Origin of the sequence: Streptomyces sp. NPDC006487 (genome assembly GCF_042870555.1) — a bacterium.
Lineage (GTDB): Bacteria > Actinomycetota > Actinomycetes > Streptomycetales > Streptomycetaceae > Streptomyces.
Genome location: NZ_JBIAHN010000007.1, coordinates 1 through 57,671 on the forward strand (window position 1 = coordinate 1; position 57,671 = coordinate 57,671).

At 73.3% G+C, this 57,671-nt stretch carries 45 protein-coding genes and 1 tRNA gene (1 of these 46 running past the window's edge); 17 read left to right on the top strand and 29 right to left on the bottom strand.

The genetic code is table 11. The features are described from left to right. Positions 1-109 precede the first annotated feature (109 nt). The 3 genes from ACFYM0_RS13125 to ACFYM0_RS13135 all read right to left on the bottom strand — a co-directional run bounded on the left by ACFYM0_RS13125 (position 110) and on the right by ACFYM0_RS13135 (position 3,490). Positions 110-1,333: a hypothetical protein gene (locus tag ACFYM0_RS13125; protein WP_388500234.1), complete on the bottom strand. Its 1,224-nt coding sequence runs from the start codon at positions 1,331-1,333 to the stop codon at positions 110-112. Between the two features lie 378 nt (positions 1,334-1,711). Beyond that, entirely contained in the window at positions 1,712-2,986 is a 1,275-nt protein-coding gene (locus ACFYM0_RS13130; RefSeq protein WP_388500237.1) for a S8 family peptidase, read from the bottom strand. 90 nt (positions 2,987-3,076) lie between these two features. After that, positions 3,077-3,490: a GNAT family N-acetyltransferase gene (locus tag ACFYM0_RS13135; RefSeq protein WP_388500239.1), complete on the bottom strand. Its 414-nt coding sequence runs from the start codon at positions 3,488-3,490 to the stop codon at positions 3,077-3,079. A gap of 215 nt (positions 3,491-3,705) precedes the next feature. On the opposite strand from ACFYM0_RS13135, the gene ACFYM0_RS13140 reads away from it, so the two are divergent. Then, positions 3,706-4,362, top strand: a complete 657-nt coding sequence (locus tag ACFYM0_RS13140) for a nucleoside deaminase (protein WP_388500242.1) — start codon at positions 3,706-3,708, stop codon at positions 4,360-4,362. A gap of 20 nt (positions 4,363-4,382) precedes the next feature. Here ACFYM0_RS13140 and ACFYM0_RS13145 read toward each other — a convergent pair whose 3' ends face one another. Beyond that, positions 4,383-4,934 (bottom strand): hypothetical protein, encoded by a 552-nt coding sequence (locus tag ACFYM0_RS13145; RefSeq protein WP_388500245.1) that lies wholly within the window; start codon positions 4,932-4,934, stop codon positions 4,383-4,385. Between the two features lie 213 nt (positions 4,935-5,147). On the opposite strand from ACFYM0_RS13145, the gene ACFYM0_RS13150 reads away from it, so the two are divergent. After that, on the top strand, positions 5,148-5,573 hold the full coding sequence (locus tag ACFYM0_RS13150) for a phospholipase (protein ID WP_388500950.1): 426 nt from the start codon (positions 5,148-5,150) through the stop codon (positions 5,571-5,573). Positions 5,574-5,725: 152 nt separating this feature from the next. Here the strand turns inward: ACFYM0_RS13150 and ACFYM0_RS13155 are convergent, their stop codons facing one another. The 8 genes from ACFYM0_RS13155 to ACFYM0_RS13190 all read right to left on the bottom strand — a co-directional run bounded on the left by ACFYM0_RS13155 (position 5,726) and on the right by ACFYM0_RS13190 (position 17,437). Beyond that, entirely contained in the window at positions 5,726-7,030 is a 1,305-nt protein-coding gene (locus ACFYM0_RS13155) for a metallophosphoesterase (RefSeq protein WP_388500247.1), read from the bottom strand. Positions 7,031-7,057: 27 nt separating this feature from the next. Continuing rightward, on the bottom strand, positions 7,058-9,394 hold the full coding sequence (locus ACFYM0_RS13160; protein WP_388500250.1) for an MMPL family transporter: 2,337 nt from the start codon (positions 9,392-9,394) through the stop codon (positions 7,058-7,060). Between the two features lie 108 nt (positions 9,395-9,502). Then, positions 9,503-10,678, bottom strand: coding sequence for an alpha/beta hydrolase (locus tag ACFYM0_RS13165; RefSeq protein WP_388500252.1), 1,176 nt, complete (start codon positions 10,676-10,678; stop codon positions 9,503-9,505). Beyond that, positions 10,675-11,775: an NAD-dependent epimerase/dehydratase family protein gene (locus tag ACFYM0_RS13170; protein WP_388500254.1), complete on the bottom strand. Its 1,101-nt coding sequence runs from the start codon at positions 11,773-11,775 to the stop codon at positions 10,675-10,677. Before ACFYM0_RS13170 ends, ACFYM0_RS13165 begins: the two co-directional genes overlap by 4 nt. After that, positions 11,750-14,122 carry an MMPL family transporter gene (locus ACFYM0_RS13175; protein ID WP_388500952.1) on the bottom strand — a complete coding sequence of 791 codons (2,373 nt, stop codon included), beginning with the start codon at positions 14,120-14,122 and terminating at the stop codon, positions 11,750-11,752. The genes ACFYM0_RS13170 and ACFYM0_RS13175 overlap by 26 nt, the downstream gene beginning before the upstream one ends. Then, positions 14,122-15,786 (bottom strand): FAD-dependent monooxygenase, encoded by a 1,665-nt coding sequence (locus tag ACFYM0_RS13180; RefSeq protein WP_388500256.1) that lies wholly within the window; start codon positions 15,784-15,786, stop codon positions 14,122-14,124. Before ACFYM0_RS13180 ends, ACFYM0_RS13175 begins: the two co-directional genes overlap by 1 nt. Next, entirely contained in the window at positions 15,783-16,457 is a 675-nt protein-coding gene (locus ACFYM0_RS13185) for an HAD family hydrolase (RefSeq protein WP_388500259.1), read from the bottom strand. Before ACFYM0_RS13185 ends, ACFYM0_RS13180 begins: the two co-directional genes overlap by 4 nt. After that, positions 16,454-17,437 (bottom strand): ScbA/BarX family gamma-butyrolactone biosynthesis protein, encoded by a 984-nt coding sequence (locus ACFYM0_RS13190; protein WP_388500261.1) that lies wholly within the window; start codon positions 17,435-17,437, stop codon positions 16,454-16,456. Before ACFYM0_RS13190 ends, ACFYM0_RS13185 begins: the two co-directional genes overlap by 4 nt. A gap of 372 nt (positions 17,438-17,809) precedes the next feature. Between ACFYM0_RS13190 and ACFYM0_RS13195 the strand changes: the two genes are divergently transcribed. Continuing rightward, the gene (locus ACFYM0_RS13195; protein ID WP_388500263.1) at positions 17,810-18,646 is read left to right on the top strand and encodes a BTAD domain-containing putative transcriptional regulator; all 837 of its coding nucleotides are present in this window, start codon (positions 17,810-17,812) and stop codon (positions 18,644-18,646) included. A gap of 157 nt (positions 18,647-18,803) precedes the next feature. Here the strand turns inward: ACFYM0_RS13195 and ACFYM0_RS13200 are convergent. Beyond that, a tRNA-Arg gene (locus tag ACFYM0_RS13200) sits at positions 18,804-18,876 on the bottom strand. A gap of 332 nt (positions 18,877-19,208) precedes the next feature. On the opposite strand from ACFYM0_RS13200, the gene ACFYM0_RS13205 reads away from it, so the two are divergent. From ACFYM0_RS13205 to ACFYM0_RS13240, 8 genes are all read left to right on the top strand, one after another. After that, on the top strand, positions 19,209-20,828 hold the full coding sequence (locus ACFYM0_RS13205; protein ID WP_388500266.1) for a dynamin family protein: 1,620 nt from the start codon (positions 19,209-19,211) through the stop codon (positions 20,826-20,828). 4 nt (positions 20,829-20,832) lie between these two features. Beyond that, entirely contained in the window at positions 20,833-22,659 is a 1,827-nt protein-coding gene (locus tag ACFYM0_RS13210; protein ID WP_388500268.1) for a GTPase, read from the top strand. Between the two features lie 136 nt (positions 22,660-22,795). Continuing rightward, on the top strand, positions 22,796-23,203 hold the full coding sequence (locus tag ACFYM0_RS13215; protein ID WP_388500271.1) for a single-stranded DNA-binding protein: 408 nt from the start codon (positions 22,796-22,798) through the stop codon (positions 23,201-23,203). Between the two features lie 68 nt (positions 23,204-23,271). Further along, positions 23,272-24,633 (top strand): thioester domain-containing protein, encoded by a 1,362-nt coding sequence (locus ACFYM0_RS13220; RefSeq protein WP_388500273.1) that lies wholly within the window; start codon positions 23,272-23,274, stop codon positions 24,631-24,633. Between the two features lie 82 nt (positions 24,634-24,715). Further along, positions 24,716-26,203 (top strand): bifunctional phosphatase PAP2/diacylglycerol kinase family protein, encoded by a 1,488-nt coding sequence (locus tag ACFYM0_RS13225; RefSeq protein ID WP_388500276.1) that lies wholly within the window; start codon positions 24,716-24,718, stop codon positions 26,201-26,203. A 362-nt stretch (positions 26,204-26,565) separates the two neighbouring features. Further along, the gene (gene ettA / locus ACFYM0_RS13230; RefSeq protein WP_351591681.1) at positions 26,566-28,230 is read left to right on the top strand and encodes an energy-dependent translational throttle protein EttA; all 1,665 of its coding nucleotides are present in this window, start codon (positions 26,566-26,568) and stop codon (positions 28,228-28,230) included. Between the two features lie 18 nt (positions 28,231-28,248). Further along, on the top strand, positions 28,249-28,701 hold the full coding sequence (locus ACFYM0_RS13235; RefSeq protein WP_388500277.1) for an acyl-CoA thioesterase: 453 nt from the start codon (positions 28,249-28,251) through the stop codon (positions 28,699-28,701). Next, positions 28,698-29,411 (top strand): hypothetical protein, encoded by a 714-nt coding sequence (locus ACFYM0_RS13240; RefSeq protein ID WP_388500280.1) that lies wholly within the window; start codon positions 28,698-28,700, stop codon positions 29,409-29,411. Before ACFYM0_RS13235 ends, ACFYM0_RS13240 begins: the two co-directional genes overlap by 4 nt. Positions 29,412-29,457: 46 nt before the next feature. Here ACFYM0_RS13240 and ACFYM0_RS13245 read toward each other — a convergent pair whose 3' ends face one another. Beyond that, on the bottom strand, positions 29,458-29,862 hold the full coding sequence (locus ACFYM0_RS13245) for a globin (RefSeq protein ID WP_243334938.1): 405 nt from the start codon (positions 29,860-29,862) through the stop codon (positions 29,458-29,460). Between the two features lie 137 nt (positions 29,863-29,999). Here ACFYM0_RS13245 and ACFYM0_RS13250 point away from each other — a divergent pair, with 137 nt between their 5' ends. From ACFYM0_RS13250 to ACFYM0_RS13260, 3 genes are read left to right on the top strand one after another with little or no spacing between them, the layout of a single operon-like run. Next, the gene (locus ACFYM0_RS13250; RefSeq protein ID WP_388500284.1) at positions 30,000-30,986 is read left to right on the top strand and encodes a methyltransferase domain-containing protein; all 987 of its coding nucleotides are present in this window, start codon (positions 30,000-30,002) and stop codon (positions 30,984-30,986) included. 43 nt (positions 30,987-31,029) lie between these two features. Beyond that, the gene (locus tag ACFYM0_RS13255; protein WP_388500286.1) at positions 31,030-31,437 is read left to right on the top strand and encodes a PadR family transcriptional regulator; all 408 of its coding nucleotides are present in this window, start codon (positions 31,030-31,032) and stop codon (positions 31,435-31,437) included. After that, positions 31,434-32,318, top strand: a complete 885-nt coding sequence (locus ACFYM0_RS13260; RefSeq protein ID WP_388500289.1) for a hypothetical protein — start codon at positions 31,434-31,436, stop codon at positions 32,316-32,318. Before ACFYM0_RS13255 ends, ACFYM0_RS13260 begins: the two co-directional genes overlap by 4 nt. 82 nt (positions 32,319-32,400) lie before the next feature. Here the strand turns inward: ACFYM0_RS13260 and ACFYM0_RS13265 are convergent, their stop codons facing one another. From ACFYM0_RS13265 to ACFYM0_RS13330, 14 genes are all read right to left on the bottom strand, one after another. Beyond that, positions 32,401-33,477: an FHA domain-containing protein gene (locus tag ACFYM0_RS13265; RefSeq protein WP_388500291.1), complete on the bottom strand. Its 1,077-nt coding sequence runs from the start codon at positions 33,475-33,477 to the stop codon at positions 32,401-32,403. Between the two features lie 112 nt (positions 33,478-33,589). After that, positions 33,590-34,915 carry a VWA domain-containing protein gene (locus ACFYM0_RS13270; RefSeq protein WP_388500294.1) on the bottom strand — a complete coding sequence of 442 codons (1,326 nt, stop codon included), beginning with the start codon at positions 34,913-34,915 and terminating at the stop codon, positions 33,590-33,592. A gap of 26 nt (positions 34,916-34,941) precedes the next feature. Beyond that, complete coding sequence (locus ACFYM0_RS13275) at positions 34,942-36,945, bottom strand: protein phosphatase 2C domain-containing protein (RefSeq protein ID WP_388500297.1); 2,004 nt, start codon at positions 36,943-36,945, stop codon at positions 34,942-34,944. Between the two features lie 3 nt (positions 36,946-36,948). After that, entirely contained in the window at positions 36,949-39,693 is a 2,745-nt protein-coding gene (locus ACFYM0_RS13280; RefSeq protein ID WP_388500954.1) for a tetratricopeptide repeat protein, read from the bottom strand. 5 nt (positions 39,694-39,698) lie between these two features. Beyond that, a complete protein-coding gene (locus tag ACFYM0_RS13285; RefSeq protein ID WP_388500956.1) occupies positions 39,699-41,006 on the bottom strand; it encodes a hypothetical protein in 1,308 nt (435 codons plus the stop codon). Positions 41,007-41,092: 86 nt separating this feature from the next. Beyond that, positions 41,093-42,028 (bottom strand): glutamate ABC transporter substrate-binding protein, encoded by a 936-nt coding sequence (locus ACFYM0_RS13290; protein WP_388500958.1) that lies wholly within the window; start codon positions 42,026-42,028, stop codon positions 41,093-41,095. Positions 42,029-42,201: 173 nt separating this feature from the next. After that, complete coding sequence (locus ACFYM0_RS13295; protein ID WP_388500300.1) at positions 42,202-43,605, bottom strand: hypothetical protein; 1,404 nt, start codon at positions 43,603-43,605, stop codon at positions 42,202-42,204. Between the two features lie 155 nt (positions 43,606-43,760). Next, complete coding sequence (locus ACFYM0_RS13300; RefSeq protein ID WP_388500302.1) at positions 43,761-44,786, bottom strand: N-acetylglucosamine kinase; 1,026 nt, start codon at positions 44,784-44,786, stop codon at positions 43,761-43,763. Next, positions 44,777-46,042, bottom strand: coding sequence for a 6-phospho-beta-glucosidase (locus tag ACFYM0_RS13305; protein WP_388500305.1), 1,266 nt, complete (start codon positions 46,040-46,042; stop codon positions 44,777-44,779). The genes ACFYM0_RS13300 and ACFYM0_RS13305 overlap by 10 nt, the downstream gene beginning before the upstream one ends. 2 nt (positions 46,043-46,044) lie before the next feature. Continuing rightward, positions 46,045-46,968, bottom strand: a complete 924-nt coding sequence (locus ACFYM0_RS13310; RefSeq protein ID WP_388500308.1) for a carbohydrate ABC transporter permease — start codon at positions 46,966-46,968, stop codon at positions 46,045-46,047. Between the two features lie 5 nt (positions 46,969-46,973). Continuing rightward, positions 46,974-47,924: a carbohydrate ABC transporter permease gene (locus ACFYM0_RS13315; RefSeq protein ID WP_388500311.1), complete on the bottom strand. Its 951-nt coding sequence runs from the start codon at positions 47,922-47,924 to the stop codon at positions 46,974-46,976. 4 nt (positions 47,925-47,928) lie between these two features. Next, a complete protein-coding gene (locus tag ACFYM0_RS13320; protein ID WP_388500314.1) occupies positions 47,929-49,263 on the bottom strand; it encodes an ABC transporter substrate-binding protein in 1,335 nt (444 codons plus the stop codon). Positions 49,264-49,364: 101 nt separating this feature from the next. Continuing rightward, on the bottom strand, positions 49,365-50,612 hold the full coding sequence (locus ACFYM0_RS13325) for an ROK family transcriptional regulator (protein ID WP_388500316.1): 1,248 nt from the start codon (positions 50,610-50,612) through the stop codon (positions 49,365-49,367). Positions 50,613-50,792: 180 nt separating this feature from the next. Then, a complete protein-coding gene (locus ACFYM0_RS13330) occupies positions 50,793-51,890 on the bottom strand; it encodes a mechanosensitive ion channel family protein (RefSeq protein ID WP_388500318.1) in 1,098 nt (365 codons plus the stop codon). A gap of 261 nt (positions 51,891-52,151) precedes the next feature. Between ACFYM0_RS13330 and ACFYM0_RS13335 the strand changes: the two genes are divergently transcribed. Continuing rightward, a complete protein-coding gene (locus ACFYM0_RS13335; RefSeq protein WP_388500320.1) occupies positions 52,152-52,709 on the top strand; it encodes an HNH endonuclease in 558 nt (185 codons plus the stop codon). A 279-nt stretch (positions 52,710-52,988) separates the two neighbouring features. Here ACFYM0_RS13335 and ACFYM0_RS13340 read toward each other — a convergent pair whose 3' ends face one another. After that, on the bottom strand, positions 52,989-56,012 hold the full coding sequence (locus tag ACFYM0_RS13340; RefSeq protein ID WP_388500960.1) for a beta-N-acetylglucosaminidase domain-containing protein: 3,024 nt from the start codon (positions 56,010-56,012) through the stop codon (positions 52,989-52,991). A gap of 455 nt (positions 56,013-56,467) precedes the next feature. Here ACFYM0_RS13340 and ACFYM0_RS13345 point away from each other — a divergent pair, with 455 nt between their 5' ends. Both ACFYM0_RS13345 and ACFYM0_RS13350 read left to right on the top strand, forming a co-directional pair. Then, complete coding sequence (locus ACFYM0_RS13345) at positions 56,468-56,683, top strand: hypothetical protein (RefSeq protein ID WP_388500962.1); 216 nt, start codon at positions 56,468-56,470, stop codon at positions 56,681-56,683. A 15-nt stretch (positions 56,684-56,698) separates the two neighbouring features. After that, positions 56,699-57,671 carry the 5' end (the start) of a 4-alpha-glucanotransferase gene (locus ACFYM0_RS13350; RefSeq protein WP_388500322.1) on the top strand. It continues 1,082 nt past the right edge of the window, so 973 of the gene's 2,055 nt are visible here — the first part of the coding sequence; the start codon lies at positions 56,699-56,701; the stop codon falls past the right edge of the window.

The following is a 57,671-nucleotide window of genomic DNA, read 5'->3' on the forward strand; positions in this document are numbered from 1 at the left end:
GGGGGGGGGGGGGGGGGGGCGGGCGGGGGGGCGGGGGGTGGGGGGGGGGGGGTGGGGGGGGGGGGGGGGGGGGCCCCCCCACCACCCGGGTGGAGCGGGGTCGTACGGGTCAGGCGATCGAGAAGGTGACGACCGACTGGTAGCTGTCCGCGAACATGAACGGCGGGAGCTGGATCATTCCGGCTCCGCCGATCTCGAACTCGCCACCGGTCAGGTTGTCGCCGCCCGGGGCCGCCGACGCGACCTTCATCGGGACGTCGGAGATCGCACCGGGCGTACCTGCGGTGCAGGGGCTCGGGCTGGCCGGGTTGGTCACCTTGCAGGTCGGCTGGATGCCGATCTGCGCCGTGGCCATGGAGTGGCCGGTGACCTGGTTCAGGAACGGCGTCCGGGTCGCCGAGACGTCCCAGCCGAGGGTCCCGCCGCGGAAGTCCTGGACGGCCATCGCGGTGAACTGACCGACGACCGACTGGGACTTGCCGTTGATGGTGACCGAACCGAAGCTGACGGCGGGGTTGCCCGCCTCCGGGCCGATGGCCAGCGGGCCGGGCAGGACCTCCACGTCGACCGGGTTCTGCACGCCGGGCTGCTGGGCGATGAAGACGTAGTCCTTGTACGGGAGGATCGAGCCGTCGATACGGATCTTGTCGGCGGGCTGGTTGACGATGATGTTGCAGGTCGCGACGCCGGCCGCGGTGGCCGTGCCGCCACCCGTGTCACCCGTGGCCGTGCCGTTCTTGAATGCGGAGCAGGTGACCGCGCCCGCCGGGAAGTTGGCGCCCGTGACGACGACTTCCTGGCCCGCCGGACCGCTGTTGGGCGACAGCTTGGTGGTGATCGGGTCCTTGGGCAGTGCTTCCACGACCACCGAGCCGAGCGAGGCGCTCGGGCGGGGGTTCGGGGTACAGGTGGTGGTGAAGACCGAGCCCATGAGGCTCGCGTCGGTCACCGCCAGGTCCAGGGCCACGGTCACCGTGGTGCCCTCGGAACCGTCCGGGATCTTGACGGTGCCGGAGAAGGCGGCGGGGTTGAGCGCCTGTCCGGCGATCACGTCGACCGTCTCGGGCGGGCTGACGACCGTCTGGAGGGTAGACCCGACCTTGAGGGTGATCTTGGAGACGTTCGTGGTCGTTACCGAGAAGCTGGGGATGACCGGGCTCGGGCCCGGGTCGATGGTGATCGGCACCACGTCGCCGGCCTTGGCGCCGTCGGGCAGCGTGATCGTGTAGGGCTGGGTGCCCGAACCACCCGGCTGGGGCGCGGGCGCGACGCAGTCCATCGGGACGGGCGTCGTCTTGGTCGCGGCCTGCGCGGTGCCCGACAGACCCACCACGGCGCCCGTCAGGGCCAGGGACAGAGCGCCAGCCCCGGCCAGAACTCTTCGTCGAAACGTTGTACTCACTGGGTCGCGACTCCTTCGTCATACGAACCCTCCCCCCACCCGCTGTGTGGGGGAGGTCGAGCCGGTGCGGTGGCCGACATTGACGCGTCGCGGGATTGAGAAGTCAATGACTTGCTTTCGCCCGAAGCACACAGAAATTGATGTGCCATCAGGCCGGGTGGAGCGGAGCGGCGGATACCCGTTGCCCCGGGGTGGCGCGGGTGGGGCGGGTGGGGTGCCGCAACGGGCTCGCGGACCGGGCTTCCGGGGCGGTCCGGCCGGGGTCCGCCGGGGCGGGGGAGGCGCCGCCGGCGGAGGACCCCGTACGGGCTACGGCCCGGTCGGCACGTGCAGCAACAGGTTCGGCGTCCCGGTCGGCAGGGCGGTGATCCGGTCGCGCACGGAGTCCCCTACGAGGGTTCCGGCCACCTGCGCGGGCGTCTGGCGCGGGCCGCCGGCCGCCAGGCCCCGAGCCAGCACCAGTGCGGCGGCGCCCGCCACGTGCGGGGCCGCCATCGAGGTGCCGGAGGCGCGGGCGGTGGCCGTGACGGAACCCTTCCAGGCCGAGGTGACGGCCACGCCGGGGGCGGAGAGGTCCACGCAGGCACCGTAATTGGAGAAGGCGGGCCGCCGGTCCAGGGCGTCCGTCGCGCCCACCGTGAGCGCCTGCGGGACGCCGGCGGGAGAGCCGGTGCAGGCGTTCTCGCCGGAGTTGCCCGCCGCCACCGTGAAGGTGATCCCGGACGCGATCGCCCGGGTCACCGCCCGGTCGAGGGCGAAGCTGTGGCCGCCGCCCAGGCTCATGTTGGCCACGGCCGGGGTGGAGGGCGACTTGAGGGCGTCCTTGACCATCCAGTCGATGCCGCGCGTGATGGCCGACAGGGTCGCGTCCCCGCGGCAGTCCGCCACCTTCACGGCGACGAGCGAAACCCCCTTGGCCACCCCGTAGGTGGCTCCGCCGACGGTCCCGGCGACGTGCGTGCCGTGGCCGTTGCAGTCCGTGGCGGCCTCCATGAACACCGCGTTGGCGCCCCAGCGGGCCCGGCCGCCGAACTCCTGGTGCAGGGTGTTGATCCCCGTGTCGACGATGTACGCGGTGATCCCCTCGGCCTTGGCCGGGTACGTGTACGAGCCGTCGAGGGGCAGTTCGCTCTGGTCGAGCCGGTCCAGGGCCCAGGGCGCGGAGGTCTGGACGAGAGGGGCGGCGGGGGCGACGGGATCCACGGGCGCGACGGGATCGACGGGGTCGACGGGGTCGTTGACGGGTGTGTCGTCGATCCGGAAGACCGCGTCGGGCTCCACGGAGGCCACCCGGGGATCGGCGGCGAGTTCGGCGGCGCGGGCGGCGGTGGTGCGGACGGCGAAACCGCTCAGGGCGGTGTCGTAGACGGCCCCGACGCGATCCCCGGCAGCCTCGGCCTCGGCGGCGAGGGCGCGGGCGGCGGCGGCCGCGGAGACGCGCGTGCTGCCGTCCTTGAGGACGACGACGTAGGGGGCGGTGGGGGCGTCGGGGGTGGCGGCTGCGGCGGTGGCGGCGTACGGCGGCAGGGCGGTGGCCGCCGCCAGCAGGGCGGCGGCCGGGAGCAGCGCGGTGAATGCGGTCATGCCGCCGATGCTCGGCGAGGCACGGGCCGGCCGCGCGGAGGGTGCGCCGACTGGCCCCACGACACGCCGCCCCCGGGGGGCGGCGAGGGGCTACCGGGCGAAGGGCCAGCCGAGCATCCTGAAGACGCCCTCGTCGCGGGCGCCGGCCGCCCCGTACGTGGCCAGCGCGGCCTCGTTGTCGGTGTCGACGCCCACCCACATGCCGTAGCAGCCGCGCGACTCGGCCTCGGCGGCGAGCGCCTCGGTCAGTGCCCGGCCGAGGCCGCGCCGGCGGTGGTCCTCGTCCACGGAGAGCTCGTAGAGGCACATCTCGGTGCCCTTGTCGGGGTGGATCATCTCGATGCCGGAGACCATGCCGACGGGTGCGCCGTCCACGTAGGCGATCAGCATCAGGTGCCCCGGGGCGGAGAGGAACCGCTCCGACCAGTCCGCGCGGGCGGGCCCGTCGAAGAGGGCCTGCGCGGCTTGGAGTTCGGCGACCGTACGGGCGGGGCGGATGTCCATGACGCGACGATAGCGGTGCCGATGCGGGTGCCGATGGCGATGGCGATGGCGATGGCGATGGCGACGGCGGTGACGAGAGCGGTGACGCGACAGGCGCCGACAGGATGCCGCGACATCGCCGACAGCGGTGGCGCACGGGATGACGCCAGGGGTGACGGAGCAGCGGGGGAGGACGCTGCCGGGGGAGCGGCCGAGGCGGCGACGATAATGGCCGGATGATCAACGGGGAGTACGGTTTCGACACGGAGTGGCGCGCCGCGCCGGAGCCTCTGCGCAGGGCGCTCGCCCTCGCCTACGAGTCGCTCGCGGCCGGAGGCCTCGCGGTGGGAGCCGTCCTGACGGACGCCGACGGGAAGCCGGTCGCCGAGGGGCGCAACGAGGCGTACGAGGACGGCCCGGGCACCGGGCCGTTGCGCGCGACGCCGCTCGCCCACGCCGAGATGAACGCGCTGGGGGCCGCCCGCACGGGCTGGGACCTGGGCACGGCGACGCTCTGGAGCACCCAGGAGCCGTGCTCGATGTGCGCGGCGGCGGCCGAGTTCACCGGCGTCGGGCGGGTCCGGTACCTGGCCCCCGACCCATGGGCGCTGTCGAGCGACAACGGAGACGGATCCGGCGCCGACCCGGGCAGGCCGCACTGGCTGCTGGTGGCCAACGCGATGTTCCTCCGGAGCGTGGCCGTGGCTTCGGACGGCCCCGGGGAACCGCGGATCCTGACGCACCACCGAGCCGTCGAACCGGAGACCACAGCCTTCCACGACAGCCTGCCGGCGGGCCTGCCGACGGCCGCCTCACCGGAGGACTGGCTGCGCCCCCACTGGGCCCGCCTCGCGGAACTCGCGGCGGCCCGCGAACTGCGCACGCCTCACTGACACCCCCGGGCGGGCCGGGATCAGCGGGTCGCTGCCGACACCTGCCGGGTCGTGCCTTCCTGCGTCCCCGCCCCGGGAGACGGGGTGCCGTCGGTCCAGGCGTAGACCTCCTTGCCGCGCACCGTGACCTGGTACTGGTAGGTGCCGCGGCACTCGGGCCGCTCCTCGGAGCCGGTGCCCGCAGGCCACCACTTGGCCGCCAGCGCCGTCCCCACGTGCTTGCTCGGCGTGCCCGCCGAGCACTGCGGGCCGTCGAGCGGCGTCGCGCCCAGCGTGAAGCGGAGCAGCCTCGCCTTACCGTCGGTGCGCGCCATTATTCGTATGTCAGTCGCGTCCTTCGGCACCCAGCGCGGCAGCACCCACGTCGCCTCCCCGCGCGCGGGCTTCCCGGGCACGGGCTCCCCGTGCGCCGGAGCGTCGGCGGCCGTCGCGAAGCGCATGCCCCTCTCCTTGAACACCCGGTCGTTGATCGTGTCGGTCAGGGGGTTGGGCGGGAGGTTGGGCAGGGCGATGGCAGCGGTGGCGAGGACTCCCACGGTGGCGGCGGCGATGACGAGAGGACGGCGGTTCATGTCTACGAGTATTCGCGGCGCCGGCCGTAGTCCGCGTCCCTCCCGAGGCTGAACCGGATCTCTGCCGGAAGGGTGACACCGGCTCATACCTGAGTACCGGTTCCGTCCTCCGGCCGCCCGCGCCCGCCCCGTCCGACACCCGCGGCGGCACCCCTCGTTAGAGGATGCGTGCCCCGTCGACCCGCCCTCGCCCCCGCCCTCGTGTCCGGCGCCTTGGCAGCCGTACTGGCCTTCGCGCTCCCGGCGTCAGCGGCGCCGCGGGCCCCGCAGGTCCCCGAGGACAAGCCCCAGGTGCTGAGCGGCTGGACGCAGCCGGGCGCGGCCAGCCAGGGCGCCTGGGCCGCGGCGCGCGGGAACCAGGGCGAGTGGGAGCCGTACGGCTTCGACTGGACCACGGACTACTGCACCACGTCCCCGGACAATCCCTTCGGCTTCCCCTTCCGGACGGCCTGCGCCCGGCATGACTTCGGCTACCGCAACTACAAGGCGGCGGGGGAGTTCAAGGCGGCCAAGCCCCGGCTGGACGAGATGTTCCACTCCGACCTGAAGCGGGTCTGCGCAGGCTACTCGGGCGCCCGCAAGGCCTCCTGCGACGGCACCGCGTGGACCTACTACCAGGCGGTCAAGGCCTTCGAATAGCACGGGGGCACCGGAGGTACCGGGTGCATCGGGTGCGCAGGGGGTCCGCGGGGACGAAACGCCGGAACCGGCCCCGGCGGAGATCGCCGGGGCCGGTCCCGGGGCATGGTGCTACGCGGGCAAACGGGCAAACAGACAAACGGGCAAGCGCGCTACGCCTGCGGGGAACGCAGTTCCAGCAGGGTGATGTCCGCCGGAGCGCCGACCCGGACCGGTGGGCCGAAGAAGCCCGCCCCGTTCGTCACGTACACCTGGGTCTCGTCCACCTTGCCGAGCCCGGAGTTGACCGGATTGGCCAGCTCGGTGATCGCGGTCAGCGGGAACATCTGCCCGCCGTGCGTGTGGCCGGACAGCTGGAGGTCCACCCCGTGCCGGGCGGCCTCCTCGGCGAACACCGGCTGGTGGGCGAGGAGCACGACGGGACGCGACAGGTCCCGTCCGCCCAGGGCCTTCCCGAGGTCGGGCCCCCGGCCGTGGTCCTCCCCGGCGAGGTCCTCGACCCCGGCCAGGTCGAGGTAGGCCCCGTTGTGCCGGATCTCCACGCGTTCGTTCACCAGAGGGCGGACGCCGACGTTGCGCATCTCGTCCAGCCAGTCCTCGACCCCGTCGTAGAGGTACTCGTGGTTGCCGGTGACGAAGAAGTTCCCGTAACGCGATTCGAGCCCCTTCAGCGGCCGGGCCGCAGGCCCCAGCTGGGACGCCGTTCCGTCGGCGAGATCGCCGACGATCGTCACCAGGTCGGCCTGCAGCCCGTTGACCATCCGGACGATCCGCTCGGTGTGGGCGCGCCCGAGGAGCGGCCCCAGGTGGATGTCGCTGACGACCGCGATCCGTAGACCGGCCAGGCGCGGGTTCACCTTGGCGAGGGTGACCGGTACGCGCTTGATCAGCGGGTCCCCGAGCGCCGAGGACATGCCGTAGCCGACGGTGCCGAGTGCGGTGGCACCGGCCAGGGTGCCCACCGCCCGGCCGAGGAAGAGCCGGCGGCCGACCAGACGGTCCGCCGCCCGGGCCTCGTCCCCGGCCTCCGCCGGGGCAGGTGCCACCTGCGCCGACTCGGCCGACGCCGACGCCGACGCCGACGCCGACGCCGATACAGGTACAGACACCGGAGTCGTGTCCGTCTCCAGCCGCTCGGCACGCCGCCATCTGCGCAGCGCGAGCGCCCGCGGCAGTTCGAGTATCACGAGCGTCGGCAGCAGGTAGAGCAGCACTCCGATCAGGACGTAGCCGGGCCACGCCAGGAACCGGCCGCCACCTCCGTCCGAGGGGTCGAACAGCGGGGTGAGGATCCGGGTCCCGGGAGCGAGCAGCGCCGACAGGACCACCCCCCACGTGCCCAGCCGCCGCACGGCCGTCCCCGGCCCGGTCGTGTCACGGACCAGGCGGATCCACAGGTAGTAGTGGACGGCGGCGGAGCCCACCAGCATGAGCGCCGTCACTCCGAATCCCAGCATGTGTCTCTCTTCCTCGCGCCGGACGGATCAGGCGCGGTCGGCGGGGACGCCGACCCCTGCCGTGTCGGGCTGCCCGGAGGCAGTGGCACCGGTACCGGCACCGGCACCGGCGGCCGCGGCCGGGGCCGCCGACTCGGAGATGCCGAACCGCCGGTGGAAGGCGCGCAGGGGCGCCGGAGCCCACCAGTTGGCCTTGCCGGCAAGCCGCATGGAGACCGGTACGAGGACCGCGCGGATCAGCGTGGCGTCGACCAGGATGACCACGACCATGCCGATGCCCAGCATCTTGAGGAAGACGATCTCGGACGAGGCGTACGTCGCGAACGAGGCCGCGAGGATGACGGCCGCCGAGGTGATCAGCGGACCGCTGCGCTCGAGGCCGGCGGCCACCGCGCCGGAGTTGTCGCCGGTGAGCTCGTACTCCTCCTTGATCCGCGACAGCATGAAGACCTCGTAGTCCATGGAGAGGCCGAAGGCCACGCAGAACATCAGGATCGGGATGCTGGGCTCGATCGAGCCGCTCGGGGTGAAGCCGAACAGGTCGGCCAGGTTCCCCTCCTGGAAGATCCACACGAGGACGCCGAACATCACACCCATGCTCAGGGTGTTCAGGAGCATGGCCTTCGCCGGGAGGAGCAGGCTGCCGGTCATCAGGAACAGCACGAGGAACGTGGTCACCAGGATCAGCCCGAAGACCAGCGGCAGCCGGTCGACCAGCTCGGAGCGGAACTCGCTCAGTTCGGCGGGGTAGCCGGCGATCTTCACCGCGCCCGGCTCTGCGCCCTTGGCGGCGACGGAGCGGATCTCGGAGTGGGCGCGGTCGATGTCCTGGGCGACGGTGCGGTGCGTGGCGATCACCGAGTACCAGGTGCTGCGCTCGCCCGCGAACCGGCGGGCGGAGTCGCCGGGTTCGGCGATCTTCTGCCCCTTCGCGTACGAACCGGTGAGGGCGTCGACCTGGTGGATGCCGGAGACCTGGGACAGCTCGGTGGCCGTGGCCTCGATCGAGGACCGGTTGGCGTCGGTACCGGCCTGGCCGGTGCGCAGGACCTTGATCGCGCTCGTTTCCTCGGCGGCGAAGTTGTCGAGGATCTGCTGCTGGACCACGCGGCTGGACACGTCACGGGGCAGCACCTGCGCACCCGGCACGCCGAAGGTGAGCCCCAGGGCCGGCGAGGCCAGCCCCAGCAGCACCACCAGCGCCGGGATTCCGTACAGCAGCGGCCGGCGCATCATGCGCAGCGCCGTGTGGTGCCACCAGCCCTGCTCGGGACGGTCGTTCTCGTTCTTGCGGGCGACCTTGTGGCCGAGGCGGGCGAGCGAGGCGGGCAGGATCACCAGGGCCGCGAAGACCGAGGTGAGGACCGTGGCGATACCGGCGTACGCGAACGAGCGCAGGAAGGGGAACGGGAAGAGCAGGAGGGCCGCCAGCGACAGGATCACGGTGAGACCGCTGAAGGCGACGGTGCGGCCGGCGTTGGCCACGGACTGCTCGACGGCGTCGGGGACGGTGCGGCCGGCCCGGAGTTCCTCGCGGAAGCGGTTGATGATGAAGAGGCTGTAGTCGACGCCGAGCCCGATGCCCATCACCAGGGCCAGGTTGGCGGCGAAGGTGGAGACGTCGGTGATGTACGTGACACCGCGCATCAGCGCCAGTGTGGTGATCACCGAGAACAGGCCCATGCCGAGGGTGAGGAAGGCGGCCGAGAAGCGGCGGTAGATGGCGAACAGCAGGAGCAGGACCAGGGGGAGGACGATCATCTCGGCCCGCAGGAAGTCCTTGCGGGCCTGTTCGGCGGCCTGCCGGAACACCTCGTCACCGCCACCGACCTGGACCTTCAGCTGCGCGCTGTCCCGGGTGAAGGCGGGGGAGAGGTCCGCCAGCCTGGTCCGGGCCTCGGTCACGGTGCCCGACAGCCGGGCGATGATCAGGGCCTGCTTGCCGTCCTTGCCCCGCATGGTGGGCGAGTTGCCCCGAGACCAGTACGAGAAGACCTCGGCGACCCCGGCCTGCCCGGCGAGCTCCCGCTCCAGGGCGCGGCCCTCGGAGGCCGCGGCGGCCTCGTCCACGCCGCCCTGCTTGGCGGTGACCATCAGCAGCACGCTGGGCGTGCCCGCCTTGAACTCCTTCTCCAGGACGGCGCGGGTGGTGACCGACTCGGATCCGGGGGTCTCGAAGCGGCTGAGGACCAGCCGGTTCATGGTGCCGGCCGCCAGGGCCAGGCCCAGTACGGCCAAGGCGACACCGACCCAGACGACGAGCCGGGACCGCGAGGCGGTCACCCGCCCCCAGCGCTGCAGTGCGGGGGGATGTTCCACGGGGTTGTTGCGGGGGGACTGCTGTTTGCTCGGTGTGCTCGGCATTTTCTGCTCTCTGGATGAAGGGGGATCTGTGGGGGGGCAGGGGTGAGGAACGGGCAGGGCTGAAGAACGGGCAGGGCTGAAGAACGGGGCAAGGGAACGGGGCCGGGGTCACAGACCGCGGGCGTCGAGCCAGGTGTCGATCCGGTCGAAGGTGGCGGGCGCCGAGCGGGCCATCGTGGCGTAGTGCCCGGCGCCCGGGATGGTGACGAGTTCGGTCTGGGCGCCGGTGAACAGCCGCTGGTGGGCGGCGCCTCCGGTGACACGGGCGTCCTCGTCCCCGTACACGAGGAGGACCGGGACCTTGACCGAGCCCAGGTGCTCCAGGTCCGTGAAGACGGAGTCGAGCTGGGAGCTCATGTCGCCGCAGGGGTGACGGTTCTGGTGCGGGGCCGCGGCGTCCATGACCCGTTCCTCGGTGTCGTGGAAGTTGCCCCGGCGGAACTGGTCGGGTCCCAGGTCGTAGTAGACGTAGCCGCTCGGGTCCGAGGGTTCGCGGCTGGGCTGCCCGCCGGCCATGCAGCTCTGGAGGGCGCTGAAGAAGCGGGTGTTGGCCTCGGGGGTCAGGCCCCGGTCGGTCCAGTCCATGATCATCAGCCCGTCGATGCCGCCGAACGAGTAGGCCTCGATCTGGGCCACCTGCCCGCCGTTGGACTGCCCGGCCAGGGTGACCGTGTCGAAGCCCTGTGCCGTCTCGGGACCCTCGGCGGGCTTGCCTTCGAGGGCGTACGACCCGGTGCGCAGCTGCTGCACGATCTGGTGCGCGATGTCGGCCTCGGCGCCGATGCAGGTGTCGAAGCCGTCGGGGCGGTCGCTGGCCCCGTAGCCGAGCCGGTCGATGGTGACGGAGGCGTGGCCGCGCTTGGCGAGCTCCTCGGCGTAGTGGTAGCCGGGCACGTCGAGGCGCCAGTACCACTCGCCCGCCGCGATCCCGTGCTGGTAGAGCGTGACCGCCCGCTTCCCGCCGGAGAGTACGGAGGCGGGCGCGGTCAGGTGGCCGCTGATCCGCTGGGTCCCGCCGCTGGTGCGGCAACCGGTCTTGCTGCCGTTGGTGTTGCGCACGGTGAAGGAGACCGGCACGTCCACGATGTGCTGGGCCGCGAGCCGTGCGGCGGTCTCCTTCGCGGCCGCCTCGGCCTCGGCGGGGGACGGCGGAGCGGACACGTTCACCGACGCGCCGGTGGTGGCCGATGCCGGGGTGTCGGCGGCGGTCACGGCCGCCAGCACCGGGCTGGCCAGCAGTGCCGCGGCCGCGCCCAGTACGGCGACCCGCTTGATGATGCTCATGAACTCCTCAGCTTTCGCGCCGGCGCCGCAGGGGCGGCCGGCAGTTCTCCTCGCGCGCGGAGCCAGGCGGTCTGGTCCGTGACGGTCTGTTCCAACGGGCGGAAGCTCGCACCGAGTTCGTCGATGGCGCGGGCGGAGGAAACCCTCCGGTGGTGTCCTTCGAGCAGCGTCCGCATGCCGGTCCGGGTGGCGACGGGCGATGCCCCGCGCACCTTCGCCTGCCACTCCAGGACCGAGGCGATGGTCATCGCGGCCCCCGAGGGCAGCTTGCGCGGCACCGTCCCGGTACCGGTCGCCCGCACCACGGCGGCGCAGATCTCGTGCAGCGGGTACCAGCTGCCGCCCGCGATGTAGCGCCGGCCGCCGGTCCCGAGCGCGGCCGCGGCGACGCAGACGGCGGCCACGTCGCGGGCGTCCACCACGTGGTTGCCCGCGGCCGGCAGCGCTTTGATCTCGCCGCGCGCCACCGCCAGGAAGAGCCGCCCCGCCGATGTGGGTCCGGAGTCCCCGGGGCCCCACATCCAGCCGGGCAGTACGAGCGGCACCCGCAGCCCGTACTTCTCGCCGAAGCCGTCGATCATCCGCTCCGCGCGGATCTTGCTCGCGCGGTAGCGGTTCCCCCGTTCGGGGTTGCCGTTCGGGGTCTGCTCGTCCGCGGGAGAGCGGACGTCGCCGCCGCCCAGCACGGCGATGGAGCTCGTCTGCACCACCGTGGGCACCTCGGCGTCGACCGCCGCCTTCAGCAGCTCCTCCACCGCGTCCACGTTGGTGCGGTGCAGCAGGTCGAGGTCGTGGCCCGGCTGGTAGTACTCGCGGAAGTACGCGGCCGTGTGGATCACGGCGTCCATCCCGTGCAGGGCGCCGGCGTAGCTGTCGATGTCGGTGACGTCCCCGACGACCAGCCGCAGCGCGGGATGGCCCGGCAGCAGCGACGCGGCGCGTTCCGCGTCCCGGACCACCGCCGTCACCTCGGACCCGGCGGCGAGCAGCCGGGCGACGACGGCGTGGCCGAGCAGCCCGGTGGCTCCGGTGACCAGCACGGCGCCCAGCGCCGGGTACTGCGGGGCCGGCTCAGAGGGCGGCGGGTTCGCGGTCATGCGCAGTCCTTTCAGGGCCGTCCGGGGATGCTTGGGCGTCGGGGGAGCCGGGGGAGCCGGGGGAGTCCGAGGAGCCGGGGGAGTCCGCGGAATGCGCCTCGGGCTCCTCGCGCAGTCCGAGGCGGCGGTGGATCCGGCGCAGCGGGGCCGGTGCCCACCAGGCGCGACGGCCCAGCAGCGCCAGCACCGCCGGGACCAGCAGGGTCCGTACGACGAGGGCGTCCACCAGCACGGCCAGGGCGACACCGAGGCCGAGCATCTTGGTGTTGGTGATCCGCGACAGGCCGATGGAAACGAACACCACGCTGAGGACCACGGCGGCCGCGGTGATCAGCCCGCCGGTGGTGCGCATGCCGTGCAGCACCGACTCCCGGTGGTCGCCGGTCCGGTCGAAGTGCTCCTTGATCCGGGCGACGAGGAAGACCCCGTAGTCCATGGACAGGCCGAAGGCCACGCAGAACATCAGGACCGGAAGGGTCGCCTCCACGTCCCCCGTCGCGGTGAAGCCCAGCAGCCCGGACAGCCCGCCTTCCTGGAACACCCACACCACCGCGCCGAACATGGCGGTCAGGCTGAGGCCGTTGAGCGCGATCGTCAGCAGTGGCAGCGCCAGGCTCCCGGTCATCAGGAAGACCAGCACCAGCGTGCCGACCAGGATGAAGCCGAGGGCGGGGACCAGGCCCCGGCCGATGGCCGCCTTGCTGTCCACGACCTCGGCCGCCGGACCGCCCACGGAGGCACCGTCGGACCCGGACGCGTGGCGCAGCCGGCCCACGAGCTCCTGGTGGGCGGCCGAGGTCGCGGCCGTGTCGTCCTCGGCCACCACCGTCAGCAGGTCGTAACCCGCCGTCCTGCGACCGGAGTCGGCGGGCGAGGGGACCTCAGACCGGGTGCCGTCGCGGTAGGTGCCTGCGGAGGACTCGACCCGGGTCACCCCGGCGAGCGCGGACAGCTTCCCGGCGATCCGGTCCGCGGTGGCCCGCGCCTCGGCGGCGGAAGCTCCGCCCGTACGCAACAGGACCGGTATCGAACCCTCGGGAAGGTCGTCGAAGTCCTCGCGCAGGGTTTCCTGGGCGATCCGCGACTCGCTCGCGGCAGGCAGCTGACGGTGGTCGGCGGTGCCGAACCGGGCGTTCAGGAAGGGCAGTCCCAGCACCAGCAGGATGCCCGTCACCGCCACCGTGACCAGCGGCGCACGGCGCATCACCAGCTCCGTCACCCGCCCCTTGGGCGGCGACGCGTCCCTGCGCCCCCTGCGGCGCACCGTCAGCGCGTCCACCCGGCGGCCCAGCAGCGCCAGCACCGCGGGCAGCACCGTCAGCGCGGTGAGGGCCGAGACCAGCACCACTGTGATCCCCGCGTAGGCGAGGGAGCGCAGGAAGTAGAGCGGGAAGACGAGCATCGCCGCCAGGGCGACCGCCACGGTCAGCGCCGAGAACAGGACGGTACGGCCGGCGGTGCGCACGGTGCGCAGCACCGCCTCCCCGGGGACCAGCCCGGCGTCCAGCTCCTCGCGGAACCTGCGCACGATCAGCAGTGCGTAGTCGATGGCCAGGCCGAGGCCCAGGGCCGTGGTGAGGTTCTGTGCGAAGACCGACACGTCGGTGAAGCCGGTGATGACGCGCAGCACCGCGCCCGTGGCGAGGACGGTGATCAGGCCCACCACGACCGGCAGCGCCGCGGCGAGCACCCCGCCGAAGACCCAGACCAGGACGATCAGGGTGAGCGGCAGGGCGATCAGCTCGGAGCGGGCCAGGTCTTCGGCCACGGTGCTCTGGATCTCGTTCTGCACGGCGAGCGGTCCGGTGATCCGCACCGTCAGTCCGCCCTGGTCAGCGCTCTCGCCCTTCGCGCCCTGCTCTGCCTTCGCGCCCTGCTCACCCTTCGCGCCTTGTTCGCCGCGGAACCGGGGGGCCAGTTCCTCCAGCGCCGCGCGGGCCCGCTTCTCGTCGCCCTCGATGCGGGCGGCGATCACCGCCTGCCGGCCGTCGTGGGAGCGCAGCTCGGCGAGCCCGGTCTGCCAGTACGAGACGACACCGACGACCGGCTTCTCGAAGGCCAGCCGTTCGGCCAGTGCGGCGCCCTGTGCGGCGAACGCGCGGTCGTCGACCTGCGCGCCCTGCGGTACGGACACCAGCAGGACGAGATTGGGCTGCTGCTCCGGGTAGTGCGCCTCCAGTACGCGCTGTACGCGCGCCGATTCCGAACCGGGGTCCGTGGTGCCGCCGTTGCCGAGCCGGTCGGGGAGGTCCGCCCCGAGCAGCAGGGCGTCCAGGACCAGCACGAGGGCCGCCACCAGGAACAGCCATGGCCGGCGCACGATGTGCGCGCCGAGGAGCCTCAGCATCACGCCACGCTTTCCACGGCGGCGCCGAGTACGGACACCCCTGCCGCCAGCAGCGTCAGATCGGGGTGGGAGGACCAGGCGCCGACCGCGCCGTCCGGACGTACGTAGATGACCAGCGGGCGCCGGTCGGCCTCGGCCAGCGCGGTCAGCTTCCGGCCGACGTCCACGACCCGGCTGTACGGGGCCGAGGCGTCCCACTCGCCCCGGGGCCTGTGGTCGGCGAGCAGCACGACGTCCGTGCGGGCACCCACCGACGAGCGGGCCGCCAGCTCGGCGGCCTCCTGGGCGGTGGCCTCGGCGAGGTCGGCGTCACCCCCCTGGATGACGAGCAGCGCGTGCCGGCCGGCCGCGAGGAACTCGTGCAGCGACGGCGCCTGCGTACCGTGCAGCGGCTGCCACGGGGTGTCGGGCAGCCGCACGCCGGGCCGCAGCAGGCGCGGACCCCTGGGGTTGCGTTGGTCCGCCTTCGGCAGCGCGCCCGGGACCGCCGGGCTCGATTCCAGACCGGGATCGAGCTGGGCGAGTTCGGGAACGATCTTGCGGTCCAGCGCGCCGGTGGCCGTGGCCACCTTCAGCAGGGTGTCGCGCAGCACCCGCTTGGGGCCGCTGCGCAGCATCCACAGCCGGGTCTGGCGGTCGGAGTTGCGCAGCGCCCGCAGGGCGGCGGGCCGCCGCTCCGCCTCGTAGCTGTCCAGCAGTGCCGGATCCGCGCCGTGGATCACCGCGGCCAGCTTCCAGCCCAGGTTGAAACCGTCCTGCACCCCGGTGTTGAGGCCCTGCCCGCCGGCCGGGCTGTGGCAGTGGGCGGCGTCCCCGGCGAGGAGGACCGGGCCGGCGCGGAACGTCCCGGCCACCTTGGTGTGGACCCGGAAGGTGCTGCGCCACCAGGTGGAGTCGAGCCTCCAGCCCTTCGGGCCGCGGGCCGTGAGGAGCTCCTGGAGATCCGATTCGGACGGCGGCCGCACCTCGCCCGTGGCATCCCGGTCGAAGAAGACGCGGTGCCCGCCGCCGGGCAGCGGTACGACGACCAGCACCCCCTCGGGGGTGAGGTGGTACTGGGCCTCGCCCTCGGGCAGGCCACCGCTGAACTCGCCGTCGCCCAGCAGGAAGTCACGTGCGTACGTACTGCCCTCGAAGGAGATCCCGGCGGCCTCGCGCACCTTGCTGTGCGTGCCGTCGGCACCCACCAGCCACTGCGGCGAGAAGGGGGCGGGGGAGCCCGTACCGGGAACCGAGAGGGTGACCGAGGCGTTGGGTCCGGTGATCCGGGCCTCGGCGAGCTCGGTGTCCCACTCGACGTCGCCGCCGAGCCTGAGGAGCCGGTCGTACAGCACGCCCTCCGTGACCGACTGCGGTACGCACAGCGGGTTGGGGAACGCCGTGTCGGCCAGTGCGCCGAAGCGGACCCCACCGGTGCGCCGGCCGTTGGACCAGTACGAGGCGCCGGACAGCGGCAGCGAACGCTTCTCCAGTGCGTCCGCGACGTCGATGCGCCGCAGTACCTCCAGCGCGCCGCTCCACAGGATCAGCGCCTTGGGCTCGCTGGCCGGGCCCTTCCTGCGGTCGATCACCCGGCAGTCCACTCCGTGCTGGAGCAGGGTGCAGGCCGTGGTGAGGCCGGTGGGCCCGGCCCCCACGATCAGAACGGTGTCCGTCTGCGTCATACGAGGCTCCTGGCATAGGAGCCGCCGCGGGAACGCAGCAGGTCCACGATCTGGTCGATGGCCTCGTCGGTGCTGGTGAAGTGGACCGCGAGCATGCCGAGGTCGGTGGCGGCCTGGCAGTTCTCGTCGAGGTCGTCGAGGAACAGGCACTCGTGGGCCGCGGCGGGAAGCCGCTCCAGCAGCCGCCGGTAGATCTGCGGATCGGGCTTGCGCACGCCCTCGGCCGACGAGTCGACGACGGCGTCGAAGAGCTCGTCCACCGGGAGCTGGGCGCGCCAGCGCGGTCCCCATTCCACGACGTTGTTGGTGAGCAGGGCGGTCCGGTAGCCGTTCCCGCGAAGTTCGCGCAGGAACCGCACCAGCCGCTCGTTGAGGGTCCGGACGCGGAACCACACCTCGCCGAACTCCTGGTCGCCGAGCACGTCCTCGTACGTCCTGCCGGGCAGTTCGGCGAGGATCCGCTCGACCATCTCGCGCTCGGTGCACGAGGCGGTCTCCAGGTCCGCCATGGGGTTGCGGCCGGAGCGCTGCGCCGCACGCGCGAAGGCCCCCTGGAGCTCGGGGAGCGGCACGTTCACGGCCGCGGCGAAGGCCGCGAAGGTCTCCTGCAGCGGATTGGTCAGGACGCCGCCGTAGTCGACCACGACGGTGGTGATGTGACGGGAGGTCACTGGGCCACCTCCAGGCGGAACGAGGCGACGACGCGGCCCTGCTGGAGGATGTCCACCACGACCGGGACGACCAGCCTGCCGAGCGACTCGTTCAGCCGGAACTGCTCCACGCGGGCCACGGCCCGGGTCTGGAGGTCGAGTTCGGCGAACTCCTGGAACTGCGCGTCCATCGAGGTCACCTGAAGACCGTGCGCGGAGATGGCGTGCAGCGAGGACACGGAGGCCGCGGCCAGCTGTCGGGCGGCCTCCAGCAGGAGGTTGCCGGGCACGTGGTCGAGCTGGTGGTCGAAGAGGTGGGGGTGCGTCGTGTCGGAGAGCACGGTGGCGGCGAACGCGCTCTCCCCGGCGGCGATGGGCTGGGTGATCACCACGTTGTACGGGTCGCGGCGGCCCACCGGGGCGGGGGCGGCGGCCACGTGGGTGGGGAGGACGCCGAGGGTGTCCGCCAGAGTGCTGCGGCGGCGAGCGCGCAGCGCGTGGTAGACGCCGCGGGTGAAGAAGGCCAGGCCGCCGCTGCACTTGAGCGCGTCCCTGTCCTCGATGGCCAGCGAGCCGGAGAAGTCGATGGCCTGGACCCGGCCGTTGCGCTTGCGCTGCGGGAGGACGGTGAGGGTGGCGACGGCACGGGCCGGCCGGTCACCGGTGCGCAGGGCCGACTGGTCCCGTACCTCGGTCTGCAGGTGGCGGAATATGAAGGACTCGTCCAGGGGGACGTCCTCGTAGGTGTGGGCGAGGAACACGCCGGCCTGCCGCAGCATTTCGATCAGCAGGAGGAAGTCGTGCGTGCCCGACTGCTCGCCCATGATGTGGGCACGGGGCAGCTGGGCCGCCACTTCGTACGTGTCGGTTTGATCCGGCACCCGGCGGGAATCGGTCAGAAAGACCTCGGCGATCGCGGCGCGGTGGACCATGGCACGGGGGACGGTGCTGTCGAATCTGAGAGCGGAACGGAGCTCGTCCTGCTGCGCTGGACCGGTCATCGATTTCTCCAAAAGGCGAGAGCGGGGACCGGCTCACCTTGGAGGACGGGGTTTGACGAGCCGCTGGAGTAATCGCTGACCGTCCACGGGACGGCCTCCGGCCAGGTCAGACCGGGCGCGGGACGGCACTTGTTCGCCACTGTCGCGGACGCACGCCTTCCGTAAATCTCAACTATTGGACGGCGTCAAGACGTTGCGTGATGTGATCTCCCTCTCATCCGCTTATCGGGCGATGAGAACCAGTCGGTAATACCTAGCCTTACGAAGGTTTTACTTGGGGGAGTAGAAATGTCTGGTGTATTGCTGCGCGAGCGCGGCTTCAGAGAAGGCGACGGATGCTCGTCGCGACTGCGGTTCCGTCTCCTCGGACCGTTGCAGACCAATCGGGGAACCAAGGTCCTGGAGCTGGGTCCGCCCAAGCAACGGGCCCTGCTGGCAGTGCTGTTACTCAGGCCCGGTCTGGAGACCGGTGTCGATCAGCTGATCGAGGCCCTCTGGGGGGAGGACTACCCGGCCTACGCGAAGAACCTGATCCAGAAGTCCGTCTCGGGCCTGCGCGGCCTGCTGTCGGCCGACGGGGGTGGCAAGGGCGGCGACCGGGGAGTCGTCCTGGAGTGGTCTTCCGGCGGCTACCGGATGGACATCGGCGACTCCGAAGTGGATCTCTACGAGTACGAACGGCTGGCGGCCGCAGGCATAGCCGCCGCGCGCAAGGGCGAGATCCTGCAGGCGGTCGGGCTGCTGGAAAAGGCGCGCACCATGTCCACGGGGCCGCTCGCGGAAGGGCTCGAGGGGCCCATGCTCGACCGTGAACGGCTCTACCGCCAGGAGCGCTTCCTGGCCGACATGGAGGTGCGCGCCGAGCTGGAACTGGAGCTGGGCAGGCACCGCAACGCCGTTCCGTACCTGTACTACGCGGTGGACAAGTACCCGCTGCGGGAGCGCTTCCTGTGGCTGCTGATGCTCGCGCTCTACCGTTCGGACCGGGGCAACGAGGCGCTGACGGTGTACGGAGTCCAGCGCGCCCGGGTGGTCCAGGAGCTCGGCGTGGAGCCGGGATCGGCCCTGCGGGCACTCCATGCCCGACTGCTGCTCCAGGACCCGCAGCTGATGGTGATGTCGGCCCTGCGCCAGGACAGCGGGGCGGCTGAGGACGAATTCGTCCCCACTCCGCGCCTCCCGCTGGCCCGCCGCGGTCCGTTCGGCTGACCTGCCGGCTTCGCCCCGGACTCCCTTGGGGAGCTCCGGGGTTTCCGCGTATCCGGGTGCCGGGGCTTACGCCGCCGCTACGGCATCGGCGCTAAGGTGCCCTGACCTGCACGAAAGCCCTCCGCGAGGGGAGGGCTTCGGGGTGGGACGGTAAAAGTGCCCCCGGCAGGACTCGAACCTGCGGCCAAGTGCTTAGAAGGCACCTGCTCTATCCACTGAGCTACGGGGGCCGGAAGGTGGCCGTGGTGGCCTGGAGCCCCTGGATGGGGGTGGGGCTTTGGTCCGTGCCGGGTCAAGGATAGGGCTCCGGTTGCCTTGTCCCGGTTGCTTCACTCGCGTGCCACGATGTGGAGGTTCGGTGAAGCGGTCCCGATAATCGCAGGCAGGTGCGATTCGCGCACCGCTTTTGCGCCGTGGCGCCCTGGGTGTTGTGCACTCGTTATGCCTGCGCCCCACTCGTCCGCTGTGTCCGGGATGTGCCGCTGGAGTAGCGCTCGGCGCGCAGAGGACGTATAAGCTTCAAAAATGCTCCTAAATTGGGCATTCTTCGCATGTGGTGACCTTGGATGTTCGGCCTCAGCTGCTCGATGCCCTGTCCGCCCTGCGCGACCGGGTCGCGTCCGTGCGTCTGCCGCTGCCCCTGCCCGGCGCCCCCCGCGCCCGCCAGACCAGAGCCGAGCTGCTCGCGCAGCTCGACGACTATCTCGTACCCCGGCTGAAGGCGCCGGAGGCGCCGCTGCTCGCCGTCGTCGGCGGGTCCACCGGGGCCGGTAAGTCCACCCTCGTCAACTCCCTCGTGGGGCGCCAAGTGAGTGAAGCCGGGGTACTCCGGCCCACGACGCGCACCCCCGTCCTCGTCTGCCATCCGGATGACCACCACTGGTTCGCCGGGGTGCGGGTGCTGCCCGACCTGATGCGGGTCTGGGCCCCCCAGGACGACGAGGACACCCCCGAGTCCGCCCGCAAACCCCACCGGCCGGGCGGCCGCCACGGGCACCCGCCCGCCACCCGCGAGGTGCGGATCGAGACCGTCTCCACCCTGCCCCGCGGCCTCGCCATCCTCGACGCCCCCGACATCGACTCCCTCGTGGTCGACAACCGGACGCTCGCCGCCCAGCTCATCTGTGCCGCGGACGTCTGGGTGATGGTCACCACCGCCTCGCGGTACGCGGATGCCGTGCCCTGGCACCTCCTGCGCACCGCCAAGCAGTACAAGGCCACCCTCGTCACCGTCCTCGACCGGGTCCCGCACCAGGTGCTCGCCGAGGTCTCCCGTCAGTACGGGGCCCTGCTCACCCGGGCCGGGCTGGGCGAGGTACCCCGCTTCACGGTTCCCGAGCTGCCCGAATCGGCCGGCGGGGGCGGGCTGCTGCCCGCCAGCGCCGTGGCCCCGCTGTTCGCCTGGCTCGCGCACCACGCGCAGGACCCGGCCGCCCGCCAGTACGCGGTGGGGCGCACCGCGCTCGGCGCGCTCGACTCCCTCGGGCGCCGGATGCCGGAGCTCGCGTCGGCCGTCGCGGCCCAGCACGCCGCCGCCGTACGGCTGACCTTCGCCGTCGAGGACGCCTACAAGCGGGAGGGCAAGCGGGTCCGGGGCCGCCTCGACCGGGGCGCCGTACTCGCCGGGGACGCGCTGACCCGCTGGCGCGGCTACCCGCTCGACACCAGCGCCGACGAACTGCTCGACTCCCTCGCGGAATCCCTCGCGGCGCTGCTCCAGTGCGCCGTCGCCGCCGCCGACGAACGCATCGCGGAGGCCTGGCGGCGCGAACCCGCCGCCGGCGCCGTGTCCCTGCCCGCCCCCGACCGCGAGGCGGCGGAACGTATCGGCATGGCCGTACGCCGCTGGCGCCGCGTGCTGGAGGAACTCGCCGAGGAAGAGGTCGCACGGCTCGACAAGCAGCCCGCACCCGACCCCGACGGGGTCGCCGCCCTGCTCGTCGCGGCCCTCCTCGGCGGCAAGCGGGCCCGGCCCGCCGGGGAGAAGCTCGCCGAACGGATCGGAGTACAGGCCGCCGTACGCCTGCGGGACCGCGGCGGCGAGCTCGTCGCCGAACACCTCGACCAGGTGCTGCGCGCCGAACGCGACCGCCGCCTCGCCCCCATCGAAGCGCTCGAAGTGAGTCCCGAACCCCAGGCCGAGCTGATCGCCGCGCTGTCCGTACTGCAGAAGGAGAGGTGACGCGGTGACCGCCCTGACCGACCGCACCGACGACCGCTGGGACGACGGACTGATCGCCCGCTCGCGCCCCCGGACCAGCGAGGACGACTGGCCCGCGAGCGGTGACGACGAGGGCGACGACGCACTCGTACGGGCGGTTTCGGGCGCCGGAAGCGACGGAGGCAAGGCCCCCGCGCCCCCGCTCAGCCCCGAGGCGCAGGCCCTGCGCGTCCGCCTCGACGCGCTGCGCCAGCTCATCGGGCTGTCCCGGACCAGGATCCTCGACGGAAAGACCCTCGCCGAGGCCGGACGCGTCCTCGACGAGGCGGCCGCACGCCGCGGGCTGTCGGCGCAGCACACCGTCGTCGCCATCGCTGGAGCCACCGGAAGCGGCAAGTCCACTCTCTTCAACTCACTCGCCGGAGTGCAGATCTCCGAGACCGGACTGCGCAGGCCGACGACCGCCGCACCCATCGCGTGCAGCTGGTCCGACGGCGCCGCGGGCCTGCTGGACCGTCTCGAAATCCCCGGACGGCTGCGCCGCCGCCCCCGCGAGACCTCGGAGGCCGAGGTGCTGCGCGGCATGGTCCTCGTCGACCTGCCCGACCTGGACTCGGCCGTCGGGGCCCACCGCGACCACGTGGACCGGGTGCTGGCGCTGGTCGACGCGGTGGTGTGGGTGGTGGATCCGGAGAAGTACGCCGACGCCGTCCTGCACGAGAGGTACCTGCGCCCGCTGGCAGGGCACGCCGAGGTGACCTTCGTCGTACTGAACCAGGTGGACCGGCTGCCCGGGGAATCCGCCGATCTCGTCCTGGACGACCTGCGCCGGCTCCTCGACGACGACGGGATCGCGCTCGGCGAACACGGCGAGCCCGGAGCCACCGTCATCGGACTTTCCGCCCTTACGGGTGAGGGCGTCGGGGAACTGCGCGAGATGCTCGGACAGTTCACCCAGGAGAAGGGCGCCGCGACCCGCCGCATCTCGGCCGATGTCGACAAGGCCGCGGCCCGTCTGCGGCCGCTCTACGTGGCCGACGGTCACGCCGGGCCGGAGATCGGGGAGACCGCGCGCGCCGAGTTCGAGGACCGGCTCGCCGAAGCGGTCGGCGCGTACGCGGCCGGGCTCGCCGCCGAGCGGGCCTGGCGGCGCAACGCCGGAAAGGCCTGCGGCACCCCGTGGCTGCGCCTGTGGCGGTGGTACGAGAGCCGGCGCTCCCCGCGCTCGCTGGCCGGTCTCGCCGCCCTGGCGGCGATCGGGCGTTCCCCGGCGGCCTTCGAGCCGCCGGTCGAGGAAGAAGTGACGGCCCGCCAACGGGTGGAACAGGCCGTACGGACCGTCTCCGACGAGGCGGTCCGGGGCTTGCCCGACCCCTGGGCACAGGCCGTACGGGAAACCGCGGTCCGCGGCGCCGAAGGGCTGCCCCAGGCGCTGGACGAGATCGCGGTGACCCTCGGGCCGGCGGTCACGGTGCCCAGCGCCCGTCCGCCGCGCCCCTCGTGGTGGCCGGCGGCGGTGCTGGCGCAGGCGGCCATGACCCTGCTCCAGATCTTCGGCGGGCTGTGGCTGGCCGGGCAGATCGCCGGGGTCCTGGAGCCGAGTCTGATGCCGCCGGTCCTGCTCATGCTGGCCGGGATCATCGGCGGACCGCTGGTGGAGTGGGCCTGTTCGATCGGGGCACGGGGTCCGGCACGGCGCTACGGGCAGGACGCGGAGCGGCGGCTGCGGGAGGCCGCGGCCGGCTGCGGGCGGGCCCGGGTGCTGGAGCCGGTCGCGGCCGAGCTGCTGCGCTACCGGGAGGTGCGCGAGCAGTACGCGACGGTGGCGAGGTTGTCCACAAGCCGCCAGTAGTCCACAGCCTCCGGCGGGTTCCGGCGGCCCGGGCCAGCATGGTCGTACCTCGTGCGGATGGTCCGGACGGGTACGGAACGCGGGTCGGGGCGGCGCGTGGTCGAGCGCGCCGCCGGGCCCCGGAAGGGCGGCCGGGATGAACGACACCCAGGTGACGCTGGTGGGTTACGTGGCCACGCAGATCGACTACAAGGACACGGCGGGCGGACCGGCGGCCCGGTTCCGCTTCGCGGTCACCCCGAGGTACTACGACCGGAAGAAGGAGACCTGGGCGGACGCGCCCACCAGTTTCTACACGGTGTGGGCCCGGCGCGGCCTCGCCGTGAACCTCGCCGGATCCGTCTCCGTCGGTGAACCGCTGGTGGTCCACGGAAGGCTGCGGGTGCGGGAGGACCCGCCCGACGGGGAGGGCAACCGGTGGTTCTCGGCCAACATCGACGCGACCGCCATCGGGCACGACCTGAACCGCGGCACGGCAGCCTTCCGCCGAGTCGTCAGGACGGACATGCCACTGATGGGCCCTCAGAAGGCGGCGGTGGTCTGAGTGTTCGAGGAGGCTAGGATTCCCCGGTACTCACGGGCACCTGGGCCTTCGGCCCGAAGGGGAAGACTGTGTCGATTGCCGTTCCCGCACCCTCCACTCCTGCCGCCGCCGTTGGCGTCGCTCCTGTCCGCCCTCAGGGCGGTGTTCCGGTTCCTGCGGCCGGGCCGGCCGGTGGCGCACCGGCGACGCGCGCCACGGTCGCCGCGGCCATACGGGGCTCCGTACGGCGGCCGATCGCGCTGGCCCTGCTCGCCGCCGCGCTGGCCGGGGCCCCCGGGGCGGTGGCGGCAGCCGACGCCGGCCCGGCCGCGCCCCGGACGCCGGAGGGAGCGAGCGCCGTCCTGGACGGGCTGAAGACCTACGGGCAGGCCGTCCTGCACGGCACGGACGGAACCGTCCGGCAGATCCCGGCCGGACTCTACGAGATGCGGGTCGACGGCGGCGGCATGCTCCAGACGTACGGAGTCGGCGTCACGGGCGACGCGCAGCCCCAGGCCCGGTTCACGGAGATCGGGTGGAACGGCACGCCGCTCGCCGGGAACGGCGACGCGGGCCGGATCCGCTGGGTGCTGGAGCACTCCTACCCCCAGCTGAACGATCTGGCCGGGCTCGCCAAGGCGGCCGGAGCCGCGGCGCTCACCGCGGAGAGCGCCGCGGCCGGAACCCAGGTGGCCATCTGGCGGCTGGCCGAGGGCGTGGCGGTCGAGGCCGTCGACCCGGCTGCGGAGAAGCTGGCCGACTACCTCCAGCGGGCGGCGCGGCGGCTGCCCGAACCGCCGGCGTCGCTCGCGGTGGATCCCGGCGAGGTGTCGGGGCCGCTGGGCACCCGGATCGGGCCGGTCACCGTGCGGACGGGCGCGCAGAGCGTGAGCGTGACCCCGGACGCGGCGGCCGTGGCCATGGGGGTGCGGGTGGTGGACTCCCGCGGACTGCCGGTCACCTCCGCCGTGAACGGCGCGAAGCTGTTCTTCGAGGTGCCCGAAGGGACACCGGACGGCAGCGCCGAGGTCACCCTGCGCGGGAACACGCGCGTGCCGGTCGGCCGGGTCTTCACCAGCGGGGTCCCGGCGCAGGTCCAGATCGTGGCCGGCTCCAGCGAGTCCGCCACCGTGGCCACGGCGACCGCGAAGTGGCCGCGGCTCCCCGCAGCCCAGCCGGCCGATGTCGCGGCGTCGGGCGGGGCGATGACGGCGCTGGGCGCCCCGGGCACGCCGGCCGGGCAGTCCGCGCAGCCGGCGTCCGCTCCGGCCGCGGATCCGGACACCTCCGGGGAGCGGCTGGCCGCCAGCGGCAGCTCGGCGGCCACCCCGGTCATCGCCTCCCTGGCGGTGGGCCTGGTCGTCCTGGGCGGCCTGGTCGTCCTCCTCCTGCGCAAGCGCCCCCTGGAGGACGGCCCCGGCGGCCCGGAGCGGTCGACGGAACCGGAGTAGGACACGGGGCGGGGAGCCCGGGATCCGGTGTGGCCGGGGGCGGACGCTGGTTCGGATCCGGGGGTTCGGGTAGAGGCAAGGGATGGCTGATCAAGAACTGACCTGGCGCGGCGCGGTCGCACGAGGGGACCGGTGGCTGTTCGACGTGGTGGCCCGGCGGCACTGGCCCGGGGCCGACCGGGTGCTGCCGCGGCTCGGGCGGGCCGCGAACCACGGGCTGCTGTGGGGCGGGGCCGCCGTCGGGATCGCCGTCCTCGGCTCGGCCGGGGCCCGCAAGGCGGCCGTGCGCGGGGCCGCGTCGCTGGCACTGGCCTCCGCGACCATCAACACCGTCGGAAAGTGGTCCGTACGCAGGCCGCGCCCGGTGCTGGACGGGGTGCCCGCCGGGCGGCAGCTCACCACGCAGCCGCGCACCACCTCCTTCCCCTCGGGACACGCCGCATCCGCGTTCGCCTTCACCGCCGGAGTGGCGCTGGAGTCCCCGCTCTGGGGCGCGGCGCTGGCCCCGGTGGCCGCCTCGGTGGCGTTCTCGCGGGTGTACACCGGCGTCCACTACCCCTCTGACGTGGCCGCGGGCGCCGCGCTGGGGGTGGCGGCCGGGTTCGTCGTCCGCAGGCTCACCCGGGACGCCGAGGTGGCCCGGATCGTGCCCGGCGACGAGCGCGCTGCCGTGGGGGCGCCCGCGCTGCCCGACGGGGCCGGGCTCACGGTGGTGGTCAACACCGGGTCCGGTACGGCCGCCACGACGGGGCTCGACGTACTGCTGCGGGAGCGGCTGCCGAAGGCCGAGCTCGTCGAGTGCCAGGGGCCGGAACTCGCCGGGGAACTGGCCGCGGCCGCCGAGCGGGCCACCGTGCTCGGCGTGTGCGGCGGCGACGGCACCATAAACGCCGCCGCCACCGCCGCACTGCGCGCCGGAATCCCCCTCGCGGTGTTCCCCGGAGGCACGCTCAACCACTTCGCGATCGACCTCGGACTCGCCGGGATCGAGGACACCTGCCGTGCCGTGGCGGACGGCCACGCCGTCCACATCGGCGTCGGCCGCTTCACCCCCGGCCCGGACCCCGAGGACACCAGGGCCGGGTACTTCCTGAACAACTTCAGCATCGGGGCCTACCCGGAGCTGCTCGGCACCCGGCTCCGCTGGGCCCCCCGCATCGGCGGCGGCCCGGCCGCCCTGCTGGCGGCGTACCGGGTGCTGCGGGCCGAGCGTCCGGTCCGGCTCAAGCTCGCCGGGAAGCCGCGCAGCGTCTGGCTGCTCTTCGCGGGCAACGGCACCTACCAGGGCACCGGCCCGGCCCCCCGCTACCGCAAGAGCCTGGGCGAGGGCCTGCTCGACATCCGGCTCGTCCACGGAGGTGGCCGCCCCGGCCCCCGCCTGCTCGCCGCGGCCTTCGCGGGCCCGCTGACCCGCTCCCCGGTCCACGTCGCCACCCGGCTGCGCAGCCTGCGCGTGAGCGACATCCCCGCCGGCACCCCGCTCGCCTACGACGGCGAGTACGCCCAGGCCCCCACGGCCCTGGTCCTGGAGGAGCTGCCCGACGCCCTCACGGTCTACCGCCCCCGCTGACGGGCGCAGGGGTCGCCGTCAGGGGGGCGGGCGGCCCCGCACCGGGACTCGCACCCCGCTCGCCCGCCGGACCCTCAGGCCAGCGCGTCCGGACCCTCAGGCCAAGTTCCGGCCACGCCGACCACGGCCGCGCCGGGCGCGATCAGTCCGCTGTCCAGACGTCCCCCACGTCTCCCCACCTCGGCCGCAGCCCCCCGGCCGCGCCCTCGTCGGCATCATCCTGCCGTGCGGCACAAGGCCTCGAGACTGTTTGGGGGACCTCGGGCGGGCGGCCCCGGGGCCGATCGGGTTTCCCCCAGGGGATGGACGTCAGGCAAGATGGGGTGTATCTGCCCACCCATCGATCTGCCGGACGGTTTCTCTTGGCTGAGTTCATCTACACCATGCGCAAGACGCGCAAGGCGCACGGCGACAAGGTGATTCTTGATGACGTCACCCTGAACTTCCTGCCCGGCGCGAAGATCGGTGTGGTCGGCCCGAACGGCGCCGGTAAGTCCACCGTGCTCAAGATCATGGCGGGGCTGGAGCAGCCTTCCAACGGCGAGGCCTACCTGTCTCCCGGCTTCACCGTCGGCATCCTCATGCAGGAGCCCAAGCTCGACGAGTCCAAGACGGTCCTGGAGAACGTCCAGGACGGCGCGGCCGACATCATGGCCAAGCTGAAGCGCTTCAACGAGGTCGCCGAGGAAATGGCGACCGACTACACCGACGCGCTGCTGGACGAGATGGGCAAGCTCCAGGAAGTCCTGGACCACGCCAACGCCTGGGACCTCGACGCCCAGCTGGAGCAGGCCATGGACGCCCTGGGCTGCCCGCCCGGCGACTGGCCCGTCACCAACCTCTCCGGTGGTGAGAAGCGCCGCGTCGCGCTCTGCAAGCTGCTGATCGAGGCCCCGGACCTGCTCCTCCTCGACGAGCCCACCAACCACCTCGACGCCGAGTCGGTGAACTGGCTGGAGCAGCACCTTTCGCAGTACAAGGGCGCCGTCGTGGCCGTCACCCACGACCGGTACTTCCTGAACAACGTCGCCGAGTGGATCCTCGAGCTCGACCGCGGCCGCGCCCACCCGTACGAGGGCAACTACTCCACCTACCTGGAGAAGAAGGCCACGCGCCTCAAGGTCGAGGGCCGCAAGGACGAGAAGCGCCAGAAGCGCCTCAAGGAAGAGCTCGAGTGGGTGCGGTCGAACGCCAAGGGGCGTCAGACCAAGTCCAAGGCCCGCCTCGCCCGCTACGAGGAGATGGCCGCCGAGGCGGACAAGATGCGGAAGCTGGACTTCGAGGAGATCCAGATCCCGCCGGGCCCGCGTCTGGGCTCGATCGTGGTCGAGGTCAACAACCTCAACAAGGCGTTCGGTGACAAGGTCCTGGTCGACGACCTGTCCTTCACGCTGCCGCGCAACGGCATCGTGGGCATCATCGGCCCGAACGGCGCCGGCAAGACCACGCTCTTCAAGATGCTCCTGGGTCTGGAGGCGCCGGACTCCGGCTCCGTCAAGATCGGCGAGACCGTCAAGATCTCGTACGTCGACCAGAGCCGCGCCAACATCGACCCCAAGAAGTCCCTCTGGGCCGTCGTGTCGGACGAGCTGGACTACATCAACGTCGGCCAGGTCGAGATGCCGTCGCGCGCGTACGTCAGCGCCTTCGGCTTCAAGGGTCCGGACCAGCAGAAGGCCGCCGGCATCCTCTCCGGTGGTGAGCGCAACCGCCTCAACCTGGCGCTGACGCTCAAGGAGGGCGGCAACCTGCTGCTCCTCGACGAGCCCACCAACGACCTCGACGTCGAGACCCTGTCCTCGCTCGAGAACGCGCTCCTGGAGTTCCCGGGTGCGGCCGTGGTCATCTCCCACGACCGCTGGTTCCTGGACCGAGTCGCCACGCACATCCTGGCGTACGAGGGCGAGTCCAAGTGGTACTGGTTCGAGGGCAACTTCGAGTCGTACGAGAAGAACAAGGTCGAGCGGCTCGGCGCGGACGCGACCCGTCCGCACCGCGCCACCTACAAGAAGCTCACCCGAGGCTGAGGGCCGAGGAAACGGGCCATGGCCAGACACCACTACCGATGCCCCCTCCGCTGGGCGGACATGGATGCCTTCGGGCACGTCAACAACGTCGTCTTCCTCCGCTATCTGGAGGAGGCGCGGATCGACTTCATGTTCCGCCTCGCGCCGGGTGAGGGCAGTGAGTCCTTCACGGGCGGTTCCGTCGTGGCCCGTCACGAGATCGACTACAAGCTGCCCCTCGTGCACCGGCACGAGCCGGTGCTCATCGAGTCCTGGGTGACCCGGATAGGCGCCGCGTCCCTGACCATCCGCTACGAGGTCAAGGACGAGGCGACCGAGGACGCGCCCGAGACGGTCTACGTGCGCGCCGAGACCGTGGTCGTGCCCTACAACCTCGCCGAGGGGCGGCCCCGCCGCATCACGGCCGAGGAGAAGCTCTTCCTCCAGGAGTACCTGGACGAGCCGAAGAAGGCACAGGGCATCGCGGCATGAACGAGCAGCTGCACTTCGCCGACTCCGGGGAGGCGGCGGACCTCGCCGCCTTCCTGGGCCGGCTGGTGCACTACGACCGCGCCGCCGCCGTCCGCCTGCAGGCGCAGGCCGGCGGCGGCGCGCTCGCCGTTTTCGGGCGGCCGCCGTCCTTCGACGTGGTGGCCGTCCGTACGGTGCGGCTCGCCGCGCCCGTCTCCGCTCCGCTCGACCTGACCGTCTCGGCCGGGGAGCTGCTGGAGTCCGTGGACGAGGGCGAGCGGGCCGGCGCCGTCGTCCCCGCGGCCGTCACCGGACCGCCCTGGGCGGGCGTGCTGCCGCCCCGAGGCGGCTGGACCCCGGTGGCCGGGCTGCCCGGTCCCGAGGTGATGGCCAAGGCCCTGGCGGCCGCCGTCGCCGAGTTCCGGGCCCGCGACGGGGCCCTGCCCCCGCAGCACCGGACCCGCTCCGAGCGCGACCGCATCGGCCGCGAGATCTGGTCCCGCACGCTGGGGGACACCGAACTTCCGCTGCGCGCCGTGCACGCCGCGCAGTCCCTGGGCTTCCTGCGGCCGGTACGGTCCACCGTGCCCACCGCACCTGCCGGGGCCGGGGCCCCCGAACCGGTGGCCTTGTTCGCCTCCGGCGGCTGGCTGCGGCTGCGCACCCCGTACGGGTCCGTGGCCACCCGCCGCCCCGGCGGCCTCGGCACCCTGCTCGTCCGGCCGGTCTAGGCTCGTCCGGCCGGACCGTACGGACCGGCAGGCCGCGCCGTACGGGCTAGCCCGCGGTATTGATCATCGACGCGGCGGCGTACGTCAGGTACCGCCACAGCTGCGCCTCGTGCTCCGGCGCGAGGGCGAGCTCGTCCACCGCCACCCGCATGTGGGCCAGCCACGCGTCGTGCGCGGCGGCGTCCACCTGGAAGGGCGCGTGCCGCATGCGCAGGCGCGGGTGGCCGCGGTTCTCGCTGTAGGTGTTCGGGCCGCCCCAGTACTGCATCAGGAAGAGCGCGAAGCGCTCCTCGGCGGGACCGAGGTCCCCCTCGGGGTACATCGGGCGCAGCAGCGGGTCCTCGGCGACCCCCTGGTAGAAGCGGTGGACCAGACGGCGGAAGGTGTCCTCGCCGCCCACCAGTTCGTAGAAGGTCTGCTCCTGGACCGTGCCCCGCGGAATCTCATTCACCCGACCATCGTCTCAGACGCCCGGACGGAGGACCCCGGTCCTAGGACCTCCGGGACCTGCCCCGGGCGACCGCGGTGCGACCGCGGTGCGATCGCAGCGCGGTCGCACCCGGGCGGTGTCCGCAGGACAGTGGAGACATGGGCGCACACGCCGAGGTACGCGACGTGCGGGAGACCGCGCACGCCGCCCAGGTACGGGAGCTGACCGCCGCCGGGGCGCTGGAGGATCCGCGCTGGCGGGCGGCCTTCACCGCGGTGCCCCGGCACGTGTTCGTGCCGTACTACTACACCGGCCGCGGAGCCGGACACGAGCGGCTCTGGGCCGAGGACCCCGACCCCGAACAGCGGGCCCGCTGGCTGCGCGGGGTCTACACCGACGCCCCGCTCGCCACCCGGCTGCGCGACGGCGAGCTGGTCTCCTCCAGCAGTCAGCCCTCGCTGATGGCGAAGATGCTGGAGGCCCTGGACGTCCGCGACGGGGACAACGTGCTGGAGATCGGCGCGGGCACCGGCTACAACGCGGCCCTGCTGTGCCACCGGATCGGCGACGGGCTGGTCACCACCGTGGACCTGGACGAGGAGATCACCGAGTCGGCGCGCGCACACCTGGACCGGCTCGGCTACCACCCGGCCGTGGTCACCGGCGACGGGGCGCGGGGCTGCCCCGCCCGGGCCCCCTTCGACCGGATCCTGGTGACCTGCACGATCCCGCTGATCCCGCCGGCCTGGCTGGGCCAGTGCCGGCCGGGGGCCCGGATCCTGGCCCCGCTGTCGACCGGGCTGATCGCCCTCACGGTGCGGGACGCCGACTTCGCCGAGGGCCGCTTCCTGCACACCCCGGCCTACTTCGTGCCGCTGCGCGGGGCCACGGCCGCGCCGCCGGGCACGTACGGGATGAGGCAGGGGATCCCGTACGAGCTGGTGGAGAACGAGCGCTTCCAGTTCATGCTCGTGCTCACCTCGGGTGCGCTGCACCCGAGGGAGGCGCTGGACCTGTGGCGGCGCGAGGACCGGCCCGCGCGCGAGCGCTTCGGGGTGACGGTCGGCGAGGCGGGGCAGTGGTCCTGGCTCGACGATCCCCAGGGGCCTTACGTGTGGCCCCTGGGGGAGACCGGGACGCCATAGGTCGGCTATCGACATATGTCGGCTGCCGAGCTATGGTCGGGGTGTGAATGATCAAGCTCTCCGCGAGCCGACCCTGCTGATCCTCACGGCGATCGCCGATGCCCCACGGCACGGTTACGCGATCGCCCAGGAGGTCGAGAAGATTTCGGAAGGCCGCACCAAGATGCGCACCGGAACGCTCTACGGAGCCCTGGAGCGGCTCCTGGAACAAGAACTCATCGCCGTCCACGAGGAAGAAGTGGTCGACGGACGCAGGCGGCGCAGCTACGCGCTCGCCCCCCGCGGGCGGGAGACCCTGGCCGCCGAGGCGGCCCGGCTCGCGCGCACCGCGCAGGAGGCGACCCGGCGGCTGGGACTCGGCGGGGCGGGGGCCTCCCTCGGAGCCTCCTTCCGCGTCACCTTCGGTGCCGGTGCCGGTGCCGGTGCCGGCGGCGCGGTGGTGGGCTCGTGACCACACTGCTGAGGCTGTATCCCGCCGCCTACCGGCGGGAGTTCGGCGACGAGATCGCCTACGCGTACCGGGAGGCCACGCGAGGGGCGGGGGCGCCCGCCCGAGTGCGAGAAGGCGCCGACGTCGCCGGACACGCCCTGCGCATGCGGCTCGGCCTGGGCTCCACGGGACGGCCCGGCCGGCTCCTGGCGGCCCTGGCGCCGTTCGCCCTGGTCGCCATCGGGGCGAGCGCGGCGGGCTGGATGGGACTGATGCGCTACGCCATGTTCGCCGGACAGGTCGGCGCGGGTTTCCTGGCGCTGGTGGCGGGCTACCTCGTCATGCTGTTCGGCGCGTCCCTCGCACTGGCCGGCCGCTGGTCGGCGGGCAGTTGGGCCGTGCTGGCGGGAGCGGCCCTGGAGCTCGTCGCCACCACGGCCCGGATGGGCATCGGCGGCATCGGGATCCAGGCGCTCTTCAGCACCCCGATGCTCATCCTGGGCCCGGTCCTGGCGCTGGCCCTGGTGGCGGTGGCGTGCCCGCCGGACCTGCGGCCGGCTCCGCGGATCCGTACCCGGGCCGGGGCGGCCGCCGTACTGGCGTGGACGCTGGTCCTCGCCGGCGCGGTGCTGACGGTCCCGCTGGTGTACCCGTTCACCCAGCTGCGCTTCGTCGTACCGGTGGCCGCCGGACTGCTGCTGGCCGGACGCCCGGCGTTCGCCCGGCTGCGCACCGCACCGGCCGTCCTGCTCGCGGGACTGCCGTTCGTCTACTTCGGCGCCACGCCCGGGTCGCTGCTCCCGCTCGCGCTCGCCGTTCTGCTGGTCCTCCTGCTGGTCACCGCCGCGGTGGTGTGCGTACGGCGCCGGCGGGGTGCGCGGGACCCTCTGGTCGGAGCCTAGGCGGACCAGGCCGGCCGACGGCACTCGAACACGGCGAAGGCCCCCGGTGACACCGGGGGCCTTCGCCGTGCTTCGGGAAACCTCAGCCGCGCCGGACGGTGATCGTGGTCCAGGCACCGACGTGGACGCGGTCCCCGTCGGCGAGCGGAACCGGCACGTACGGCTGGATCGAGTCCTCGCCGCCGTTGATCGTGGTGCCGTTGGTGGAGTTCTGGTCCACCACGGCCCAGCTGCCGTCGGGCTGCTGGACGAGCACCGCGTGCTGGTGGGAGACGCCCGGGTCCTCCGGGGGCACCGACAGGTCGATGTCCGGGGACTCTCCCGTCGAGGCGCGGCGGCGGCCGATGGTGATCTGGCCGCCGGCGAGCGGGAGGTGCTGCTCGGGCGAGTACGCGGGCAGGTCGAGCCCGGCCGCCTCGGGGCCGCTGCGGTGCATCATCGCCATGAAGTACGTGCGGTCCGGACCGATGGTCGCGGTCCAGGACCCGCCGCCCTGAGGCTGGTAGGGCTGCTGGTACGACTGCTGCGGCTGGGGCGCCTGATGCTGCTGGTGGTGCGGGGGCTGCTGCGGCGGCTGGTACTGCCCGGTCCGGGAAGGCTGCTGCTGGTACGGCGGCGGAGCCTGCTGTGCCTGCGGCTGCTGTGCCTGCTGGTGCTGCGGCGGCTGGTGCTGCTGGTGCGGCTGCTGCTGGTGCTGCTGCGGCGGCTGCTGCTGGTACGGGGGCTGCTGGAAGTCCTGGCGCGCCGGAGGCGGCAGCATCCAGTCGTCCTCGCGCTGCAGCGGCTCGGCCGGGCGGTTGACCCGCGAGGGCCGCGAACCCTGGTAGTCGAAGTGGTCCTGGGAATACGCCGGCGGAGCCGGGGGCGCGCCACGGGACGGGGGCGGCGGCGGGGGCAGGTCAGGAGAGAGCGGCGTGTACGAGGTCGCCGTACGGGTCAGGAAGTTGTACCGGCACTCCTCGCAGAACGGGGCCATGGCCTCGCGCGGGGTCCGGCACTGCGGGCAGAGTTCGGCCTGTGCGGTCGGCTCGCCGGTGGGAGGGTAGCCGTAGCCGTAGGAGGGCGCCCCGGGGGTGCCCGTAGGGGCGGCCATGCGGTGGCCGCAGACCTCGCACCAGTCGTCGGAGGCGGACTGGTGCCCGTTCGGGCAGGTCGGCATCGCGGCGCTTCCTCCTTCTTCCTGCGTCAACGTGGCAGGTTCTTCTTCTGCTGCTTCTTCTGTGCGTCCGATCGGCGACTGGTCAGGTCTGATCGGGGCGTCAAGCTCTACGTCAAGATTTTCGCACTCGAACGGTTTGAGTGGAACGCGTTTCTAGTGTCATCTCGTCCGCGTCGGCGACCTTTGCCTTCAGTCGCACAGTACCCGCCGCCGCATCGACGACATCCACCACCTTCGAGAGCAGCTTGGCGGTGTCGGCGTTGCCCGAGGAACTCGCCAGCTGCACGGCCCGGCCGAGCTTGGCCGTGGCTCCATCGACATCCCCCAGTTTGCGGGCTTCCAGGCCCTGCTGGATCGCCTGCGCGAGCTCCGCCTGCCCGGTGTAGTGGGCCACCTGCGGGTTGATGGCGGTGGACGCGGCGAGATCGTCCGTCCAGACGGCGCGGACCAGGCCCTGGGCGAGGACGGCCGGGTCCTCACCGGGCGCCCCCGGCATGAGCAGGGCGGCGCGGGCGGCGAGCATCTCCTGACCGACGGAGGCGCCCGGGACCCGTACGCACACGTGGTACTCACGGGACTCGTCGCCCCAGGACCCCGTCGGATAGTCCCCGGCGCGCGGGGAGGCCTCCGTGCGGCGTTCGGTCAGGTCCTGCACGGCGGGAGCGACCTGCTTGACGTAGAGGACCTCCGCGCCCACGGGGGTCCACAGGCGCAGTGAGACGTCCGCCACTTCCTTGCCCATGACCTTCTCCATCATGTGCGTGAAGTCCTCGGTCAGCCGGGCCGGATCGGCCACGATGTCGGCCGTGCCGAGCAGCGCGCTCGCGATGCCGGTGACCTCCTTGACCTCCCAGTCGGTTCCCACGCCGCGGGCGTCACAGGTGAAACGGCCCGCGCAGGCGTCGAGCGTGGCGCGCAGCACGGCAGGATCCTCGTGCTCGTTGCGGCCGTCGGTCAGCAGGATCCCGTGCCGGATCGCCGCGGTGGACCCGCGCAACAGGCCGTCGGCGAGGCGCAGCCAGGTACCGATGGCGGTGCCGCCGCCGGAGGTGAGGCCGCGCAGGGCCTCCTTGGCCTGGGCGCGGGTGGTCGCGTCGGCGATGGCGAGCCGGCCCTGGCGGGGGTACACCTCCCTGGCCACGTGGGTGCCGTCGATCACGGCGAAGGCGGTGCCGTCACGGAGGGTGTCGACGGCGGCGGCCGTCGCCTCGCGGGCGCCGCGCATCTTGTCGGGCGGGTACTCCATGGAGCCGGAACAGTCGACCATGATCACCACGGCCGCGCCGCCGGGGGCGACGGCCGTCCGGGTGGCCGTGGCGCCGCCGGTGGAGGTGACCGTGACGATGGCGTGGACGTCACGGGCTCCCTCGGAGAGGAACTCGTTCTGGTACACCTCCACGCTGAACCGCGGGGCGCTCGGCTTGGCGAAGTTCGCCATCGGTCGGTACTCCTCGGGTACGGGGATCAGGCCTGGGCCTGCGGGGCGGCGGGGCCGGGGCCTGCGGTGCTCGTGTGGTTCGCGGGCGGGGTCTGCGGGGTCTGCGGGGTCGCCGTGAAGGGGACGACGGCCACGGTGACGTTGTCGTGCCCGCCGCCGTCGAGGGCGTGCCCCACCAGGACCTGCGCACTGTGCAGGGGCCGGACGGCGGCGTCGTACGGGAGGACCTGGGCCATGTCACGCGCGGACTCGGCGTAGTTCCACAGTCCGTCGGTGCAGACCACGACCACGCCGTCGTGGTCGGGCTTGAAGGTGGCGGTGTGCGGTTCCAGGTCGTACGCGTCGGCCCCGAGCCAGCCGGTGATGGCGTGTGCGCGGACGTCGGCATAGGCCTCGGCCTCGCCCATCAGGCCCGCCGCGACCATCTGGGCGGCCCAGGAATCGTCCTCGGTGAGACGGCGGGGCAGGGCGGCGCGGTCGTCGGGGACCCAGTAGGCGCGGCTGTCGCCGACCCAGCCGATGGTCAGCAGGCCGCGGCTGACCACGGCGCCGACCAGGGTGCAGGCGGGGGCGTTCTGGGCGCCGGGCACCTCGGGGGCGAGGGCGTTCACCGCTGTGGCGGCGGCCAGGATCGCCTCGTGCATGGCCTCCTGGGGGTGGGCGCCGCGGGGGAGGGCGTCGAGCAGGGCCTCGTTGGCGGCTGCGGCGGCGGCCGCGGAGGCCTCGTCGGGGCGGCTGGCGGAGGAGACGCCGTCGCAGACGATGGCCACGGTGGCGGCGGAGCCGTCGGGCAGCGCGGTGGCCGCGACGGCGAAGGAGTCCTCGTTGCGGTGGTGGCGCAGCCCGCGGTCACTGACGGCGGCGACGCTCCCGAGCTCCTCTTCGAGGTGGTCCCGCTCCCGGGGCTGCGCGTGGCCGCAGTGCTCGCAGTACCCGTCGGTGTCCACCCGCCCGGCGCGGCAGGCCACACAGGTCTTCCCGCCGGGCTCACCCTGCGGAGCGTGGCCACCGTGGGGGCCTTCGCCCTCGGGCCCGTGGCCCTGGCCCTCGCCCGCGGGCCCGCCGGCGTACGGGGCTTCGCCACCGGGGTACTGGCCCTGCGGGGCGGGACTGCCGTAAGGGGCTTCGCCCTCGGGGGTGTGCCCCTGAGGAGCGGGGTTGCCGTACGGGGCTTCGCCACCGGGGTGCCGGCCTTGCGCGGCGGGGGCGGCGTACGGGGCTTCGCCGCCCGCGTGCCGACCCTGCTGGGCGGGGTGGTCGTAGGGGGAGGCGTGGTCTCCGGGGCCCGGGGTGCCGAACTCGTCGTGGCCGTCGTGGCCGGATCCGTCCGCGGAGCCCGCGCCCTGCGCGCTCGCGCCGTAGGGGGTGGTGTCCGCGGGGTGCCCGCCCTGAGGGGGCGCGGTGTACGGGCTCGGGCTTCCGGGGGCCGCGGGCGTGCCGTGGGGGGCCGGGTCGGACCAGCCGGTGGGGCCCGACACCAGGGTGGGCGCGGCGGTGGAGACGCTGCCCCAGCCGGGCGCGGCCTCACCGGCGTACCCGGGGGCCGCCGGTTCGGCGTAGCCGGCGGAGTGCCGGGGCGAGAGGGCTCCGTCGGACGAGGAGCGCCCACGGGTGGCCGGGATCCCGCCCGCGGGGCCGGCCGCAGGGGCCGCCATCGGGGTGATCGGCGCCGCCGGCGCCGCCGGGATCACGGGCGCGGCCGGATCCGCCGCTGCCGGATCTTGCGGGCCCACGGCCGCCGGGCCTGCCGGGCCTGCCGTGCCAGCCGGGGCGACGGGGGCCACGTGCGCCGCGCCCGCCGCTCCGAACGGCTCGACCGGACCGGCCGCGGGCGGGGTGCCGGGCGAGGCCGGCTCCGCCGCGAACCGAGCAGGGGAGGGCGGACCCGCCGGGGCCGTGGCCCGTTCCGGGGCCCGGGGCTCCGTGGGGGCGGCGGCGGTGAGGGCGTAGCCGCAGAGGCCGCAGAAACGATCACCCTCCTCCAGCGGTTCCGCGCAGCTGGGGCAGCCCGACAGCCGATGCATCGACATCAATCACACCCACGTCCGGGGACGGAAACGGTTTGCCCGCTCCACCAGTTCGATCCTCTCCTCGCCCCGCTGCGCCAGCCGTGCCAGCACGCGGAACGAGCGCTCCAGGCCGAAGCGCAGCCCCCGCTCGTCCAGTTGGCAGGCGAGCAGCGAGGTACTGCCGGGGTCGGAACCCCGACTACCCGACAGTACCCAGTCCAGCGCCGAGCCCAGAACTTCCGCCCTGAGCCGCTCGTGGCGCACCGAGTCCAGGCCGAACCTCCCCAGGGCCTCGACCTGCGCCGCGGCCGCCGTCAGATCGGGCAGCAGCGCCTCCTGGGGAGACCGGTCGCGCAGGCGTGCCCGTACGGCCGCCACCCGCGCGGCGGTGTGGTGGATGGACGCCTCCGGCACGGATTCCAGCGTGCGCACGGCTCCGGCCCGGTCCCCGGCGGCCAGTTGCACCCGGGCCAGCCCGAACGCCGCCCCCACGAAACCCGGGTCCGTGGCCCACACCAGCCGGTAGTACTCGGCGGCGTTGTCCAACTGCCCCAGCACCTCCGCGCACAGACCGAGCGCCAGCTTCGGCGCCGGCTCGCCGGGGAAGGCGTCGTAGACGGCGTCGAAGGACAGGGCCGCCGTCTCGTCCTCCCCGACGGCCAGCGAGGCGATGCCCCGGGCCCACACCACGCGCCAGTCGTCGGGGTGCCGCGCCTCCAGCCGGGTCAGCGCCTCAGCGACCAGCGGCGCGTCGGCGCCGCCCAGTTCGAGCCGGGCCCGCAGCTCCCGCAGCCGAAGCTCCGCGGATTCGGCCGGCGCCGAGCCGAGCGCGGTCAGCAGGTCGGCCGGCGCCGAGGCCAGCAGGCCCGCCAGGAAACCGGCGTTGGGATCCCCGGCGTCGACCAGCGGCACGGGCAGGGCCAGCGCGGCCTCGCGGGTGTCCAGCGTGGACAGCTCCGGCCGCCGCGAGGCGCTGATCCCGACGGGTGGCAGCGGCGGGGCCGCCGGGGCCCGGCGCGGGGCCGGCACGCCGAGCCCGGCGGCCCGGTGCGTCGCCGTGGTGACCAGCCCGGTCGTGCCGTAGCCCGTGATCGGTGCGGCCGACGGAGCCGTCGGGGCCGCGCCGTCGGGTGCGGCCTCGACCGCGGGAGCGGGCCCCGGGGCCGGGACGGCGGCGGGTACCCGGGCCGGAGCCGCGCCCCGGCCCGCACGCCACCGCTTCACGGGCCGCTCGCCCAGCCGGGACACCTGCGTGCCCGCCTCGTCGGTGAACAGCCGGTCGTCCGGAACCCGCAGCTCGGGCCCGAAGAGCGTCGAGACCTGCGGCCTCGGGCGGCCCGTCTGGAGCGCGACGACCTCGCGCAGCACCCCCGTCAGCTGGTCCGCCATCTCCTGCGCGGACGCGAACCGCCGTCCCGGATCCGGGTCGGTGGCCCGTACCAGCAGCCGGTAGAAGGACTCGTACCGCCCGAACACCTCGATGTGCTGCGGATCCGGCAGGGAGTCCGCGAACACGTTCGTGTAGCCCTGGAAATCGAAGGTCAGCACGGCCAGCGTGCGCGCCACGGTGTACAGGTCGGAGGCGACCGAGGGGCCGAGCTCCGCGACCTCGGGCGCCTGGTAGCCGACGGTGCCGTAGATGGCCGACTCCTCGTCGTCCATCCGCCGGACCGCGCCCATGTCGATCAGCTTCAGCTGGTCGGCCTGCTGGATGGCGTTGTCGACCTTGAAGTCGCAGTACAGGAGGTTCCTGGTGTGCAGGTGGCCGAGCGCCTCCAGCGCCTCGATGCCGTACGCGCACGCCTGCTCCACGGGCAGCGGGTCGCGGCGGCCGTCCGGCCGGCGCCGCTCGTTGGCGATCTCCTTGAGCGATTTGCCGCCCACGTACTCCATGACGATGTACCCGTCCAGCGAACCGGTCCGCTGGTCCAGGTGCTCCACGAAGTTGTAGATCCGCACGATGTTCGAGTGCTCGATCTCCGCGAGGAAGCGCCGCTCCGAGATCGCGGCCGCCATCGCGTCCTGGTCCCCGGTGTCCAGCAGGCCCTTGAGGACCACCCACCGGTCCGACACGGCCCGGTCCACCGCGAGGTAGACCCAGCCCAGCCCGCCGTGCGCGAGGCAGCCCGCGACCTCGTACTGGCCGTGGACGAGGTCGCCCGCGCGCAGCTTGGGCACGAAGGAGTACGGGTGCCCGCACTTGGTACAGAAACCTTCCGTCCGTCCCGGCCGCTCCCCGCGGGCCCGCCCCACGGGCGCCCCGCAGTCCGAGCGCGAGCAGAACCGCTTGCGCTCCGGGACCTCGGGATTCTCCAGCACCGCCGCCGAGGGATCCGGACGGGGCACCTCCGGTACGTTGACCAGCCCGGCTCCCAGCCGGCTGCGGCCCGACCCCGAGGCGGCCGAACCCGAACTGCGCACCGACACCGACCGGGTGGACGCGGCCCCGGACAGGGAGCGCGAGAGCCGGCCCGACACGGAGCGCCGGGAAGAGGAGGAGCGCGACGAACGCGCCGAGCGGGAGGCCCGCGAGGAGGAGGACGAGGAGGAGGACCGCCCCGACCCCTGCGAGCCCTGGGATCCGTGCGACCCCTGTGAGTCCCCGTGGCGGGCCGCGCTCGTCATCGCCGTCGGTACGGACACCAGCTCCTCGGCGCCCGCCGCGGCGGCCCCGGCCGGAGCCAGCCCGCAGGTGCCGCAGTAGACCTCGCCGCCGCCCATGTCCTCGTACGTCCCCGGGCAGCCGGGGCGCATGCACGCCGTTCCGATCAGACTCACGCGTCCCCCTCCCTCGGCCCGTCGGGCCACTCCCGCACCGGTTGGCGCCCCTGCTGGTCCTGCTGGTCGTGCTGGTCCTGCCGCTGCGCGGGCAGCGCCTCGGCCGTCGCCCACTGGTAGCGCAGCACCGCCTGCTCGGCGGCCCGCAGATCACAGGGCGCGCTCCACAGCATCCGCCGGGCGGTGTCGTACCGCTCCATCAGCAGCGGGTCCTCCGCCATGCCCAGCCGGGCCACCTTCGCCTTGTAGGCGTCGAGCCGTCCGCGCAGCTCCGCCCGCACCGCCAGCGGCGCCGTCACCGCGGTCAACGATTCGCGGGCCCGCCGCAGTTCCTCCCCGGCGCGTTCCTCCAGGGACTCCAGCAGCGGGGACAGCCGGTGCCACTGGGCCCGGCGCCGGTACTCGGCCGCCGCCGAGAGCTGTTCCTGCAACACCGTCGGCGGTCCGCTCACCGCGGGCACCTCGGACGCCGCGATCTTCGCCAGTACCTCGCCGCGGGCCAACCGTGCCTCCGCCAGGGTCCGGTCCGCCCGCGAGAGCACGTCCCGCAGGCCGATCAGCCGCTGCTCGGCGTCCTGCCGGACGGCCAGCACGGCCTCGACCTCCCGGCGCACGTCCTCCAGCGCGAGCGCGGCCCGGTCGTACCGCCCGGTGTCCGGACGGCCGCCGCCCGGCGCTGAGCTCCCGGCCACCGAGAACCAGAACGCCAGCGGGTCCTCGATCACCCGGGCCCGCAGGTCCGCCAGTTCGGCCGTGATGGCCTCCAGGTCGTCCCCCGAGGGGTGTTCTCCCGGCCGGACCCCCACCGAGTGGGCGAGGGTGCGGGTGCGGTGCAGTTCTGCGGAGAGGAGGTCGATCCGGGCGGGCAGCGCCGACCAGACGGAGTCCGCGGCGACCACCACGTCCAGGGAGCTCGCGTACAGCTCGTTCATGCGGGACACCAGCTCGGCGAGGGAGAACCGCTCCGCGAGCGGGGCGCCCTCGACCGCGGCGCCGGAGATCATCACCCCCGGCCCGCGCAGCCGGTCCGTCAGCTCGACCAGGTCCTCACGGCTCGGCCAGCGGCGCCGCTCACGGATCTCCCGGGCGGCGCCGAGCGCCCCGCTGTACGCGTCGAAGTACCGCCACAGCCGGGTGATGGCCGCATCGGCCTGCGCCCACCGCTCCTTGGTGACCCCGGTCAGCCCGGCGCCCTCCAAGAGCCGCCGGCCGGAGTGGTCCTGGAGGGCGAGCAGCGAGGTCTCGACGGCCTCGTGCTCCGCGCCCAGCCGGGCGAGCGCGCGGTCCACGCCGTCCCGGTCCATCACCGCCGGCTGCGCCCCCAAAGGATGTGCCTCCACCGATCCCGCCTCCGGTCTCGTGACATCGGGCTCAGAATCCGCCACCGGCCTCAGTCCCGGTACTTGGGAACGGGCGGGCCGCCCACGCCGGGCAGCACGGGCTCCAGATGCGCCTTGTAGGCCGTCATCCAGGGGCTGTCGCCGCCGCCCGCGCGGTAGTCCTCCAGCACCTTGTTGACGCGGCGCACCAGGTCGCCGGCGTCCTTGTTCATGGCCACCCCGTAGAACTCCTTGGTGAACGGGGAGCCGACCAGGCTGACCGAGGGGTCCTGCGCGGCCTGGCCCGCGGCGAGGGCGTTGTCGGTGATGATGCCGTCCACCTCGCCCAGCTGCAGCCGGACCAGGCAGTCGAGCTGGTTGGGCACGCTGACCGGGACCGCGCCGTAGGACTGGGCCGCCAGCGCGGCCTCCGCCGTGGAGCCGGCCGCCGTGCAGATGCGGCGGCCCTTCAGCGAGGCGTCGTAGCCGGTGATCGTCGACCCCTTGGGGGCCAGCACCTGCTGCCCGGCCTCGAAGTACGCCGTCGAGAAGGCGACTTCCTCCAGCCGCTTGCAGTTGACGGTCATCGTGCGCACGACGATGTCGACGGTGCCGTCCTTGAGCGCGGGGATGCGCTGGCTGGTGGGGATGGCCCGGTAGATGACCTTGCCGTCCTCGCCGAAGATGTCCTTCGCTATGGCCTTGACCAGGGCGATGTCGAAGCCGTCGAGCTCCCCGGCCGGGTTGCGGTAGCCCCATTTGAAGCTGTTCTGGTCCACCCCCGCGACGAGGTGGCCCGCGGCGCGGATCCGCTGGATGGCGGAGCCGTCCAGCCCGTTGGGGCGCAGGCTCGCCTCGGGGTTCTCACAGGTGTCCCCGGGGGCCTGCGGAGCGACGGCCATCCTGGCCGGCTCGCGCACCAGCGAGGAGGCTCCCGGGCCGCCCGGAGCCGCCTGGGCCAGTGGCAGCAGCACGGCCGCGGCCGTCAGCGCGCAGGCCGCGGCCATCGCCCCGACCCCGCCCCAGCCGCGCAGCCGGCCCGTCAGCCGCCGCAGGCCGCGTACCTCCGTGCCGTCGGCGCCGCTCTCCGCGGCGACCTCGGCGGCCACGGCACGGGCCACGGCGTCCCCGGCCCCCTCGGAGCCCTCGCCCGTGCGCTTCACCCGTCCCGGCATCGCTCTCACCTGTACTCCGAAAGCCTGCGCCCGATGCCGAGCAGGGCGGCCGCCGCGCCGACGACCGCCAGGGCCGCCGTGCCTGTCACCAAACCGTCGAGCGCGCCGAGACCGTCCCGCGCCGCCCGGGTGAACTCACGCTGCTCGTGACCCAGGGCCGCTTCCAGCGAGGCGTCCACCGTGTCGAAGGCGGATCCCGTGGGCTCCTTGTGGTCCTTGTCCCCGATGACCTGTCCGACGGCGCCCTGGTAGTCGCCCTTCAGGTCGGTCTGCCGGGCCGCCGCGTGCAGTTCCTTCCACCGCTTGACGCCCTCCGCGGCGCGTGACACGGGGGCGCGGCCGGCCGTGTCGTCGGCCAGTTTCGCCGCCGTCGCCAGGCCCGCGTCCAGGTCCTTCATGTCGTTCGAGAAGTCCACGTCGTACTTGTCGGACTTCTTGTCCTCGGCCAGTACGGCGCCGCGCGAGACCAGGGTCAGGTTCTCGTTGGCCCGCGCCTGCAGCGAGGCGATCCGCGCGTCGTTGAGCACCTTGAGCGACTCCTGCCCGTCCGTGCGGGCCTCGCTCAGCCCCGACCGGGCGACCGTGTGCCCCGCGACCAGCCACAGCAGCAGCACCAGCGAGGCGGTGGTCGCGGCGACGAGCCCGTGGTTCAAGACGCGGTTCGTACGCCGGTAGTTGCGCCGCTGGGCCCAGACCAGGACGGCGAGCGCGAGCACACCGGCCCCGAGCGAGGCCAGGGGCAGTGCGCGGGCCTCGTCGTAGTCCGTGTAGAGCCGGCCGGTCTCCGCCTCGTAGAGCCGCTGCGCGGCGGGCAGCAGCTGGGTGCTCATCTGCTCGTTCGCGTACCGGAGGTAGGCGCCGCCCAGCGGCAGGCCCTGCTTGTTGGTGGCCCTGGCCTGCTCGATCAGGCCGGTGTAGCGGGGGAGCTGCTCGCTCAGCAGGGTGATCTGCTTGCGGGAGTCCTCGCCGGCCGTGGTGCTGGCGGCCGCGTTCACCAGCAGCCGGGACGCGTTGGCGATGTCCTTCTCGTACCGGCTGCGGACCTCGCGGGGCTCTTCGCCGCCCGCGAGGAAGCCGCTGGAGGAGGCGGTGTCGGCGTCCGCGAGGGAGCGGTAGATGCTCGCCGCGTCGGCGCTCAGCGGCTGGCTGCGGCCCACGACGTCATCGGCCGCGGTGACCCGGCCGGAGATCTCCCAGACGGACACCGCGCCGAACAGCAGGACCAGCGCGGCCAGGACCGCGCCGACGATCCGCAGCCGGCCCGGCTCGGTGGTGGCGGCGGCGCGCAGCCGCTCCACGCCCTCCGCCCAGGCGGTGCCCCGCCGGGGCAGCCCGTCGGGCGGCGGCGCCGGCGGCCCGGAGGGCGCCCGGACGCCGCCGGGCGCGGGCGCGCGTGATGTGATGGCCACCCTGACCTCCCCCTCGGTCCTTCGTGCTTCGCAGCAGTATGGCCTGAGTGGCGGTCGTCCACAGCACCCGGTCCGGGATCGGGCACGATCCGCCCCGATCCGTCCCCGGTCCTACTACGCCCCGCGAGCCGGGATGGTTCCGGCGCGGGCACGGTTCATCCGAAATGGGCACGCAGCTTTCCGTAGGCCTCGGGCCCCGCTCCCAGTGCGTCCAGACCCAGCAGGCCGGCGCCCAGCACCGGCGGGGCCGTCACCACCGAGACCCGGGCGTGCGGGGCCCGTTCGGCGAGCAGGGCCTCCACCCGGCCGTTCAGCTGCGGGTGCCGGGCGGCCAGGACGCTGCCGCCCAGCAGGACGAGCGCCTCCTCGGCCAGCAGCCCGAGCCGCTCCAGCGCCACCGAGGCCAGTGCCACGACCTCCCCGGCCTGCCGCTCGACGAGGGCCGCGGCGACCGGATCACCGGCCGCGGCCACCGCGAACAGCACCGGCACCAACTCGTGCATCCGTACGGGCTCGACGGAGCCCAGGTGCACCGCCTCGATCAGCGCGTACATGGAGTCCAGGCCGAAGTGCCCCGGCAGGGCCGCCGCGAGCTCGGTGGGACCGCCGCGCCCGTCCTCGGCGCGGGCCGCCCACCACATGGCCTCGGCGGCCAGTCCGCCGCCGCCGCCCCAGTCGCCGGAGATCTGTCCGAGCGCCGGGAACCGTGCCGTGCGCCCGTCGGGCAGCATGCCCACACAGTTGATGCCCGCCCCGCACACCACCGCGACCCCGCGCGGCCCCCCGGCGCCCTCGCCGAGTCCGGCCCGCAGGATCGCGAAGGTGTCGTTGCGGACCTCGATGGCGGTGCCCCAGCCGCGCTCGCCGATGGCCTGCGCGAGCCGGACCTCCTCCACCGGGAGGTCCGCGTTGGCCAGACAGGCCGAGACCTGGACGGCCAGCGGGCCCGTGTGCGGGCCCGTGGCCGCGGGCCCCGCCAGCCCGGCGGCCTCCGCGGCCTCGGCGACGGCCCGCCCCAGGACGTCCACCGCCGCCTCGACCCCGACGTGCGGGGGCTGGAAGCCGCCCGCGCGCCCGGTGCCGAGGACGCGGCCGTCCGCGGCGATCAGCGCCACGTCCGTCTTGCTGTTGCCGGCGTCGACGGCGAGGACGGCTGCCTTCGGGGGCCGGCTCACGCCCATGCCAGGTGCTCCTTGTTGTGCGCCAGGAGCCGGTTCGTCAGCCCTTCGGCGAGGTCGAACTGGCCCACCAGCGGGTGCGCCAGCAGCGCCTTGAAGACGCGCTCGCGTCCGCCCCGCAGCGCCGCGTCCAGCGCGAGGTCCTCGTACGCCGTGACGTGGGCGATGAGCCCCGAGTACAGCGGGTCCAGCCGGGGGACGGCCAGCGGCGAGGTTCCGGAGCGGTCCACCCGCGCCTGGACCTCGATGACCGCGTCGTCCGGGAGGAACGGCAGCGTGCCGTTGTTCAGCGTGTTGACCACCTGCACGGCGCTCCCGCCGTCGCCCAGCAGGGCCGCGGCCAGGTCCACGGCGGCCTCCGAGTAGAAGGCGCCGCCCCGCTTGGCGAGGAGTTCCGGCTTCTCGTCCAGCGCGGGATCCCCGTACAGGCCGAGCAGTTCCTTCTCCATCGCGGCGACCTCGGCGGCCCGCGAGGGCTTGGTGCCGAGCTCCCGGACCACCTCGTCGTGCGCGTAGAAGTAGCGCAGGTAGTACGAGGGGACCACGCCGAGCCGGTCCAGCACGCTGCGGGGCAGGCGCAGGTCCGCGGCGATGGCGTCACCGTGCCGGGCGATGAGCTGCGGCAGCAGGTTCTCGCCCTCCGGGCCGCCCTTGCGCACCCCCAGCTCCCAGGTGAGGTGGTTGAGGCCGACGTGGTCGAGGTGGATGTCGGCCGGGGTCAGGTCCAGCATCGCGGCGAACCTGCGCTGGAAGCCGATGGCCACGTTGCACAGCCCGACCGCCTTGTGACCGGCCTGGAGCAGGGCCCGGGTGACGATCCCGACCGGGTTGGTGAAGTCGATGATCCATGCGTCCGGGTTGGAGCGCCGGACCCGCTCGGCGATGTCGAGGACCACCGGGACCGTGCGCAGCGCCTTGGCGAGGCCGCCGGCTCCGGTGGTCTCCTGGCCCACGCAGCCGCACTCCAGCGGCCAGGTCTCGTCCTGGAGCCGGGCCGCCTGCCCGCCGATGCGCAGCTGGAGCAGGACCGCATCCGCGTCGGCGACGCCCGCGTCGAGGTCGGAGGTGGTGGTGATCAGGCCGGGGTGCCCCTGCTTGGCGAAGATCCGCCGGGCCAGGCCGCCGATCAGGTCCAGCCGGTCGGCGGCCGGGTCGATCAGCACCAGCTCGCTGATGGGCAGGGTGTCGCGCAGCCGGGCGAACCCGTCGATCAGCTCGGGGGTATAGGTGGAACCGCCGCCCACCACTGCGAGTTTCATGACTAGCCTTTCACTCCGGTCAGGGTGACGCCTTCGACGAACGCCTTCTGGGCGAAGAAGAAGAGGACGATCACCGGGGCCATGACCAGCACGGTCGCGGCCATGGTCAGGTTCCAGTTGGTGTGGTGGGCGCCCTTGAAGGACTCCAGTCCGTAACTGAGGGTCCAGGCGGCCGGGTTGTCGGATGCGTAGATCTGCGGGCCGAAGTAGTCGTTCCAGGCGGCGAAGAACTGGAACAGCGCGACCGCCGCGATGCCGGGCTTCGCCATCGGCAGCACCACCCGCAGCAGGGTGCGCAGCTCGCCGCAGCCGTCGACCTTCGCCGCGTCCAGGTACTCGTCCGGGATCGTCAGCAGGAACTGGCGCAGCAGGAAGATGGAGAAGGCGTCGCCGAAGGCCATCGGGATGATCAGCGGCCACAGGGTGCCGGACAGGTCCAGCTGCTTGGCCCAGAAGAGGTACATGGGGATGACGACCACCTGGGGCGGCAGCATCATCATGGCGATCACGAGCAGCAGCGACAGCCGCCGGCCGCGGAAGCGGAACTTGGCGAGCGCGTAGGCGACGGGCACCGAGGAGACCACGGTCAGCAGGGTGCCGAGGCCCGCGTACATCAGGGTGTTGCGCCACCAGGTCAGGAAGCCGGGGGTGTCCCACACCTTCGCGTAGTTGCCCCACTCCCAGGTGCGCGGCCACAGCTCGCGGGTCAGCGCCTGCTGGTCGCTCATCACCGAGGTCAGGAAGAGGAAAACGAAGGGGAGGACGAAGAACAGGGCCGCGGCGACTCCGAGGGAGTGCACGGCCACCCAGTGCAGGGCGGCCTGCCGTCGCGCGGTGCGTATGGCCCGCGCGGAATCCGGCGCGGGGGCCGGGGCCGGCCGCGGGGTCCGCCGCGTGCCGCGGGTGAGGGTCTGGTTCTGGCTCATGGCCGTCAGTCACCTGCCTCGATCAGGCCGCCGCGCCGCCGCATCAGCAGCGCGGTGAAGGCCATGGAGAGGGCGAACAGCACCAGGGCGACCACGCAGGCGGTGCCGTAGTCGAAGCGCTGGAAGCCGACGTTGTAGATGACCTGGGGCAGGGTCAGCGTGGACTTGTCGGGGTACCCGGGCTCGGTCGGCTGGCCCGAGCCGCCGATCACGCCGGACGCCACCTTCCCCGCCACCAGGGGCTGTGTGTAGAACTGCATCGCCTGGATGACCCCGGTGACCACCGCGAACAGGATGATCGGGGAGATGTTCGGCAGGGTGATGTGGCGGAAGCGCGCCAGTGCCCCGGCCCCGTCCAGCTCGGCGGCCTCGTACTGCTCGCGCGGTACGTCGAGGAGCGCGGCCATGAAGATGACCATCAGGTCGCCGACCCCCCACACCGCGAGCGCGGTCAGCGCGGGCTTGGACCAGGCGGGGTCCGTGAACCATCCGGGCGTGGGCAGCCCGACCGTGTCCAGCAGGGTGTTCACCGGGCCGGTGCCCGGGTTGAGCAGGAAGACGAAGGCCAGGGTCGCCGCCACCGGAGGGGCCAGGTAGGGCAGGTAGAACAGGGTGCGGAAGACGCCCGTACCCAGCTTGATCTTGGTGATGAGCAGGCCGATGCCCAGACCGAAGGCGACCCGGCAGGTGACCATGACCACGACCAGCCACAGGGTGTTGCGCATGGCCGGCCAGAACATCGGGAGGTCGGAGAAGACGTAGGTCCAGTTGTCCAGCCCGTTGAAGACGGGCGGGCGGAAGCCGTCGTACTTGGTGAAGGAGAAGTAGACGGTGGAGACGAGCGGGTAGGCGAAGAAGACGCTGAACCCGATCAGCCAGGGCGACATGAAGGCCGCCGAGCGCAGTGCCGACCTGCGGCGCCTGGCGCGCAGTTCGGGGGAGAGGGTGCCGTTCATCGGGCTACTTGGCCTTCGCGATGTCCGTGTCGATCTGCTGGTCGGTCTTGGCGAGACCGGCCGGGATGTCGGTGACCGCGCCCTTCTCGACCGCGTAGGCGAAGTCCGTGAAGGTCAGCTGGTAGGTGCCGCCGTCCGCCTGCGCCGGGGTGGTGGTCGACTTCGGGTGCTTGGCGATGTCGATGAACGTCTTGAACTCCGGCGTCACCTGGAGCTTCGGTGAATCCAGGGCGGCCAGCGTGGAGGGCACGTTGTGGATGGCGTTGGCGAACTCCACGACCGCCTCGGTGTCGGTCGTCATGTACTTCGTCAGCTCCCAGGCGGCGTTCTGCTTCTTGCTGCCCGAGGCGATGCCCATGATCGTGCCGGCGAGGTAGCCCTTGCCGTACTCGCCGATCCGGTCGTCCGGGACGGGCATCGGCGCGGTCCCGATCTCGAACTTCACCCCGGCCTCCTTCGCCATGGGCGCCCGCCACTCGCCGTCGATCTGCATGGCGACCAACCCCAGGTGGAAGGGGTGCTCGGCACTCCACTCGTCACCGAAGGTGGTGCGGAACTTCTCCAGCTTCTCGTACCCGCCGAGCTTGCCGACGAGGTCCTTCTGCGCCGTCAGCATCTGCGCGAAGCCGGGGTCCTTGGCCAGGTTGGACTTGCCGTCGGCGGTGAAGTACGACGGGCTCCACAGCGCGGCCAGGCGCTGGGGGGCGGTCTCGTAGCCGTGGAAGGTCGGCATGATGCCGAGCTGCTGGTACGAATCGCCCTTGGGGATCGTCAGCTTCTGTGCTGCGGCTTCGAACTGGCTCCAGGTCTTCGGCGGTTCGGTGATCCCGGCGGCGGCGAAGGCGGTCTTGTTGTAGACGAGGCCGTACGCGTCGTTCAGCAGCGGCAGCGTGCACTGGTTGCCGTTGAACTGGGTGTACTCCAGCAGGGTCTTGGGGAAGACCTTCTCCTTGTCGACCCCGGACTTCTTCAGGAAGGGGTTCAGGTCCGCGAAGGCGCCGGTGTTGCAGAACTTGCCGACGCTGTCGGTGGTGAAGGAGGAGACCACGTCGGGGGCCTTCTCCCCGCCGGCGCGCAGCGCCTGGTTGATCTTGTCGTCCGTCATGTTGCCCGTGACGTTCACCTTGATGTTCGGGTGCGCCTTCTGGAAGCGGGCGATGTTGTCCTCGATGGCCTTGATCTCGCTGGGGGCGGACCAACCGTGCCAGAAGTTGAGGGTGACGTCCTTTTTCGGGTCGTCGGCGGCCGTGTCGGAGGCGGAGCCCGCACACGCGGTGGCGAGTACGGATATCGCGGCGACGGTGGTGGCGGCGACGGTCAGGCGGCGGATTCCGGGCATGGCGGAGTCACTCTCTGCGCGGGGGGACTTCCTGGAGGGGGTGGGGAGGAGCCGTGGTGCGGGGAGGCGTGCCGTGGTGCGGGTGGTGCGGGTGGTGCGGTTCAGCGGCGGGAGGTGTCGAAGACCTCGTCGCGGGTCGCGGCGAGGGCGCTCTCCAGTGCCCCGCGCAGTACGGGCCGTTCCCGTACCTCGCCGGTCACCAGCAGGGGCCGGGACGGGGCGAGGTCGGCGAGTTCGGCCTCGAGGAGCTCGCGCAGCGGCTCGCCGCCCGCGATGGTCAGCGCGCCGGAGAGGATCACGATCTCCGGGTCCAGTACGGCCACCAGCGAGGCGAGACCGGTGGTGAGCGCGGTGGCGTACTCCCGCAGGAGTTCCAGGTGAGCCCCCTCGGGCGCCGCGGCGGCCTGTGCCAGCAGGGCGGCGGCCGCCTCGACCATGGCCCCGGACTCGGCCCCGTGCACGGCGCCGTGCACCGACCCGGCCCCGGCCGCGGCGGCCGGCGGCGCGTCGACGCCGAGCCGGGCCGCCATCGCGGGCAGTACCTGTGCGCCGGCCAGCTCCTGGTAGCCGCCGGAGTTGACCCGGGTGACCTGGCGGACCAGCGGGTGCCCGGCGACCGGCAGGAAGCCGATCTCCCCGGCGCCGCCGGTCCAGCCGCGGTGCAGCCGGCCGCCGAGCACGAGAGCGGCTCCGAGGCCCTCCTCGTTCCACAGCAGGACGAAGTCCTCGTGGCCGCGGGCGGCGCCGAGCCGCTGCTCGGCGACGGCGGCGAGGTTCACGTCGTTCTCGTACTCGACCGGCATCGGCAGGGCCGCGGCGAGCTCGTCGAGGAGCGTGGGGGACTGCCAGCCCGCCAGGTGGTCGGCGTAGCGCAGCACCCCGGTGCGGGGGTCGAAGGAGCCCGGGGTCGCGATGACCACCCGGTGGATGTCGGCGAGGTGCAGCCCGGCGTCCTTGACGGCCTCGCCGAGGGCGCGGGTGACCTGCTCGACCGGCCCGGTGCCCTCCGCGTGGGGGAGCTCGTGGCTGCCGATCACCTCGCCGGAGAGGTCGGCCACGGAGGCGAGGATCCGGCCCGGGGTGACATCGAGCCCCGCGACGTACGCGGCCCGCGCGTTGACGGCGTAGAGCTGGGCGTTGGGGCCGGGGCGGCCGGTGGCGGTGCCGGTGGCGACGACGAGCCCGGCGGCCTCCAGGCGGGCCAGCAGCTGGGAGGCGGTGGGCTTCGAGAGGCCGGTCAGATGCCCGATCCGGGTCCGGGACAGCGGACCGTGCGTCAGCAGGAGCTCGAGCGCGGCCCGGTCGTTCAGGGCGCGCAACAGGCTGGGCGTACCGGGGGTGGCGGGCATGGGGTGGCTTCTCCCTCGCGGAGATGAACTGTTAGGTAAGTTTCCTATTGGTGGGTCGCTCGTGTCAATGGTGGCGCGTACACCACTGCCCCCGCAGATCGGATCTACGGGGGCAGCGGAGTCGCGCGCTACGAGCGGCGTACGGGTACGAGCCGTGTACGGGTACGAGGGTGGCGGGTACTACTTCGTGATGCGGGGACCGGAGACCGAGCCGCCCACGGCCGGCGGCGGGATCTCCGCCGTTGCCAGGGACTGCGGGGAGGTCGGGTTCGCCAGCGCCGACGGCGGGGCGACGGAAGCCGAGGGGTCGGCCGGGGCCTCGTCCTCCTCGGGCGCCGGCAGGCCCCCGACGATCCCGATGCCCGCGGCGTCGAAGGCGTCCTTGATCCGCCAGCGCAGCTCGCGCTCCACGGAGAACTGCTGCCCCGGCATCGTCTTCGCCGACACCGACACCGTCATGGAGGCCAGCAGCACCTCGTCCAGGCCCAGCACTTCCACCGGACCCCACAGCCGCTCGTCCCAGGGGGACTCCTTGGCCAGGGTGTCGGCGATCCCCTTGATCACCTCACGGATGTGGGACAGGCTCTCGGTCGGCTTGACCTGCACGGCCACGCTCGCCGTGGCCCAGCCCTGGCTGAGGTTGCCGATCCGCTTGATCTCGCCGTTGCGGACGTACCAGATCTCTCCGTTGTCGCCGCGCAGCTTGGTGACGCGCAGGCCCACCTCGACGACCTCGCCGGACGCCACCCCGGCATCGATCTTGTCGCCGACGCCGTACTGGTCCTCAAGGATCATGAACACGCCGGAGAGGAAGTCCGTGACCAGGTTCCGGGCGCCGAAACCGATCGCCACGCCCGCCACACCGGCGCTCGCCAGCAGCGGTCCCAGATTGATGTCGAGCGCGCCGAGCACCATCAGGCCCGCCGTGCCGAGGATCAGGAACGAGGCCACCGAACGCAGCACGGAACCGATGGCCTCGGACCGCTGCCGGCGCCGCTCGGCGTTGACCAGCAGCCCGCTCAGGGCCGTGCCCTCGACGGCATCGGCGCCGCGGTTCATCCGGGTGATCAGCTTGGTCAGCGATTTGCGGACCACCGAGCGCAGGGCGAAGGCGATGACCAGGATGAGGAGGATCCGCAGGCCCAGGTACAGCCATCCGGCCCAGTTCTCCTCTATGAAACTGGCGGCGTTCGTGACGCTCTCGTGGGTCTCTCTGATCGTTTCGGCCGCGTCCGGGTTGTCGGCTGCGAGCGGGAGCACGGCGGCAAGCCTGGGCACGGCGGGAACCTCCAGATATAGCGTCCTGCCCGCGGAAGGGGTGGGGCGGGCAGACCATCCACCCTAACGGGGCACTCGGCCGGACTTGTTGCCATGTTCGAGGGAGAGACCAGACTCACGCGGGGATGAAGCGGGTGTGGTCGAAAACACCTCGGACCCGTTACGGGCGCGTGGTGGCGCTTCGACCAGCCGTAAGGGGAGACTGGAAAGCAGATCGTCCCGGCGCGAGCCACGCGCCGCCGGCGTACAAGGAGGCAGTCCGTGCCGCACGTCCTGGTCCTCAACGCGTCGTACGAGCCCCTCGGCGTCGTACCGCTCCGTCGCGCGCTCGTCCTCGTCCTGGAGAACAAAGCCGTCTCCCTGGAAGAATCCGGCGCCTTTCTGCACAGCGCGACAAGGGCCGTCCCCGCGCCCAGCGTGGTTCGGCTCAAGCGCTTCGTGCGGGTCCCCTACCGGGGGCCCGTTCCACTCACCCGCCGCGCGCTCTTCGCCCGGGACGGCGGTCGCTGCATGTACTGCGGGGCCGTCGCCACCAGTGTCGACCACGTCATCCCGCGCAGCCGGGGCGGGCAGCACGCCTGGGACAACGTCGTCGCCGCGTGCCGTCGCTGCAACCACGTCAAGGCCGACCGGCACCTCGTCGACCTCGGCTGGCGGCTGAGGCACCAGCCGGCTCCGCCGTCCGGGCTGGCCTGGCGGATCATCGGGACGGGCCATCGGGATCCGTGCTGGATGCCGTACCTCCAGCCGTACGGGGCGGAGGATGCGCTGGATCGCATCGGGGTACCGGTGGCCGCCGCCGCGGCGGTCGCGTCCTAGCCCCCTGAGCCGGGCGGCACCGGCCGCGGAGGTGCCGCTGCACGGGGCCGGAGTCCCCTACCCGGGAGTCCTACCCGGGAGTCCCCTACCCGCCCTCCGCCCGTTCCCCGGGCTGCGCCCGGACCCCCTGGGGCTCCGCCCCGGACCCCGCGCCTCAAGCGCCGGCGAGGCTGGAGCGTGCCGCGCAGTGGCATGTCCGGCCCGTCCGGCGTGTGAGGACCGGGTCCGGGCAGAGCCCGGGGAACGGTGGAAGGGCGGGTGGGGGACTGCCCCGCAGTGCTACGGGGCCACCGCGAACGCCTCGGCTCCGAGCAGGCTGCAGCCGTACCGGGTCGCCCGGGCCTCGCACGTGACCCGGACGAAGCGGGCCGGGGCCGCCGCCGGGTCCAGATGGACGGAGTCCACCCCGCCCCGCGAGGCGACCGTCGCCGAGGGATGCCAGGTGACACCGTCCGCCGAGGTCTCCACCCGGAACCGGGACGGATACGCCTCCTGCCAGCGCAGCCGCAGCAGCCCGATCCGGGCCGGGGCGGGCAGCTCCGCCTGCCACCAGGCCCCGTCGGCCGCGGGCGAGGACCAGCGGGTGGCCGGGGAATCGTCCAGCGCCCCCGAGGCGGGGAACGCCGGGGTCTCGTCGGCCGAGGACGAGGCCACGGCGGAGCGCAGCAGGTTCGGTCCGGCCGTGCGCGGATGGGCGCGGACCTTCAGCGTGTGCGTCTGGGCGCCGAAGGTGACCGGAACCTCGTAGGTGCCCGGCGCCGTGCCCGCGGCCACCGCGACCTCCACCGGGACGGTCGCCGTCGTACCGCGCGCGGCCGCGGCCGTCTGCGGCAGGCGCAGCGAGATCCCCGGAGGCGGCGTCGCCGACAGGGGCCCGCGGACCTCGCCGGGACGCAGCGCGGACAGTTCCGCCGGGATCCGCTGAGGGGCCCCGCCGATCTCCGCGTCCACGGCGTCCGCCAGCTCGAAGCGGGCCTCCGGGCCGTCCGCCGTCCAGGGGACCACGCCGTGCACGGCCGGAGCCGGCCCCGACCAGACGAGCCGGACCGCGTCGGCCCGCAGGCCGCCCACGTCCGCCTGGGTCCAGCCCGAAGCCGCCGCCTCCGCGACCTTGCGCCAGCCCTCTCCCGGTACGTGGGCCTCGATCACGGCGCCCCGGCTGCCGGGCGGCAGCGGGTCGGTCATCACGGTCACCACCGACACCGGCCGGGCACCGGACAGCTCGACCGTCCACGCGTCGGCCTGCCGGGTCACCGTGCCCGGCTCGCGGGCCGCGCCGGTCCACGCGTCGGCCTCGGCCGCGGCCCGGGTCAGGAACGGGTCCAGTACCGCCTTGTCGACCCGGGCGGCTTCCGCCCCGGACAGCGCCGCGCGGGCGGTGGTGAGGGCCTGCGAGGCCCGCCAGGCCGCCGCCCCGTCCCCGCGGGCCTGCGCCTGGAGGACGTCGAGGGCCAGCTCCCCGGCGGCCCCGTAGCGTGCGAGCCGCGACAGCCAGGGACCCGCCTCGTCCGCGAGCGCGGGCAGCCGGTCCGGGGCCTCGCGCAGCACGCGGAAGGCGGCGCGCAGCCGCTCGCCCGCAACCGGGTCGCCGGAGCTCCGGGCCCGCCAGAACTCGTCCATCAGCGGGACCAGGTAGGCGGACTCGGGCTGGGCGAGGCCGGAGGAGGCGTTGTTCCCGGCCAGCGCTGCCAGGGCCTCCCGGGCCTTGGGGTCGGGTCCGGCCAGCGAGGCCACGGCCGCCGCCCAGGAGTCGGAGGCCAGGTAGCCGCGCGGGTTCCACGTGAAGTCCGCCGCGGTGAACAGCGGGATGCGCGACAGGGCGGCCTGGGGCATCGCGTTGGCCAGTACGGCCGCCGAACCGCCCGCGACCACCGGGTCCCGGCCCGAGTACGGGCCGAGGAAGATCCGGCCCGGATCCCAGTCGTTGACCGGATAGTTGTCCATGGTGACCAGCGGGTGCTGCCCGAGCGCCGAGCGCGCCCCGGTCATCTCCGGCCCGGTGATGGTGCGCGGCACCACGCCGACGCCCGTCCAGGCCACTTCCACCCGGTGGTCCAGGGCCCCGGCCAGCGCGGTCCGGTAGGGCGTCACGCCGTCCTGGTAGTACTCGGTGGGCAGCAGCGACAGAGCGGGCGCCCCCGGATAGCGCCGGGCCAGGTGCGCGGCCAGCTCGCCCGCCACCTCCGCGTGCGCCTTCGCCGCCGCGGCCGGGCCCTTGCCGTACCGCTCCCGGTCGGCCCGGCAGCCCCACTCGGTGTAGCTGACGTCCTGGAACTGCAGCTGGAACGCCCGGAACCCGAGGTCCCACATGGCGTCCAGCTTGCGGGCGAGCGCCGCCCGGTCGGCCGAGGAGGCCAGGCACATCGACTGCCCGGGCGCCACCGCCCAGGCGAGCACCACCTTGTTGGCGCGCGCCCGGTCGGCCAGCTCCCGCAGTTCCGCCGCCTGCGGCGCCGGGTAGTCGCGGCGCCACTGCGTGGTCCGGTACGGGTCGTCACCGGGCGCCAGCAGCAGGCGGTTCAGTTTGGTGCGGCCCATGAACTCCACCTGCGCGAGCCGCTGGGCGGCCGTCCACGGAGTGCCGTAGAACCCCTCCGTGATCCCGCGCACCGGGGCGGACGGCCAGTCCCGCACGAGGACCCCGGGCACCTTCCCGCCGCCCTGGGACAGCAGTTGGCGCAGCGTCTGCGCCGCGTGGAACAGCCCGTCCTCGCCCACGCCCGCCAGTGCGACCGTGTCCCGCCCCTCGGCGCGGCCCACCGCCAGCCGGTAGCCGCCGGCCGGCAGGTCGCCGGCCGCGTCCGCGCCGAGCGCCCGCAGCGCCCGCTCCGCGTCCGGCCCCTGGAGCCGGACGACCGGTCCCGCCCCGGGCGGCTGTTCCCCGTCGGCCCGCTCGTGCAGGGTCCGTACGCCCGCCGCGCGCAGGGCGTCGCGCACCAGCTGGGCGGCGTACGGGTCCACGCCCGCGGGCAGCACCAGGACGGCCTCGGTGCCCAGCGGTACCGCGCGCGCCGGGTCGGAGACGGTCGACTGCGGGCGGGGATGCACCGCGGGCCCCTCGGCAGCGGTGCGCGCCGGACCTGAGCCGGGGTCGAGCACGGGGGCGGGTGCGGGGAGGGGCGCCGGGTCGCGCAGTGCCGCGGGGGCCGCGGAGGTTCCGGGCGCGGCGGGTGCGTCCGGTGCGTCCGGCGAGGTGGGCGCGGCGAAGGCGGTGGGGGGACCCACCACCGCCGACCCGCTCAGCAGTGCACCGATGACGGCCACCGCCGCGGCGGTGGCCGTGGCCCGCTTGCTGCCCCTGATCTGCACGCGGCCACCCCGTCCCGAGTCGTCCCCCGCTCGCACGAATGAGCCAGACCCCACCATCCGTACGCCCGGGGTGTCAACGCCCGCGGGTGATCTGACCTGGATCGGCCAGGAATGCGGATCCGCCGACTGGGTAGGGCTGGGATGTTCTCCGGGCCGCGCGCCGGAGGGCGTTCCCGACGATCCCGTACGCCAGGGCCGATGCTCCCGGCGTGCGGTGACCGGCGCGGAGCTCCGCAACACCTCCCGCGCACGGCCCGAACACAGGCACGTCTGTACGGATTCACGGACCGCACAGGAGAATTTCCGCTGTCGGTGGTGCGCGGACGGCGCGCGGACCGACACAGTGGGAGCCGTCCACGGGTCCTGACCGATCCTCACGTACGAAGGAGTGCCTGCCGGTGAACACCAAGGCCGCGAAAACCGAGAACGCCACCCGCACCACCACCGTCATATCCGCCGCATCCGCCGCATCCGCCGAGAAGCGGCGTCCGCCGCTCGCCCACCTGCCGGCGCAGTCCGGACCGGACGAACGGCCCCTCACCAGCGAGCCCTCGCTCGCCGACGCCGCGCACGCGCCGTTGACCAGTGAGCCCCCGCTCGCCTGCGAGGCGCCGCTGACCAGCGAGCCGACCACCCATGCCGCGGCGGCCGCCGCGGGTGACTAGACGACAAGGAACCTGATGGACGACCTCGCCCGGCTCGCGGCCCTGTACGGAGTCGCCACCACCTACCAGCCCGCCGAGGACGTCACCCTCCGGGTCCCGGAGGCCACCGTCGCCGCCGTGCTGCGGCAGTTGGGTGTGAACGCGGACACCCCTGAGTCCGTACGGGCGGACCTGGCCGCGGCCGAACACGACGCGGCGCACCGGCTGTTGCCGCGCGTACTGGTGTGGTGGTCGGGGTCCCGGCCGCCCGTGGAGCTGGCCGCGCTGCCGCCGGGGACCCGGACCCTGCTGGAGGCGGAGGAGGACGGGCCCGGGGAGGCGGCGGGCCGAGCGGCCTCACAGGAGCCGCCGGCGGCCTGGAGCGCGTCCGGTGCGGGGGAGCCGCCGCTCGGCGTGCACCGGATCCACGCCGAAGCCCCCGACGGCCGCACCGCCACCGCCACCCTGATCGTGGCCCCCGACCGCGCCCCGGCGGCGCCCGAACGCACCCACGGGCTGCTCGTCCAGCTCTACTCGGTGCTCTCCGAACGCTCCTGGGGCATGGGCGACCTCGGCGACCTGGCGGAGCTGGCGCGCTGGGCGGGCCGTGTCCACGGAGCCGGCTTCGTCCAGGTCAACCCGCTGCACGCGGCCGTGCCCGGCACCCCGACCGACCCCTCCCCGTACCGGCCGTCCTCGCGGCGCTTCCCCGACCCGGTGCACCTGCGGATCGAGGACGTCCCCGAGTACGCCGACTGCCCGGACCGGGCCGCCCTCGTGGAACTGGCCGACCGGGGTGCCCGGTTGCGGCGCGAGGTGCTGGAGAAGGGGGCGCTCATCGACCGGGACGCCGTCTGGTCCCTCAAGCGGGCCGCCCTGGAGCTGCTGTACGCCGTCCCGCGCGGCCCCGAACGGGAGGCGGCTTACGGGGAGTTCTGTGCCGAGCAGGGCGAGGAGCTGGACCGGCACGCCGCCTGGTGCGCCGGGCACGCCGGGGAGGACCCGAAGG

Bases quoted from the DNA above. Each gene is read 5' to 3' on its own strand.
- ACFYM0_RS13160 (WP_388500250.1), bottom strand. From the start codon at position 9,394: ATGCCGAGCACACCGAGCAAACAGCAGTCCCCCCGCAACAACCCCGTG.
- ACFYM0_RS13285 (WP_388500956.1), bottom strand. From the start codon at position 41,006: ATGGACCGGGACGGCGTGGACCGCGCGCTCGCCCGGCTGGGCGCGGAG.
- ACFYM0_RS13315 (WP_388500311.1), bottom strand. From the start codon at position 47,924: ATGAACGGCACCCTCTCCCCCGAACTGCGCGCCAGGCGCCGCAGGTCG.
- ACFYM0_RS13240 (WP_388500280.1), top strand. From the start codon at position 28,698: ATGAACGAGCAGCTGCACTTCGCCGACTCCGGGGAGGCGGCGGACCTC.
- ACFYM0_RS13300 (WP_388500302.1), bottom strand. From the start codon at position 44,786: ATGGGCGTGAGCCGGCCCCCGAAGGCAGCCGTCCTCGCCGTCGACGCC.
- ACFYM0_RS13140 (WP_388500242.1), top strand. From the start codon at position 3,706: ATGATCAACGGGGAGTACGGTTTCGACACGGAGTGGCGCGCCGCGCCG.
- ACFYM0_RS13165 (WP_388500252.1), bottom strand. From the start codon at position 10,678: ATGAGCATCATCAAGCGGGTCGCCGTACTGGGCGCGGCCGCGGCACTG.
- ACFYM0_RS13320 (WP_388500314.1), bottom strand. From the start codon at position 49,263: ATGCCCGGAATCCGCCGCCTGACCGTCGCCGCCACCACCGTCGCCGCG.
- ACFYM0_RS13135 (WP_388500239.1), bottom strand. From the start codon at position 3,490: ATGGACATCCGCCCCGCCCGTACGGTCGCCGAACTCCAAGCCGCGCAG.
- ACFYM0_RS13175 (WP_388500952.1), bottom strand. From the start codon at position 14,122: ATGCTGAGGCTCCTCGGCGCGCACATCGTGCGCCGGCCATGGCTGTTC.
- ACFYM0_RS13190 (WP_388500261.1), bottom strand. From the start codon at position 17,437: ATGACCGGTCCAGCGCAGCAGGACGAGCTCCGTTCCGCTCTCAGATTC.
- ACFYM0_RS13265 (WP_388500291.1), bottom strand. From the start codon at position 33,477: ATGCCGACCTGCCCGAACGGGCACCAGTCCGCCTCCGACGACTGGTGC.
- ACFYM0_RS13325 (WP_388500316.1), bottom strand. From the start codon at position 50,612: ATGCCCGCCACCCCCGGTACGCCCAGCCTGTTGCGCGCCCTGAACGAC.
- ACFYM0_RS13145 (WP_388500245.1), bottom strand. From the start codon at position 4,934: ATGAACCGCCGTCCTCTCGTCATCGCCGCCGCCACCGTGGGAGTCCTC.
- ACFYM0_RS13305 (WP_388500305.1), bottom strand. From the start codon at position 46,042: ATGAAACTCGCAGTGGTGGGCGGCGGTTCCACCTATACCCCCGAGCTG.
- ACFYM0_RS13310 (WP_388500308.1), bottom strand. From the start codon at position 46,968: ATGAGCCAGAACCAGACCCTCACCCGCGGCACGCGGCGGACCCCGCGG.
- ACFYM0_RS13215 (WP_388500271.1), top strand. From the start codon at position 22,796: ATGAACGACACCCAGGTGACGCTGGTGGGTTACGTGGCCACGCAGATC.
- ACFYM0_RS13250 (WP_388500284.1), top strand. From the start codon at position 30,000: ATGGGCGCACACGCCGAGGTACGCGACGTGCGGGAGACCGCGCACGCC.
- ACFYM0_RS13270 (WP_388500294.1), bottom strand. From the start codon at position 34,915: ATGGCGAACTTCGCCAAGCCGAGCGCCCCGCGGTTCAGCGTGGAGGTG.
- ACFYM0_RS13170 (WP_388500254.1), bottom strand. From the start codon at position 11,775: ATGACCGCGAACCCGCCGCCCTCTGAGCCGGCCCCGCAGTACCCGGCG.
- ACFYM0_RS13130 (WP_388500237.1), bottom strand. From the start codon at position 2,986: ATGACCGCATTCACCGCGCTGCTCCCGGCCGCCGCCCTGCTGGCGGCG.
- ACFYM0_RS13155 (WP_388500247.1), bottom strand. From the start codon at position 7,030: ATGCTGGGATTCGGAGTGACGGCGCTCATGCTGGTGGGCTCCGCCGCC.
- ACFYM0_RS13225 (WP_388500276.1), top strand. From the start codon at position 24,716: ATGGCTGATCAAGAACTGACCTGGCGCGGCGCGGTCGCACGAGGGGAC.
- ACFYM0_RS13235 (WP_388500277.1), top strand. From the start codon at position 28,249: ATGGCCAGACACCACTACCGATGCCCCCTCCGCTGGGCGGACATGGAT.
- ACFYM0_RS13290 (WP_388500958.1), bottom strand. From the start codon at position 42,028: ATGGCCGCGGCCTGCGCGCTGACGGCCGCGGCCGTGCTGCTGCCACTG.
- ACFYM0_RS13180 (WP_388500256.1), bottom strand. From the start codon at position 15,786: ATGACGCAGACGGACACCGTTCTGATCGTGGGGGCCGGGCCCACCGGC.
- ACFYM0_RS13275 (WP_388500297.1), bottom strand. From the start codon at position 36,945: ATGTCGATGCATCGGCTGTCGGGCTGCCCCAGCTGCGCGGAACCGCTG.